We start from the raw sequence: 57671 nt of genomic DNA on the forward strand, positions 1-57671 counted from the left end.
GATTCCCACACCTGGCGATGCACGTCCGCATCGGAGAATGTTCAACGCAGCGTTGGTATCTCGATCATGCTCGACACCACAGTCACTGCAGGCCCACTCTCTTACTCGCAGTCCCGCGATACCTTTCGGCCGCGTCGTGCTGTCTTTCGACCCGCACGACGAACAGGACTGGGTGGAACCCCTTTCGTCGACTTCCTCGAACGTGGCTCCGTGCGCCATCGCTTTGTAGCGGAGCTTGTTTCGGAAGGACGACCAGGATGCGTCGTAGACGCTTTTCGCCATTCTGGTTCTGGCGAGCTTCGCGGCCGACACGTTGCCGACCGCGATGTAATCGAACCGCCGCACCAGATCGAGCGCGAGCTTATGCTGGAAGTCGGCACGGGCATTCGCGATCTTTGCGTGCAGCTTCGCGATATGTCGCTTGTGCTTTCGCGCCCGTTGCGCTTTCGCCAGCTTTTCCGCCGCGCGTCGACCGAACTGGTCATTGGGCAGCTTTTCTCCGGTCGAAAGTGTGGCGAAGTCTTTCAGGCCGAGATCGATGCCGACGCCGGAACGGACCGGGCGGGCCGGCACATCCGGCATCTCGATCACGATGTTGAGAAACCAGTCGCCGCGTGCATCCTGCGCAAAGTTGGTCCCGTCCTTGATCTTGCCTTCGGGAAGCGGTCGGCTGTTGAACACGCGAAACGTGTTGCCGGCGAAACGGAACGCGTCACCCTCGCGCTTCAGGTCGCGCCCCTTCAGCGGCACCCAGCCCAGAGATTTCCTGCCGCGATAGCGCAAGTAGGGCCGACGGTGCTGACTGCGCGACTTCGCGTATTGCTCGCACGTCGCGTTGATCGTGCCGGAGTGGATGCCGAGCACCTTGCTGCTGCCGGTCGTGAGCACATTCAAGTCGAAACCGGTCGGCCACTTCTTGCTCCACTTGAGCGCATGCTTCTGCGTGTCATTGCAGAAGTTCCAGACGTAGTTCACCGCGCGGCTCTGCTTGTTGAGCAGTCCGTTGAGCGACTTCACCCGGTAGCGGTAGACAAGGATCATGCCGGTGATCCTAACCCGTGGAAGAAGCTGCCTGTCAACTGCGCTCCTTTCCTTCCCGCCATCAATGGCGGGGTTTCTCGGAGCAGATTCTGATGACCTCACCCTCACCGAATCCTTCTTCCACTACGCCGGCTGCTTCGCCGGCGCCGCCTGCCGCGCCCGCACGCTCGCACCGGCCGGCCATCGTCGCGATCGCCGCGATCGCGCTGCTGCTCGTCGCCTTGCTCGTGTACGAGTTCGATGCACGCGATCGCGGCACCGACGACGCGTACGTGACCGGCCACCTGCACGTGATCTCGCCGCGCGTCGCCGGCACGGTCGAGCGTGTGCTCGTCGACGACAACCGGTTCGTCCATGCCGGCGACGCACTCGTGCAGATCGACCGGCGCGATTTCGACGTGCGCGTCGCGGCGCAACGCGCACGCGTCGCGCAGGCGCACGCCGATGCGAGCCGCGCACACGCGCTGATCGAGCAGGCGGACGCGGCGCTCGTGTCGGCCCACGCTGATGCCGACAAGGCCGAGCTCGATTACGCCCGCGCCCGCGAACTGACCCGCGAGACGCCGCGCGGCTTGTCGAAGCAGGAATTCGATGCGGCCGATGCCGCCCGCAAGTCCGCCCGCGCACGCGTCGCGGCGGCCGATGCGCAACGGCGCAGCGCACTCGCCGCCGCTCAGGCCGCCGACGCCGCGTCGAGCCAGAACGATGCCGAATTGCACGACGCGCTGCTGCAACTCGGCTACACGGCGGTCGTCGCGCCGTCGGACGGCTACGTCGGCAAGAAAACCGTCGAGACCGGCGAGCACATCGCGCCCGGCCAGGCGCTGCTCACGCTGGTCGAGCCGCATCCGTGGGTCGTCGCCAATTTCCGCGAGACGCAGCTTCGGCACGTGCGCACCGGCGACGTCGTGCAATTGCGCTTCGATGCGCTGCCGCAGCGGGTGTTCACCGGCCACATCGACAGCCTGTCGCCCGCGACGGGCGGGCAGTTCGCGCTGCTGCCGCCGGACAACGCGACCGGCAATTTCACGAAGGTCACGCAACGCGTGCCCGTCAAGATCCTGCTCGATGGCCCGGCCGTATCGGAGCCGCGCATCCGGCCCGGGCTGTCGGTCGTCGTCACGCTGCAGCGCAGCCGCGAATCGCGATGACGCGCGCGCTCGCCCTGCTCGCCGCGAGCCTGCTGGCCGCGTGCTCGATCGCACCGCAGCCGCTCGCGCCCGTTCCGGTCGAATCCGACCGGTTTCGCCATGCCGATCCGTCGGCCGAGCGCGCGGCGTCGCTTGCCGCGTGGCCCGCGTGGTTCGGCGATCCGCAACTCGGCACGCTCGTCGACGCCGCGCTCGCGCGCAACCTCGATATTCGCGCGGCGGCCGCGCGCGTCGACCAGGCGCAGGCGCTGCTCGGCGTGCGCGATGCCGCACTGGCGCCGAGCGTCCGTGTCGATCCGTCGTTCAGCCGCACGCGCGTGTCCGGCACGGTCGACAATGCGCTGCCGAAGCGCACGATGCACAACTGGTCAGTGCCCGTCACCGCAAGCTACGAAGTGGACCTGTGGGGCCGGCTGCGCGGCGATGTAGACATCGGCGCGCAGAACGTGCTGCAGGCCGCAGCCGATCGCGATGCCGTTCGCCTGCGGGTCGCGACCGAAGTGGCGGTCGACTACCTGACGCTGCGCTACGTCGACGACGATCTCGCGACACTCGCCAGAGCGATCGGGCTGCGGCGCACCGCGCTGGACGTGATCGCCGCACGTGTGCGGGCCGGCGCGGCGAGCGACCTCGACGCGCTGCGCGCATCGGCCGATCTCGATACCGCGCGTGCGGATCTCGCCGACAGCCAGCGGCTGCGCGAGGACCTCGTCGACGCCATGGCGGTGCTGACCGGCGTGTCGCCGACCGCGTTCGACATCGGCACGAGCGCAGTGCCCGTGTGCATGCCGGACGTGCCGCCCGGGCTGCCGTCCACGCTGCTCGCGCAGCGCCCGGACGTATTCGCGGCCGCGCGGCGCGCCGATGCGGCGTCGCTCGAGCTCGGCATCGCGCGCACCGCGTGGTTGCCGACACTGACGCTGACCGCCGACGGCGGCTTCGCGACCCGCGACCTGCGCTCGTTTCTCGACCGGAACAGTTCGCTGTGGAGCCTCGGCGCGAACGTCGCGCTGACGCTGTTCGACGGCGGCAAGCGCGATGCCGCGGTGGCCGCCGCGCGGGCCGGCATGGACCTCGCCGATGCGAACTATCGCGCGGCCGCGATCGCCGCATTGCGCGACGTGCAGGATGCGCTCAACGACATCGCCGCGCAAAAGGAGCGGATCGTGCGCTACGACAACGCGGCGCGCGCGACCGACGCGGCGGCGCGACTGTCGCTGAGCCGCTACGCGCACGGTTATGTCAGCTACCTCGAAGTCATCGATGCCGATCGCGATGCGCTGAATGCGCGACGTCAGCTGATTCACAGCCGGCAAGCGCTCGCGATCGCGACGGTGAGTCTCGTGCGCGCATTGGGCGGCGGGTGGACGCCGCCGGAATCGACCGCGGTGCGCGATGCGAATCGCGCCGAGCGCCGCTGAAAAGTGCGCCGCGCACGCCTGATAGAGGCGCAAGGATATTCAGGCGCCGCTTAAGCTTAACTCACGTTTTTTGCGTTGCCCGGCGCGCCCGCCACGCATAAATTGAATGCTGTCAGCATTCACGAAGCGGGACCCGATATGGATCGCCTGAAAACGCTCGAGATTCTCAAGACCGTCGCCGAACAAGGCAGCTTCACGAAGGCCGCCGAAGCGCATCAGCTCGGCGTTCCGCACATCAGCCGCGCGATCCGGTGTCTCGAGACGTCGCTCGGCGTGCTGCTCCTGCATCGCACGACGCGCAAGGTCACGCTGACCCGGGTCGGCCAGGACGTGCTCGAGCAAGCGAATGCGCTGCTGCAGCAATACGAGCGTTTCTCCGCGTGCTGCCGCTTCAACGCGAACGAGATGCAAGGCGGCGTATCGATCGCGGTGTCGAACCTGTTCGGCGCCGATCGTCTGGTGCCCGTGCTCGCCGACTTCAATCGGCAACATCCACTGGTGCAGATTCGTATCGACTGGGTCGATCACGCGAACGCGACGCTCAGCGGCGACGCGGACCTGTCGATCGTCACCGGTCCCACGTCGAGCCTGACGTGCGTCGAACGGCGCCTCGGCCGCGTGCCGATGGGCCTGTATGCGAGCCCGCGTCATCACGCGGAGTGCGGCAGGCCGGATTCGCCGCAGGCACTCGAACGCGTGGGTGCGCGCGGCGCGCGGCCGGCCGGCGACGTGTCGGCCTGGCCGCTGCGGCATCGCGGCACCGGTGCGAGCGCCGAGATCCGGCTGGCCGGCGCGATCCGGTCGAATTGCGCGGCCACGCTGATGCTCGCGACGGTACGGGGCGCCGGCTTTGCGGTGTTGCCCGAGCCGCTCGCGCGGCCGCTCGAGCGCACCGGCGAACTCGTGCGCGTTTTGCCTGACTGGCAGATCGCCGATCTCGACGCGTCGCTGCTCTATCATTCGCGCCGCAATCTGCCCGCCCGCATCCGGACGCTCGCCGAGCATCTCGTCGCGGCATTCGCCGACACCCCCGACATACGGAATGCGCAACCGCGCGGCGACGTGCCGCCGCGCATCGCACACGCGCGCGCGCGTGAAGCCGCCAACCCGATGGCCGCGTGAGCGCGACGCTTGGGCTCGCTCGCCGGCGCCTGCCCGCGGCCTCAGTCGCGACCGCCGACGGGCTGAATACCCAGGGCTTCGGCCTTGCGCACGAGATCGGGCAGCGTGCGCGCGAGCATCTTCTTCATGACCTGCGCGCGATGGACCTTGACCGTGATTTCCTGAAGGCCGAGATTCGCGGCGACCTGCTTGTTCATCAGCCCCGCGATCACCTGGCTCATGACCTCGCGCTCGCGCGGCGTCAGCGTCGCGTATGCATCGCGGATGGAATCCAGCGCGCGGTCCTGCGCGCGGCGCTCGCCGTCGCGCGCGAGTGCGCGGCCGACCGCATCGAGCATCTCGTCGTCATCGAACGGCTTCGTCATGAAATCGAGCGCGCCGCCCTTCATCGCCTTGACGGTGGTGGCCACGTCACCGTAGCCGGTCATGAACAGGATCGGCAGGTGCAGTCCCGCGCGCGCCGCTTCTTCCTGCACGGCGAGCCCGCTCTCTTCGTCGAGATGCACGTCGAGGATCAGGCAGCTCGGGACGTCGGGCCGGCTGAACGCGAGAAACGCGCGAGACGATCCGAACGTTTCGACGCGAAACCCGGCCGAGCGCAGCAGCGCGCTCAGCGCGCGTCGCAGCGTGTCGTCGTCGTCGACCACGTAGACGATCGACGCGGCATCGCCCGCGCCGTGCCGACCGATCGATGGAGTATCCGGCGTGCTCGCCATCGCGTTTCCTGCCCAGCGCTGAATTGATGTGATCGGATGATAAACGAAGCGGCTGCGCGGTGAAATACACGCAGCGAAGCTGCATCGTGGCGGGTTTCCGCGGCTCACGCGCCGCGCGCGCCCGACGCGATGTCGTCGATCAGATCGAGGATATCGTCGGACGAAAACGGCTTGCGCATGAACGCGACGGCGCCCTGCGCGAGCGCGCGCCGGACCGACTCGTCGTCGCCGTGAGCGGACATCATGATCACCGGCATCGTCGAGCCGCGCTGAATCAGCAGCCGGTGCACCTCGAGGCCGCTGATTCCCTTCATCTTCAGATCCACGAGCGCGCAGGCCGCGGTGTCCCGCGGCCCGGCCGCGAGGAATTCCTCGCCCGATGCATACGTCAAGGCGGTATGCCCCGCCGACTTCAGCAAGTTGCCCAGACTCTTACGGACCGACGCATCGTCATCGATGATGCAAACAATCGCCATGAAATGAAAACCTGAAATGGATGTCAATGCGCCGCATCGCGGCACGCGAACGCGTCACGCGCACTGCATGTCGGCGCGCGCCGACTGCCGCGCGTGCGCGAGCGCCGGCACGCCGACGCCGAACGACGCGCAGCGCGCCTGCACGCGGCCTGCTTCGCCGGATTCGGCCAGCTTCTCGAGCGCATAAGCGCGAACCAGCTCGAGCAGCGAATAGCGCTTCGAAAGCCCCAGCGGATGGACGACCAGCAGCGATTTCGACGCGAGACTGACGAGGCAGTCGAGCACCTGCTCGGCGCTCAACTCGTCGCATGCGGCGAGCGCGCACGCCGCGTCGAGCTGGAACGCGTCCGGAAACGCCGCGAGCCGGCACAGCACGGTGCGCTCGGCATCGTCGAGCAGCCGGTAGCTCCATTCGATCGTCGCCCGCAGCGTCTGCTGGCGCGGATGCGCGGTGCGCAACCCGCCGGACAGCGACAGCAGCGACTTGTCGAGATCGGTGGCCAGCCCCTGGATCCCCAGCGACGCGACGCGGGAGGCGCCGAGTTCGAGCGCCAGCGGCAGACCGCTCAGGCGCCGGCACACGGTCGCGATCGCATTCAGCGTATGCGTGTCCGCGGCGATGTCGGTACCCATCGCCCGCGCACGCGCGACGAACATGCGCACGGCGCAGCATGCGACGATCTCGGCATCGCTCGCGCCGGCCGGCGGCACGGCGAGCGGGCCGAGCCGGTACACGCGCTCGACGCCGACGCGCACCGGTTCGCGGCTCGTCGCGACGAGCATCGCCCCCGGGTTCGATTCGACGATCGCGTCGCACAGGTCCGCCAGCGCGTCGACGTGCTGTTCGGCGTTGTCGAGCACGAGCATCACGCGCCGCTCGCCGATCGCGCGCACGACGTCGGCCGGCTCGGCGTTGTGCTCGTCCGGCTTGCCAAGCGCCGCGAGCACCGCGCATTCCGGCGCGGTGCCGCGCGGCCAGCACGCCAGATCGATCCGATACAGGTCGATGCCGAGCGACGCCGCGCGCGCGGCGGCCACCTCGAGGGCCAGATGGGTCTTGCCGACCCCGCCCGGGCCGACGAGCGTGACGAAGGCCTCGCGCTCGAGGAGCGCGTGCAGTTCAGCGGCCTCCCGTTCGCGGCCGATCAGCGGGCATTTGCGCGGCGATGACCATCCGCGCGCGGCCATCGCGCGCGGTGTGCCGTCGAACGGACGTTCGGTTCCGGCCAGATCCAGCGGCGGAGCGAGACGGTATCCGCGGCCCGACTCGGTGCGGATCCAGCCGTGCTTGCCGCCGAACAGCTTGCGCAGCGTCGAGATATGCACCTGGATGTTGTTTTCTACCACGACCGTGTTCGGCCAGACCGCATCCATGATCGCCTCCTTCGACACGAGCCTGCCGGCCGCCCTCACCAGCAGCTCGAGGATCTCGAAGGCGCGCGCACCGACATAGTGCGGCTGCCCGTCGACGCAGACTTCCCGGCATTCCAGGGAAACCGTGACCCGCCCGAACGTATACATGATGCTCATCCGCTTGACCGTCGCTGAAGTGTTGCGCGTCGCGCCGTGTGGCGGGCGTCGCGCGCTGTCGCCGGCTCCGGCGCGTCGGCGCGGGTGGAAAGCAGGCTTGACCGTATGCTAGGGCGTGCCGCCGACCTCGACCACTATCCATAGGTTTAACGTCTGCGGCGGTGCCGCGCTGGCAGGAGGGGCTGCAAATTCTCTCCGGCTGTCGGACAATGCACGCGCCGGCCCCTGACGCGGGCGGCACGACCGGCTGCGCGGCATGATGTGCTGCCGGCCCTGCGCCATTCCACCTTACCGCACCACGAACGTGAACATTCCCTTGCGCGCCGCCGAAGGCGCTACCCGGATGGACCCCGACTGGCTGGCCCGTGCGACGCCGACGAATGTCGCGCGCGCCGAGGACATGCTGACGTTCGACCTCACGGACCCGGCGACGGGCATCGTGTGGTCCGCGCGCGAGACCCGCTGGGAGTTCGATCTGCGCTGCCGGCAGTTCGAGCGTGAATACGCATTGGGCACGGCGCTCGATCCGGCGCGGGCGATCGCACCGGTCGCGCTGATCCGGGCCGGCGGCGGCCCGGTGCTCGTCTATCCGGGCGTCGAGGGCCGCACGTTCGACACGCTCGCCAACGAGCGCATGGCGCTCGACACGTTTCTCGATCTCGCACTCGGTGCCGTGCGCGCGCTTCACGAACTGCATTGCCGCGGCTGGCTGCATGGCGACGTGCGGCCGGCCAGCTTCGTCGTCACGCAACCGGGCGCCGTCAAGCTGGGCGCGTTCGCCCATGCGCGCAAGCGGCACGCCGACCCGGCGGAACCCCCTGCGCGGCATACGCCGCGCGCGGATTTCGCCCCGTACGCGGCGCCCGAACTCGCGCACGACGCGAACGTCGACGAACGCGCCGATCTCTACGCGCTGGGCATCACGCTGTTTCGGCTGCTCACGGGCGCGCTGCCTTATAACGCCGCGTCGACGTCCGAATGGGTACACGCGCACGTCGCCATGCAGCCGTGTCTGCCGGCGGCGTTGCGCGACGACACGCCGGCCGTGCTGAACGATCTCGTGCTGAAGCTGATTGCCAAGGAGCCGGCCGATCGCTACGCGTCGTGCGAAGCGCTGCGCGACGATCTCGAACGGCTGCGCCGCGACTGGCACGCGCTCGGCCGCGTCGCACCGTTCGCGCTGGGCGGCGGCAATGCGCTCGCCCGCGTGCATACGCCCGACCTGCTGGTGGGCCGCGACGCCGACGCCCGAAGGCTCGCCGACACGCTGGCGGGCGTGGCCCGCACCGGCGAAACGGCGCTCGTGCTGATCGACGGACCGGCAGGCGTGGGCAAGACGGCACTCGCCGAACACTTTGCGCGCCATGCGCGCAGTACCGCGCCGGCGTCGTGGCGGACCTCGGCGAAAGTCGACCCGTTCCGGCCCGCCGCGCCGTACGCGCCCGTCGTGCGGGCGTTGCGCTCGCTGTTCGGCAGCGTGCTGGCCCGGCCCGACGACGAGATCGCCGCGGTCGCGGCACGGCTGCGCGACTGCATCGGCGCGCATGCGAACCTGCTGTCGGGCATCTTTCCGGAACTCGCGTGGCTGCTCGATGTGGACCCGGTTGCGCTCGGCCGTACGGATCCGGTCCCGGAATTTCACCTGTGCCAGACCGTCGTCAACGCATGCCGTGCGTTCGCGGCGCCCGCGGCCCCGCTCGTCATGTTGCTGGACGACATCCATGGGGCCGACGACGCCACGCTCGCGTTTCTGGCGTCGATCGCCGCCGATCCGCCGGCGAACGTCTGTATCGTCGCCGGCTATCGCAGCGAGGCCGAGCATTCGCCGGCATTTCGCCGCTTCCTGCGCGACCTCGAGCGCACCCGCGTGTCGACCGTCACGCTGGCGCCGCTCGAACCGCACGACGTCACGACCCTGCTCGCCGGCATGCTCAGCGATACGTCCGGCGATCTTCCCGCGCTCGCGCGCATCGTGCACGGCAAGACAGGCGGCAATCCGTTCTACATTCAGCAGATGCTGCGCTCGCTGATCGAGGAGCGGCTGCTCGCGTATGACAGCGCCGCGCACGCATGGCAGTGGCGTGCGGACGAAATCGTCGCGTACCGCGCGGCGGAGAACGTCGTGGATCTGGTCGCGCTGCGGATGCAGCGGTTGCCGGCCCAGTCGCGAACGCTGCTGTCGCTGCTCGCATGCATCGGCAGCGAAGCCGAAGAAGCGCTGCTCGGCACGACCTCCGGCAACACGCGCAACGAACTGCGGTTCTGGCTGGACCCGGCCCGGCAGGCCGGCCTCGTATCGCTGCACGGCGACCGTTGGCGCTTCACGCACGACCGCGTGCTCGAGTCCGTCTACGCGGCGAGCGCGCCCACGGAGCAGGCGGCGCGGCATGCGGCCGTCGCGACCGCGATGCTCGCGTGCGCGGAGCCGCAGCATACCGACACGCTGCTCGCGCTCGCGACGCAGATCGAGCGTGGGATCGCCGCACCGCTCGACGACGGCCTTGCGCTCGCATTCGCGGATGCGCTCGTGCGGGCCGCGCAGGCCGCCGCCGCGATCGCGGCGCGCGAGCGCGCACTGTCGTTTCTCGCGTCGGCGCAAACGCTGCTCGGACCGCACGCGTGGTCGCAACACTACGACGTGATGAGCCGGATCGGCAGGCTGCGCGGCGGCCTGCTCCTCGCGAGCGGCGAAACGGCGCAGGCGGCCGACACGATCGACGAACTGCTCGCGCGTGCCGGCACGCCGGCCGATCGCGCGGAGGCACACCGGCTCAAGGCAGCGCAGCTCACGGTCGAATCGAACTACCGCGAGGCGGTCCGCGTCGCGCTGGCCGGTCTTGCGGTGCTCGGGGTTCATCTACCGGAGCGCCCATCCGACGCCGACCTCGAAGCAGCGCGCGACGCGGTGCGCGACGCCCTCGCCGGCCGCGCGATTGGCGAACTGGTCGACCTGCCCGTGACGACCGACGCGCGCGTCGAAGCGACGATGGCGCTGCTGACCGCGCTCGAGGCCGCGATGTTCTATCCGAGCAACGGGCTGATGCTGCTGCACTTCGCGACGATGGTGCAGCTCACGCTGCGCCACGGCGTCACGGCCGCGTCGGTGCAGGGGCTCGCGTGGTACGGCGTGAGCATCGCCGAACACGACGCCGCGTACGAAGCCGGCTTCGAATTCGCGAAGGTGGCGCTCGCGCTGGTGGAGCGCCACGGGTTCGAGCGCTACCGCTCCGCGGCGCTGATCGCGCTCGACCAGGTAAGCGTCTGGTCCCAGCCGCTGTCATACGCGCTCGAGCGGGCCCGCGACGCGAAGGCAGCGGGCAACGCGAGCGCCGAGCTGCGCTGGATGTGCTACAGCTGCAACCACATCGTGAGCGACCTGCTCGCGATGGGCGAAGCGTTGCCGGTCATCCGCGACGAAATCGATCCGCTGCTGGCGATCGCGCGCGGCGCGCGCTACGACGACATCGTCGATCTCGTGTCCACCCAGTCGGAATTCGTCGATGCGCTGCAGCGCGGATACGACCGGCCGGTCGGCACGTGGCGCACGCGCGCGGCAACGAAAACGCCGATGTCCGTGTTGCAGTTCTGGACCTGCGTGCTCGACGGCCAGGCCGCGTTCCTGTTCGGCGATGCCGACGCCGCACGCGCGGCACTCGACGCGGCCGCGTCGTTCGCGTGGTCGACACCCGCGCACATCATGCTGTCCGACTTCCACCTGTTCACCGTGCTGGCGGGCATCGCGAGCGAGCGCGGCACGACGCCGCCCGAGCAGCTGCTCGAACGCTACGCGCCGCAGCGCGCGCGTTTCGCCGCGTGGAGCGCGCTCAATCCACGAACGTTTCGCAACAAGCTCGCGCTGATCGACGCCGAATTCGCGCGCGTGCGCGGCGAGCACGTCGTCGCGATGCAGCAGTACGAAGCGGCGGCCGGGCTCGCGGCGGAAGGCGGCTTCGTGCACGAACAGGCGCTCGCGCATGAACTGGCTGGACACCACGCCGCGTCGCTCGAGCTGACCGGGCGCGCGCGCCACCAGTTTCAGCTCGCGCACGCGTGCTACCGGCGCTGGGGCGCGCTCGGCAAGACGGGGGCGATGGAAAGCCGGCATCCGTTCCTGATCATGGCCCCGGGCGCCGGCGGCACGGCCGCGCCCGCTCACGAGGACCCGGAGTTCGCGCTCGCGATGCGCGCCGCCCATTCGCTGTCCGAAGAGATCGTGCTGGAGCGCCTGATCCAGACGCTGATGCGCAACATGCTCGTCCACGCGGGCGCCCGCTCCGGCCTGCTGCTGCTCGCGCGTCACGACCGGCTCACGATCGAGGCGGCCGCGCGCGTCGTCGACAGCGACGTGATCGTCGATATCGCGCGCAGCGAACCGACCGGCGACGACGTGCCGCTGTCGATCCTGAACGCGGTGGCGCGCACCCGCAAGCCGATCGTCCTCGCCGACGCGCAGCGCGAAGGCATGCCGGACCACGTGGAGAGCCTGCGCACGCACCCCACGCGTTCGCTGTTCTGCCTGCCGCTGCTGAAACAGGGCACGCTGATCGGTATCCTGTATCTCGAGAACGCGCTGGCCAACGGCGTGTTTTCGGCACGGCGCATCGCGATGCTGGAAATGCTCGCGCCGCAGGCCGCCAATGCGCTGGAATCCGCACGGCTTTACGCGGAGCTGGTCGACGAGAGCGCGCGGCGGCTCGAGACGGAGGCCGCGTTGCAGCACGCGCGCACCGAGCTCGCGCGCACCGCGCACACGACGGTGATGGGCGAACTCGCCGCATCGATCGCACACGAGATCAACCAGCCGCTCACGAGCATCATGTCGAGCGCAGGCGCATGCCTGCGCTGGCTGCGCGGCGAGCAGCCCGATATCGGCGAAGCGCTCGCGAGCCTGGACGACATCCGCACCTCCGGCGTGCGGGCGGCCGACATCGTGCGCGCCTTGCGCGCGCTGGCGCGGCAGGCGCCGCCGGCGATGGCGCCGCTCGCGCTCGACGCGCTGATCCGCGACATGCTGCGCCTGACCGCGACCGAGATCGACGCGCAACGCGTCGCGTTGCACGTCGACCTGCGCTGCGACGACGTGCGCGTCATGGCCGATCGCACGCAGATCCAGCAGGTCGTCCTGAACCTGATCACCAACGCGCTCGATGCGATGGGCGGCCTCGGGACGCCACGCGAACTCGAGATCACGTCATCCCGCGACGGCGATCGCGTCGTCGTGACCGTCGCCGATCGCGGAACCGGTATCGATGCGGAGATTGCCGGCCGCATCTTCGATCCGTTTTTCACGACCAAATCGGACGGCATGGGCATGGGCCTCGCCATCTGCCGATCGATCACCGAGGCGCACGGCGGCTCGCTCGAGGCCGTGCCGCGCGATGCGGGCGGCACCGCGCTGACGTTCCGCCTGCCGGTGGCGGCCGCCCGCTGACCGGGCGTGCATGGCGCGGGCGGGGCGAACCGCGCCCGCGCCCCGCGTCACGCAGCCGCGAGCCGGTGCGCGTCCTCGCCGAGAAACCGGTGCACGAAGGTCACGGCCATCGCGCCTTCGCCGACCGCCGACGCGACGCGCTTGACCGACCCCGATCGCACGTCGCCGGCCGCGAACGATCCCGGCACGCTGGTTTCCAGATGGTACGGCCGACGCTCGAGCGGCCACACGTGCTCGAACGCCGGGCAGTCGTACAGGTCGCCGCCGGTCACGAGATAGCCGCCCGGATTGCGGATGATGTCGGTGTCCTTCGCCCAGTCGGTGTTCGGTGCGCCGCCGATGCACACGAACAGGCGCGTGGCCGGCAGCCGTTCGCGCGTGCCGTCCGCCGAGCAAAGCTCGATCGCGTCGAGCCAGCCGTCGCCGTGCAGGGCGGCGACGCTGGACCGGTAGCGGACCTCGATGTTCGGCGTCCGCTCGATCCGGTCGATCAGGTAGCGCGACAGCGTGTCGGCGAGCGACGCGCCGCGCACGAGCATCGTCACCTGACGCGCATGCCGCGAGAAATTCATCGCGGCCTGGCCGGCCGAATTGCCGCCGCCGACGATGAAGACCTGCTCGCCCGCGCACATCGGCGCTTCGCTCGACCCGGCGCCGTAGAACAGCCCAGCGTTGAGAAACGCCGGTTCCTCCGGCAGCCCGAGACTGCGATATTCGATGCCGGTCGCGCAGATGTTCGCGCGCGCGACCAGGATCGACCCGTCGGCGAGTTCGACGCGGATCTTGCCGTCGACGAACGTCGCATGCACGCCCTCGCGCATCGTCAGCAGTTCGACGCCGAACTTCACCGCCTGCTCGCGCGCGCGTTCCGCGAGCTCCGCGCCCGGGATGCCGTCGGGAAACCCCATGTAGTTCTCGATCAGCGAACTCGTGCCGGCCTGCCCGCCTACCGCGCCGCGCTCGATCACGACCGCGCGCAGCCCTTCGGACGCCGCGTAGACCGCCGCCGACAATCCGGCCGGCCCCGCGCCGTAGATCGACACGTCGTATTCGACGAAACGCGGGCGCGCAATCCAGCCGAGCCGCGCGGCGATCTCGGCCAGGGTCGGCTGGTACAGGCGCGAACCGTCCGGAAAGATCACGACCGGCAGCCGGATGTCGCGCAGCGGCGCGATACCGAGCGCCTGCGCGCAGTCGGCGTCGGATGTCAGCTCGCACCAGTCGTACGCAATCATGCGCCGCTGCAGGAAATCGCGGATCGCGTACGCGTCCCGGCTGCGCGGCAGGCCGACGATCCGCACGTGTTGCGGTTGATCCATGAGCGCCTCCCGATGATGTCGATGTCGAATGCGGCCCGGCCGGTGCTGCGGCCGGACGCATCGCGACTGTACGCCGCCGACGCGCGCCGCGCGGGCCGCTTCATGACAATTAAGGTCCGACCGCGACGCAACGCTGCACAATGCCGCGTATCCGTCCCGCTTGCGGCCTCGCGCCGGCCCCGCCGCAAGCATCACCCCCGCGCCGGCATCGGAGCGCAAGATGGCCAACGCCTGTACGCATCTCGACGAAGCACGCGTGTTCGACACCGACAAGGACTACTGCGAGGAATGCGTCAAATCGGGCAGCCGCTGGGTGCATTTGCGGATGTGCCTGGTCTGCGGGCACGTCGGCTGCTGCGACTCGTCGCCGAATCGCCACGCGAGCCGGCATTTCCGCGAAACCGGCCACCGGCTCGTCCGCTCGATCGAGCCCGGCGAGCGCTGGATCTGGTGCTACGCGGACGAAGTCGTCGCCGGCGAGATTCCGTCGTGACGCGACGCGCGGGGCGGCCGCGACGGTGCGCGTCCGTCATCCGTCTGCGGCGCCGAACCCCGGCCGATCCGGCGCCGGACACCGTTCAGAACGTTTCAGCGCCGCTTCAGGCAATGATCGCGGCCGCTGCGTAGACTGCGTTCATGAGCTGCCGCGCAGGACCGCGCTTGCACTCGTTATCGACTGCTGGAGTGACAAAATGATCCCCGTCGCCAATCACCGCCGCGCGGCAAGACGGTCGCGGCCGCATCGGACGACCACGCACGGCCGACACGCATCGTCCGGTGTTGCCACGCATCGCATGACTTGCGGCGCACCGCGTCGCGTGGAGCGCGCATGAAGCACAAACGACTCTGGTTCGGCGCGGCCGGCATCGCGGTCGTCGGCATCGCGGTCGCGATCGGCATCATGGTGCGGCCGTCGATCGCGCCGATCGATCCGCCCGCTCCTGCTTCGTTCGATCCGCAACTGGTGCGCGCCGGCGCGCGCGTCGTCGCACTCGGCGACTGCATCGTGTGTCACACCGCGAAGGACGGCAAGCCGTTCGCGGGCGGGCTGCCGCTCGCGACGCCGTTCGGCACGATCTATGCGACCAACATCACGCCGGACGCCGAAACGGGCATCGGCCGCTGGTCGCGCGACGCATTCGCCCGTGCGCTGCGCACCGGTATCGGACGCAACGGGCAGCCGCTCTACCCGGCGTTTCCGTACATTCATTTCACGCGGATGTCGGACGACGACATCGCCGCCGCCTACGCGTACCTGATGACCCGCGAGCCGGTACACGCGACGTCGCCCGCCAACGACCTGATATTTCCGCTGAACTTCCGGCCGCTGGTGGCGTTCTGGAACGTGCTGTTCCTGCGCGAAGGCGCGTACCAAGCCGACCCCGCGCAGTCCGCGCAATGGAACCGCGGCAGGATGCTCGTCGACGGGCTCGGCCACTGCGCGTCGTGCCATTCGCCGCTGAACGCGATCGGCGGCGAGCAACGCGGCCGCGCGTTCGACGGCGGCATCGTCGACGGCTGGGAAGCGCCGCCGCTCAATACGCTCGCCGGTGCCGCGCGGCCATGGACGCAGGCGCAGCTCGTCACCTACCTGCGCACAGGCCGTGCGAGCGAGCACGGCGCGGCGGCCGGCCCGATGCTGCCGGTCACGCGAGACCTCGCGACAGTGCCGGTCGAGGACGTCGAAGCGATCGCCGCGTACATCCTGTCGATCCAGAAGCCGGCGAACGCGCGTGCGGCTGCGAATCCGGTCGAACGCGCCGCGACGACGCCGGCCGCGCAGCGCGGCGCGACGCTGTTCCAGGCGTCGTGCGCACAGTGCCACGGGCCGGCCGCGCCGATGCAGTCGATCGGCGAACGGCCGACGCTTTCGTTCAGCACGGCGGTCAATGCCGATACGCCGCGCAACGCGATCCAGATGATGTTCAACGGGATCGGCTGGCACGGCGAGGACACGCTGAACTACATGCCTTCATTCATCGACCAGTACGACGACGCGCAGATCGCCGATCTCGCCGCGTACGTGCGCGAGACCTATACCGATCGTCCCGCCTGGTCGGGCGTCGACGCGATGGCCGCGAAGCTCAGAAAAGAGGACACCGTACGATGATCACCCTCACCGTCAACGGCGTGCGGCACACGCTGGACATCGATCCGTCCACGCCGCTGCTGTACGCGCTGCGCAACGACCTGCACCTGCATGGCGCGAAGTTCGGCTGCGGCCTCGGACAATGCGGCGCCTGCACCGTGATCGTCGACGGCAAGCCGACCTTCTCGTGCCTGATGCCGGTGGCCGCGGTCGGCGCGCGCAGCGTGCGCACCATCGAGAGCCTCGGCACCGCCGAGCATCCGGGCCCGCTGCAACGCGCGTTCATCGAGCATCAGGCGGCGCAGTGCGGCTACTGCATCGCCGGGATGATCATGCGCGCGCAGGCGCTGCTCGAACGCAACCCGAAGCCGACCGAACAGGAACTGCGCACGCACATGGAACCGAACCTGTGCCGTTGCGGCACGCACATGCGGATTCTCGCGGCGGTGCGCTCGGTCGCGGGGCTGCCGGCCCCCGAACCCGCTTCCGCTCCCGTCACGATCAGCAAGGGGCTGTGATGAATTCCCACGACGACATCGACGAAGGCCGCCGGCACTTCATCGTCTCCGGCGCGCTGTTCGTCGCGTTCAGTCTCGCGCCTGCGTCGCGCGCGGCCGCGCAGCTGGTGATCGCCGACGAAGGCGCGGCCGTGCACGTGGCGAAAGCCACGCAGACGCTGGCCGGCAGCCTGAAGACCAATCCGCTGCTCGATGCATGGGTCAAGATCGCGCCCGACGGCAAGGTCACCGTGTTCACCGGCAAGGTCGAGCTCGGCACCGGTGTGCGCACCGCGCTGCTGCAGGTGGCCGCCGAGGAACTCGACATGAAGCCGTCGCTGATCACGTTCCTGACCGCCGACACCGGCGCGTCGCCGGACGAAGGGCTGACCGCCGGCAGCCATACGATGGCGGACAGCGGCTCCGCACTGCTGAACGCGACCGCGCAGGTGCGCGCGCTGCTGGTGGAAGGCGCGGCGAAACGCTTCGGCGTCGACCCGCGCACGCTGACGACCGCCGACGCGGTGATCACGGCGCCCGACGGCCGCACGATGACCTACGGCGACGCGATCCGCACGGTCGACCTGCACCGCAATGCGGCGCCCACGTCGCCGCTGAAGAACCCGGCCACGTTCGCCGTGATCGGCACGTCGCTGCCGCGCGTCGACATCCCGAACAAGGTCACGGGCGGCGTCAGCTACGTGCAGGACATGCAGCTGCCCGGCATGCTGCACGCGCGCGTCGTGATGCCGCCGGTGTACGACGCGAAGCTGCTGTCGTTCGACGAAGCCGCGATCCTGAAGCTGCCGGGCGTCGTGCGGATCGTGCGCAACGGCAGCATGCTCGCGGTGGTCGCGCAGGGCGAGTGGCAAGCGGTGGTCGCGCAGCGCGCGCTCGCGGCCGGCTGCCGCTGGTCGCCGGGCCGCAAGCTGCCCGAGCGCAGCACCGTGCACGCGGACCTGAAGCGGATCTCGACGCAGCGCATCGAGATCGCGAACACGCATGCGGCCACCGCGCCGGCCACGAAGACGCTGAACGCGACGTTCCTGAAGAATTACCTGCTGCACGGGTCGATCGGACCGTCGTGTTCGGTTGCGCATCTCGAGAACGGGACGATGACGGTGTGGACCCACTCGCAGGGCGTCTACCCGCTGCGCGACGCGCTCGCCGAGATGCTGTCGATGCCGAAGACGAGCGTGCGCTGCATTCACACCGAAGGGTCGGGCTGCTACGGACACAACGCGGCGGACGACGCGGCCGCGCACGCGGCGCTGATCGCGGCCGCGATGCCCGGCAAGCCGATTCGCGTGCAATGGATGCGCGAACAGGAACACACGTGGGATCACTTCACGCCGGCGATGGTGACCGAGGTCAGCGCATCGCTCGATGCGAGCGGCCGCATCGTCGACTGGAACTATGCGCTGTGGAGCAGCTCGCACAACGAGCGGATCGTCAACGCCGGCCGGCTGCTGCCCGCGCGCATGCTGGAGCCGCCGTTCGTGCCCGCACCGTCGACGCCGATGCTGCAGCCCGAGGGCGGCGGCGACCGCAACGCGATCCCGCTGTATGCGCTGCCGAACCAGCACATCGTCAACAACTTCTCGCCGACGATGCCGCTGCAGACGTCCGCGATGCGCTCGCTCGGCGCGCACACCAACGTCTGGGCGATCGAAAGCTTCATGGACGAGCTCGCGCATGCGGCCGGCATCGATCCGGTCGAATTCCGGCTGCGTCACATGGAAGACCATCGCGCGCGCCAGGTGATCAAGCTCGCCGCGACGCACTTCGGCTGGCCGCGGTCGCCGCGTGCGCGCAACCGCGGCGTGGGCTTTGCGTTCGGCAAGTACAAGAACCTGATGGCCTACGTCGCGATCGCGGTCGAGGTGTCGGTCGTGCCGGAAACCGGCCAGGTGACGCTCGAACACGCGGAAGCCGCCGTCGACGCGGGCCAGATCGTGTCGCCGGACGGGATCCGCAACCAGATCGAGGGCGGCATCGTGCAGGCCGCGAGCTGGACGCTGTACGAGGCGCTGAAGTACGACACCGAGCGGATTCGCAGCTTCGACTGGAGCAGCTACCCGATCCTGCGCTTCTCGGCCGTGCCGCAGAACGTGAAGGTCCATCTGGTCAATCGCCCCGGCGCGCCGTTTCTCGGCGCGGCCGAGGCGTCGATGGGCCCGACCGCCGGCGCGCTGGCCAACGCGATCTTCGACGCGACCGGCCAGCGCATGCGCGAAATGCCGTTTGCCGGCGACGCGCTGAGAAAGCGCATCGACGCTTAGCGGTTCGCCCGGCGGGCGATACCCGATATTGGACAAGACAGCGCCGATACGTACCGGCGCGGCGAGCCGACAGGCTGGAGAACTTCCGACGATGGATACCTTGCTTTCGATGCGCGTGTTCACGCGCATCGTCGAAACCGGCAGCTTCACGCGTGCATCCGACACGACCGGCCTCACCACGCCGCGCGTGTCCGCGCTGCTGAGCGCACTCGAGCAGCATCTCGGCTGCCGGCTGCTGAATCGCACCACGCGCCGGATCTCGCTGACCGAGGACGGTCAGGCCTACTACGAACGTTCCGTCGCGGTGCTGCGCGAGATCGACGACATGGAGGCGTCGGTGTCGCAGGCCCGCAACGTGCCGCGCGGCCGGCTGAAGGTGAACCTGCCGCCGGCAATGGCGAAGCAGGTCGTGGTGCCCGCGCTGCCGGCGTTTCTCGACGCCCATCCGGGCATCATGATCGAACTCGGCGTGACCGACCGGCAGATCGACCTCGTCGGCGAAGGCGTCGACTGCGTGGTGCGCATCGGCGCGCTCGACGATTCGGGGATGATCGCGCGGCGGATCGGCAGCCTGACCACCTGCACCTGCGGCTCGCCCGCGTATTTGGCGCGGTGCGGCGAGCCCGCGACCGTCGACGATCTCGCGCAGCACCTGGCGGTCAGCCACATCTCGGCCGACACCGGGCGGCCGCGCGTGTGGGACTACGTCGTCGACGGCGAGCCGCGCATCGTGCAGATGTGCGGCACGGTGGCCGTCAACGACGCGGACAACTACATCGAGTGCGGCGTCGCCGGCATCGGCCTGATCAAGACGTCGCTGTACCTCGTCGAGCCGTACCTGAAGTCGGGCCGGCTGCGCGAGGTACTGACCGGTTTCAACGCGCCGCCCAAGCCGATCTCGGTGCTGTATCCGCCCAATCGCCACATCCCGGTCAAGCTGAAGGTGTTCGTCGACTGGCTCGCGGGCCTGTTCGAACAGATTCCGACGCTGCAGGGCAAGCGCGGCTGAACCCCACACGGCGCGGCACCTTTGCGTGCCGCGCAACGCTCGATTGCGCGGCGTCTCGCTTCCGGCTTTATCGATTGATCAATAGTATTGGCGGCAATGCGATGCACCGTAGCGCGGCCGGGCGAGTTCAATGCCGGCGCGACGCTTCGGTGTCCGGCCTTTCTCTTTTCCAGGAGTCGACCATGTCAACGGATTCAACACCGCTCGCGCCGCCCGCGCACGGCGTCAAACTCACGCAGGGGCTGATCCTGCTGTTCGCCTTCAGCTGCGGCGCGATCGTCGCGAACCTGTACTACGCGCAGCCGATCACCGAGCTCATCGCGCCGGGCCTGCACATGTCCGGCAACACGGCGAGCCTGATCGTGTCGCTGACGCAGATCGGCTACGCGCTCGGCCTGTTCTTCATCGTGCCGCTCGGTGACCTGCTCGAAAACCGCAAGCTGATGATCGTGACGGCCGTCGTGTCGATCGCGAGCCTCGCGGCGGCGGCGCTCGTGCGCACGCCCGGGCTCTTTCTCGCGATTTCGCTGCTGATCGGCTTCAGCTCGGTGGCCGTGCAGATCCTCGTGCCGCTCGCCGCGCACCTCGCGCCGGACCATTCGCGCGGCCGGGTGGTCGGCACGATCATGAGCGGGCTGCTGCTCGGCATCCTGCTGGCGCGGCCGCTGTCGAGCGTCGTGGCCGACGCGTTCGGCTGGCGCTTCGTGTTCGCGGCGGCGGCCGTGCTGATGACGCTCGTCACGGTCGTGCTCGCGTTGACGATTCCGTCGCGCCAGCCCGATCACCGCGCGACCTATTTCGAACTGATCGGCTCGCTGCTGCACCTCGTTCGCACGATGCCGGTCCTGCGCCACCGCGCGCTCTACCAGGGCCTGATGTTCGCGTCGTTCAGCCTGTTCTGGACCGCCGTGCCCGTCGAGCTGACCCGTCACTACGGGTTGTCGCAATCGGCGATCGGCCTGTTCGCGCTGGTCGGCGCGATCGGCGCGACGTCGGCGCCGGTGGCCGGGCGCCTCGCGGACGCCGGCCATACGGTGCGCGCGACGCTGATCGCGCTCGTCGCCGGCGCGCTGGCGTATGCGGTCGGGTTCGTGCACGGCACCGGCCTGTACGGGCTCGTCGTCACCGGCATCGTGCTCGACTTCGCGGTGCAGATGAACATGGTGCTCGGCCAGCGCGAGATCTACGCGTTGCATGCGGCCAGCCGCAACCGGCTGAACGCGCTGTACATGACGAGCATCTTCGTCGGCGGCGCCGTCGGCTCTGCGCTCGCGAGCCCGCTGTACGCGCATGGCGGCTGGCCGCTCGTCGCGGCGGTGGCCGGCGCATTCCCGATCGTCGCGCTCGCGCACTACCTGCTCGTCGGGCGGCCGCACGCGCAACGTCACGCCGCGGGTTGACCCGCCGCCCCTTCGTCAAACCGATCCGTTCGCGGGGCGCGTCGTTGCCCCGCCCTTCTTCAAAGGAAAGGAGTCCATCATGTCTTCCCTGCTCAGTGCCTACGATCTGCGCGGCCTCGCGCTGCCGAACCGCGTCGTGATGGGGCCGATGACGCGCTCGCGCGCGCCGTTGCGCGGCCTGCCCACCGAACTGATGGCCGAGTACTACGCGCAGCGCGCGTCGGCCGGCCTGATCGTGACCGAAGCTACCAACGTCAGCCGAGCCTCCGCGGCATTCGAGCTAACGCCGGGGCTGGTCGACGATGCCCAGGCCGCCGGCTGGAAGATCGTCACCGATGCCGTCCACGCGAACGGCGGGCGCATCTTCGCGCAGCTGTGGCATGGCGGCCGCGTCAGCTCGCTGACGCTGCTCGGCGGCGCCGCGCCGCTGTCGCCGTCCGGCGTGAACGACGACCTCGAACAGTTGCAGGTGTGGGCGCAGCTGCAGAACGGCTACTACACGAAGATTCACGCGACGCCGTCGCGCGCGATGACGACCGATGAAGTCGTCGCGACCGTCGACGAATTCCGGCAGGCGGCCGCGCGCGCGATGGCCGCGGGCTTCGACGGCGTCGAGATCCACGCCGCCAACGGCTACCTGCCGCACCAGTTCCTGTCGTCGACGCTGAACCGCCGCGACGATCGCTACGGCGGCTCGGTCGCGAACCGCGCGCGCTTTCTCGAGGAAATCGTCGATGCGGTGGGCGGCGTGATGCCGTTGAGCCGCGTCGGCGTGCGCATCTCGCCGTACGCGAAATACAACAACGTGCGCGACGCCGATCCGGACGCGACACTCGCGTACGTCGGCCGGATGCTCGACGCAGCGGGCGTCGCCTATCTGCACGCGGCCGATACCAACGGCTGGAGCGGCGAACCCGATCTGCCGCGCATCGTCGATCACGCGCGCCGGTCGTTCCACGGCACGCTGATCGTCAACGGCGGCATCTCACCCGATGCGGCGAACGCGCTGATCGACGCGGGCGACGCCGATCTGGTCGCGTTTGCGCGCGCGTATATCGCGAACCCGGATCTCGTCGAGCGCATCGCGGCCCGCGCGCCGCTCGCGGAACCGAAGGCCGCCGGCTGGTACGGCGGCGACCGCGCCGGCTACGTCGACTATGCGCGGCACGACGCGGCGCAATCGCACGCGTGACCCACGCATGCGGCGTGCAAGGTTCGCGTGCCGGGCTCGGTGTCGCGACGCAGCCGGTCGTACGTCCGGCTGCCGCACGCCGGACCGGCGCCGTCACGTGTCGTTCCACCGCGCGCCCAGCACGCGCCCGCAGAAATTCGGCCGATGAAAATCCGGATCCGCGCGTTCGAGCACGTCCGCGCTCCACGTGCCGAACGTCGACTGCGGCCGATGCGCGACGCCGCGCGCGACCATGTCGAGAAACGCTTCGCTAAAACCGCTGCCGCGCGGGTAAGTCGCGAGCAGCGCCGTGCGCTCGTCGGCGGTATAGGCGTCGAAGTCGGTCGCCATCAGGTCCGTCGACACCGCACCTGCCAACGCGCGCGCGAGCGGCGACGCGCGGGCGGCCACCGCCGGCGTCGTATGCAGTGCGATCGCATGCCACACGTCGTCGCGCATGCGCCGCGACCGGCGATGCCGCAGCAGCAACGCATGCGCGGCATCCGCCCCGTCGAGCTCGTAGCGTTCGGTCGAACGGCAGTACGCCGGGCTCAACCCCATGTTCGCGTACATCGCGGCGACGTACAGTGCGTCGGCGTCGCACGCGTCGCCTGCACGCCGCGCGGCGAGCGACGCGAACACGAACACGCGCGCCGCATGATCGGCGAGCGCGGCGGGCAACGACGCGCGGGCCGCGTCGGCTGCCTCGACCGCAACGGGCGTGCGCGGAATGCGAACGCCGGCCACTTCGTCGCCGGTGGCCGATGTGCGCGGGTGCGCAACATTCATTCTGTCTCCTTCATGCCCCGTAGCCGGGGCGGAAAATCGTTCAATGCCCGGCGGCGCCCGACGTGCAGCGCGGCGCGCACCGGCACGCACCGCTCAAAACGCGACGCAGCAACGGCCGAAGGCTTCGCAGCGTTCGGCGGCCGCACTTGCGGTCGGATAGCGCGGCCGCGCGAAGCGGCGTCCGTGACCGCGCGCACGGCACGCATCGATGCTCGCCGCGTCGGCGCCCGCCGCATCGTCGACGCCACCTGCGGCGACCGGCGACCATGCGGGGCTGACGGGCGGCGGCGGCGGCGCAAGCGGCGCGAATTCCTGTTCCGCGTGCACGACCTTGCCGTCGACGACCGTCAGCACCGACGACAACGCCGGGATGCGCCGCGCGTCGACCGTGAAGTAGTCGTCGCTCAGCACCGCGAAATCGGCGTACCGGCCGGGCACCAGCGCGCCCTTGCGATGCTCGTCCGCGGAGAACCACGCGCTGCCGACCGTGTAGCGGCGCAGCGCCTCCATCCGGCCGAGCCGGTTGCGCGCCGGATACAGCGCGGTGCCGCCGACGGAGCGCCCCGACACCATCCAGTACAGCGCGACGAACGGGTTGTAGCTCGCCGCGCCCGTCGCACCGGAACCCGCGCCGACCGGTAGCCCGGCCGCGAGCATCGCGCGGATCGGCGGCGCGCGCGTGGCCGCCGTCGCACCATGGCGCGCGATGAAGGCTTCGCCCTGGAACGCCATGCGCGGCTGCACGGTGATGCCGCCGCCCAGCGCCGCGACCCGCGCGATATTGGCATCCGAAATCGTCTCGCAGCGGTCGAAGCACCAGCGCAGCCCGCCGAACGGCGTGTCGCGATCCACCGCTTCGAACACGTCGAGGAAGCGGCCGATCGATTCGTCGTAGGTCGCATGCAACCGGAACGGCCAGCGGTGGTGCACGAGCAGCCGGACGATGGCCGCCAGTTCCGCCTCGATCGACGCGGGCAGGTCGACGCGCGGTTCGAGAAAATTCCCGAGATCGACCGCCGAGCACAGCAGCCGCGCGCCCGCGCCGCTCGCGCGCAGGAACGCGTCGCCGTCGCCGGGCGCCGTCAGCTCGATCCATTTCGCGAAGTCGTCGAGCTCCCGGCCGGCGTGCCGCGCGCCCAGCGCATAGGCGATGCGCGTCGTCAATTCGCCGCGCCGCGCGAGCGTCGCGACCGCCGCATAGTCGTCCGGATATGCGAGGCCGTCGCCGCCGGCGTCGATCGCGCTCGTCACGCCGACGCGGTTCAGCGCGCGCATGAACTGCCGCGTCGAGTTGACCCGGTCGGCCGCATCGAGCATCGGCGCGCGTGCGAGCGCCGCGAACAGCACCGCCGGGTCCGCTCGCGCGAGCAGCAGCCCGGTCGGCCGCCCATGGCGGTCGCGCCGCAGTTCGCCGCCGGGCGGATCGGGCGTGTCGCGCCCGTAGCCGAGCGCGCGCAGCGCGGCCGCATTCAGCCACGCGCAGTCGCCCAGATGCTGGATGAATACCGGCGTGTCGGGCGCGATCTCGTTGAGTTCGGCCGCCGTCGGGCCGCGCTTTTCCGCGAACTGCAGCGCGGTCCAGCCGCCCGCCACGCGCGCCCAGTGCGGCGCGGGCGTTCGTCGCACTTGCCGGCGCAGCAGGTCGAGCGCGTCGGCCAGCGACGGCACGCCGTCCCAGCGCACCTCGAGGTTGAAATTCATTCCGCCGCGGATCGCCTGCAGGTGCGCGTCGATCAGGCCCGGAATCACGGTGCGGCCGTTCAGGTCGATGCAGGTCGTGCCGTCGTGCGCATGGCGCAGCACGTCGCGATCGTCGCCGGTCGCGACGATGGTCCCGTCCTTCACGGCGAGCGCACGGACGAACGAGCGCTGTTCGTCCTGGGTCGCGATCTTGCCGTTGAACACGACGAGGTCCGCCGAACGCGCGGGTTCCGTCGCTCTAAGCACCGTCGGGCCTCCCGTGCGCGCCTGCGCGCGACGCCGCGCGGCGCGCCCTGCGTCTCGCCGCTGCCTGGAAAGCGGCCGCGCCGCGCGCATCGGCACGCAGGCTGCGATCGCGCGGCCGCGCGGCTGCACCCGACGCGCGCATCGTTATGCCGCCTGCTGCGCCGCGTCGGCGGCATCGCGTCGCGTGCGCGTCAGGCATGGCGCGAGCGGCGCATCCTGACGAACGAAGTTCTGCACGCGCAGCAAGCGGCGCACGTCGTGCGCGCGCGAATGCGGATCGAAGTGCCGCGCGACCCCGGCGACCAGCGCCGACGCTTGCGCGGTGTGCCCGCGCTCGATCAGGTGATCGGCGAGATCGAGCGAGCCGCGCAGCGCCCACATCGCGGCGCCCTGCGCGTTCGCGGTCTGGATCGCCATCTGCAGATGACGATGTCCGTCCGCCTCGTACGCGACGGCGAGATCCGCGCCGACGGTGCGCGCCTGCTCGAGCATCGCGACGCCTCTTACGCGCAGCAGTTCGGGGACGAACAGGTGCTCGCCGTGCGCGCGGCAGCGGGCGAGCGTCGCATCGAGCCGGGTGCACGCTTCATCCGCGCGGCCGGTCCGCACGAGGCCTTCCGCGTACGCGACGGTCAACGGCGCGAGCACGCGCCGGAATCCGCTCGCCTCGACGCGCCGCAGCGCCGGTTCGAGCCGGGCGAGGCCGGCGCCGGGATGGCCGGCCTGGATGTCGAACTGGCCGGTCAGGCATTCCGCGTGACTGCGCCAGATGTCGAAACCGTGCGCGTCGGCGGTCGCGCGCAGCGTCGCGAGATAGTCGGAGGTGATGTCGTGATCGCCGTAGCGCAGCGCGATCGGCACGGCGGCCGCACCGAGCACGATGCACAGCGTGAGCGGCGACGGGCTGCGATGCGCATGCTCGACCGCTTGCGCGGCGACGCGCATCGCGTGCTCGGGCTCGCCTTGCATCCACAGAAGACGAATCAGCATCGTGCGCCCGAGCGTCGCCATGTCGACGCCCAGCGCGGCCTGCGCGCACGGCGGCTCGCCCGCGTCGGCGAGCTCGGCCGTCGCCGCTTCCAGCCGCTCGCGCGCCTGCGCGTGCTCGCCGAAGTAATGCAGCGACGTCGCGACCATCGTGTTCGCCAGCAACCGCTGCGAGCGGTCGCCGCGCCGCTCGGCCGCCCGCTCGAAGCGCGTCGCGTAGCGCAGCGATTCGTGAATGTCCGACAGCGTCAGCATCGTGTTCCACAGCCCGACCAGCGCGCGCGCGTCGAACGCATCGTCGCCGATGTGCGTGGCGAGACCGAGCGTGCGGTCCCACATCGCGGCCGCGGCCAGTGCGTCGCCGTCGGTATGCAGCAGCGCCGACGCGCAGGCCGCCCGCAGCCGCATCTCGCGCGCGGCGTCGACCGGGCCCGCGGCGCCGGTGTCGAGTTCATCGAGCACCTCGCGCGCACGCGCCGTGCATGCGCGCATCCGCGACGGCTCCAGCAGCGCGCGCGCCAGCCGGTCGGGCTCGGGCACGCCTGCAGCCTCGGCGGCGTCCGCCGGTTCGTCCACGGCCGGCGCGGGCGCATCGGCGGGCGGCGCGTCGGCAAGCGCCGCGGGCGCCACGAGACGCACGGGCGCACGCTCGCGCTCGTACTCCGCGTGGCGCGCGACGATGCGCTCGAACTCGCCTTCGTTGTGCAGTTTTTCGAGCGCGTACGCGCGCGTCGATTCGGTCAGCCGGTAGCGCGCATACGCACCATGAAACTCGACGGTCACCAGCGATTTCGCCACCAGCTCGCCGAGCACCGCGATCATGTCCGCGGCCGACGTGCCCGGCTCGGTGGCGACCGCGTACGCGGCGTCGAACGAAAACGGCCCGATGAAGCACCCCATCCGTCGAAACAGCGCGCGCGCGGGCCGATCGAGCAGCACGTAGCTCCAGTCGAACGTCGCTCGCAGCGTCTGATGACGCGGCAGCGCCGAGCGCAGCCCGCCCGTCAGCAGGTTCAGCCGGTCGTCGAGGCGCGATGCGACGACCGCGAGCCCGAGCGTCGCCACGCGCGCCGCGGCCAGCTCGATCGCGAGCGGCAGCCCGTCCAGGCGCCGGCAGATGTCGCCGATCAGCCGCACGCCGGCTTCGTCGATCGCGCAATCCGGCGCGGCCGCGCGCACGCGCTCCAGGAACAGCTCGACGGCCGAACAGCGGACGATTTCGTCGACGGACGCGTTGCCGTCCGGCACAGCGAGCGGGCTCATGCGCAGCACCGCTTCGGCCGAGATGTGCAGCGGCTCGCGGCTCGTCACGAGCACGCGCAGCGAGCCGGCGCTCGACGTCAGCGTTTCGACGAGGCTCGCCACCAGATCGACGATGTGCTCCGCGTTGTCGAGCACGAGCAGGCAGCGCGACGTCGCGAACGCGTCGCCGATGCGCTCGATGGCCGGCACGCCCTGCGTATCGAGGCCGAGCTCGGTGGCGAGTGCGATCAGCATGTCGTCGCGCGTCGACGCGCGCGCCAGCTCCACGAACAGCACGCGCTCGAGCGAACGGCTGCGCACGCCGTGCGCGACGCGCACGGCAAGACTCGTCTTGCCGATGCCGCCCGCGCCGACGAGCGTGACGACCGGCGTGCGTTCGAGCATGTCGACGATCTGCGCGAGTTCGGCGTCGCGCCCGACGAGCGGCGCGAGCAGCGACGACACGGAGGCATCGGGCGGTGCGTCGACGGCCGGCGGTGGCTCGACGGCCGGCGCCTCGGCCGCGGACACGAGGTCCGGGCCGGACGACGCGCTCGCCACCAGCAGGTAGCCGCGGCCGGGCACCGTCTTGATCAGATCGCGGCTCGCGCCGAGCGCCTTGCGCAGCGTCGCCACATGCACCTGAAGCCGGTTTTCCTCGACGATCAGGCCCGGCCAGACCGCATCCATGATGTCGTCTTTCGACACGACCGACCCGCTCGCGCGGTGCAGGACTTCGAGAATGTCGAGCGCGCGCGCGCCGATGCGCAGCGACGCGCCGTGACGGCGAATGTCGCGTTGCTCGAAATCCACCGACAAAGTTCCGATCTGGATCATGGCCGCCTCCGGTCCCTCGGGATGACTGCCGGATGAACGCGGCAGTTCACCCGGCAGGAAGTCCACGTCCGGCGCACCGTTGCACCGGACGGAAAATATCGAATTCCGGACCGAGTGTAGACGGACAGTCGCAGAAAATCTTGAAGGAAAATGCGCTGCCCGCGCATTCCGGGCGAACGCGACCGGCACGATCACTTGCGTGTAAAAGTGGGGCGCTATACTCTGCCGGGCCGCTCGCGCAGGCGTTGCGCCGGGACACGCAGTCACCGCACGCACGCATTGAAAGCAATTTGTCAGGATGACGAGCGGACGTTTATGCAAATTCATTTTGAACGTTCGCGTGCGCATCTAAACTGGACTCGTCGTTTCACGCTCCGAGTCCCTCGCTGGGGAATTCCATGTCAGACTCCGTCATCGCCGCGCCGGTGGCATCGCCTCCACGGCGGCCGAAAGACACGCTCGGCTGCGTGTCGAGCCTGCTGGCGAAGGATGTCGAAACGACATCCGGCGGCCTGAAGCTGCACCGCAAATGCATGCGCGAAGCGCACGTCGAACGCATCGAGATGCCCGCGTGCGATCGCGGCTTCCTGGTCGGCGTGTCGCTGAACGGCGGCCACCGCCGCACGCTCTATGGGCGCGCCGGCGCGAGCGAGCGCCGGTTCCAGCATCACTCGATCTACATTCGCGACTTCTCGCGCCATTTCCACGCGGACCTGTACGGCAACTTCGACTTCGTGCTGGTCGAGCTGCCGCATGCGTATCTCGAACGCGTCGGCCCCGAGCACGGCGGCCAGGCGATCGGCGGCCTCACGTGCCGCCCCGACGTACGCGATCCGGTCCTCGGCCATCTCGCGCACGCGGTAGCCGACAGTCTCGACGCGGGCGGCCCGCTGAACGCGCTGTTCATCGAGCAGATCGGGCTCGCGATGGGCACGCATCTGGTGCGCCGCTACGGCAACGCGCGCACGCGCGAACTCGAGCGCAAGGGCGTGCTGTCTCCCGCGAAGGTGGCGCTCGCCCAGGAACTGTTGATGGAAAAGGCGGACCTCGGCGTATCGATCGAGGAAGTGGCGAACGAATGCGATCTGTCGCGCGGTTATTTCATCCGCGCGTTCTCGCGCACCACCGGCCGCACGCCGCACCAGTGGCTGCTCGAACAGCGCGTGATGCGCGCGCGCGACCTGATCGAGACGTCCGACATGACGCTGGCCGACATCGCGGTCGCGTGCGGCTTCGCCGACCAGAGCCATCTGAACCGCGTCTTCGCGCGGATCGTCGGTCATCCGCCCGGCGCGTGGCGGCGCGCACGGTCGCGCTGATCGGCGGCAGGGGCGCACGCCGGGCCGTCACCGCACCGGCGTCGCGTCATAGTTCACCGGCACCCAGTCGTATTGCGCGCCGTCCCGGCGCAAGTGGCCGAGCCCGGGAAACGCGATATGCGCGGCACCGACGAGATAGCGTCGATCGGCGACGCGCTTCAGCGTGTCCCGCCGCGTGCGGCGGGCGGTGCCGGCATCGCTGTCGTACTGCACCGTCGCGTTCACGTCGCGCAACTGGATCGCCGCCACGTGCACGATGTCGCCCCACGCGAGCAGGCCCGCATGGCCGCTCTCGATCAGATAGGCCGTATGGCCCGGCGTATGGCCGGGCATCGGCACTGCGCGAATGCCGGGCGCGAGCGTCGCTTCGCCGCGAAACGTCTTGAAGCGGCCGGCCGCGACGTAAGGCGCAACCGCCGCGGCGGCCGCATCGAAGAACGACGCAAGGAACGCCGGCGCTTGCGCCTTGTTGGCGGGATCGAGCCAATACGCGGCCTCGACGGCGTTCACCCGCACGACGGCATTCGGAAACGTCATCGCGCCGTTCGACGCAATGCCGCCGACATGGTCCTTGTGCAGGTGCGTGAGCAGCACTTCGTCGATCTGCCCGGGTGCGTAGCCGGCCGCGCGCAGGTCGTCGAGCAGCTTGCCGCAGCAGTCGCCGTACAGCGTGCCGGCACCCGCATCGACGAGAATCCGCTTCGATCCGGTATCGACCAGGAATGCGTTGATCGACCCTTGCACCGGCGGCTCCAGGAACGCGCGGTCGAGGTCGCGCCGGATCTCGTCCTTCGAGATGTCGCGAAACACCGTGTCGACCGGAAACGGATGGGTGCCGTCGGACAGCGCGATCACCGTGAAGTCGCCGATCTTCTGTCGATAGAAGCCGGGGGGCTGCTGGCCCGCGGCAGGGGCTGGCGCCGTGGATTGCGCTTCGGGCTGCGCATTGGCGTGGGCGTCGGGCTGCACGCCGGCCTGCGCAAACGCCGCGGGCGCCAACAGGCCCGCGCACCCGGCCACGATCAGCAAACGGGCCGCATGCGCAACGCACGCGTGCCGGGACATGTTCTTCATTAGTTCTCCGTGATGAACCGTGCGCGCGCCCGGCCACGAACGGAACGGCCCGCGCGACACGCGATGTCACCCAGCGTATCGGGCGCCGCGGCGAAAATCCTGCGCGGCGCCTGAATTGTCCTGAAGACCCGGCACGCGCGCGCGGCCGCCGCGCCGGCCGGCGCTAGAATGCGAACCGCATGCAACGCGACGTTGCGACACGCATCGAGGCAACCCCATGGACAAATTCTCCGCGCTGCGCGCATTCGTCGAAGTAGCGGAAGCCGGCGGTTTCTCGAGCGCGGGACGCCGGCTCGATCTCGCCGCTTCGTCGGTCGTGCGCGCGGTGGACGCGCTCGAGGCGTCGCTCGGCACCGTGCTGCTGAACCGCACGACGCGGCAGGTCACGCTGTCCGACGCGGGCGCCGTCTACTATGCACGGGCGAAACGCGTGCTCGGGGAGCTCGCCGATGCCGACGCGCTGGTGGCCGACCGCGGCGACGAGCCGTCCGGCCCGCTGCGCGTGTCGGTCCCGGTCGCCTACGGGCTGCGCCGCATCGCGCCGCACGTCGCCGCGTTCGTCGCGCGCCATCCGAAGCTCGATCTCGACCTGCAGCTCACCGACGAACGCGTCGATCTCGTGTCCGCCCGGATCGACGTCGCGATCCGGCTCGGCGACGCAGCCCCGACCGCGGAAGTCGTCGCGCGGCCGCTCGGCACGTTCCGGCGCTACGTGGTCGCGAGCCGCGCTTACCTCGACGCGCACGGCACGCCCGCGACCCCGGGCGAGCTGGTCGATCACGCGTGCCTGCGCTTTCATTTCGGCGTCGACCAGCAGGCGTGGACGTTCGCCGGCGCGCAACGCACGACGCAGGTCGTCGTCACCGGGCGGCTGAAATCGAATCACAGCGAGGTGCTGCGCGAGGCCGCGCTCGACGGCGCCGGCATCGCGCTGCTGCCCGACTGGCTGGTCGACGCGGACATCGAAGCGGGCCGCCTGCAGCGGCTGTTCGACCCGTACGACGTGACGCCGGGCTCGGCGCGCGCGGTGATCACCGCGCTGTACCTGCCGAACCAGCGCGGCTCGAAACGCGTGACCGCGTTCATCGATTTCGTCGAATCGCTCGCCCGCGCGCAGCCCTGAAACGTGCGGCGCGGGGCGACGCGTCACCAGCCGAACTTCGCTTCCATCCCGACATAGTCGGCATTGCGCGCGCCGAGTGCGCGAATCGACGAGCCGAGCTGGAAGTGCACGGCTTCGAGCGCGAGCGCGAGGTTCGCGTTCACGAGCCAGTCGACGCGCGCCTGCGCGTACATCCCCGTCCACGCGCTACCCTTGCCCGCCGTGCCCGGCACTGCCGACATCCCCTGCCCATAGATCGAGTCGGCCGTGGTCTGGCGCCACTGGAAGCCAAGCGCGGTCAGTACCGTCACGGTGCTGGTCGGCTTGAACGTCAGCGACGGCTTCACGTGGATCAAGTTGCTGTACCCGGTATAACCGGCGAGCGTGAAGTAATAGCCGTTCGGAAACATCGGGTTGAACGTGCCGACGCGCCGGTCGCCCGGATGCGCGTCGCCCGACGCACCGTCGACCTGGATGCCGATGCGCGGCGTGCCGGGCGTCTTCGCGAACGTGTAGCCGCCCAGCGCGCCGAACGCCCATGCGCCGACCGTGTCCTGCCCGACGTGGCCGGTCTGCAGCATCCCCTCGACGTCCCAGTCGAACCCGTCGGCCTTGCCCGCGTAACGCATGTCGAACACGTCGCGCCGTTCGGTGCCGGACGCATCCGGATAGCGCGCGTTGTCGCGCGTATAGCGCGACCAGTACGCGGACAGATCGCCGGGCCCCGTGCCGGTGCGCTCGACGCGCACGCCGTCGAATCGCAGGTGCCGGTTCGACACGTCGTCGAACACGGCCGCATTGCGATACTGCACCGGGCGCGTCACATAGCCGATCAAGCGCCATTTGCCGATTTCGTAATCGGTCCACAGTCCATCGTATGCCTGCCGCACGTTCGGGCCGTCGCGCACCGACACGAAACGCTGCAAGTCGAACGCCATCTCCTGCCGGCCGATCCGCGTCTTGAACGTGCCGGGCCCCAGTTGATCGACGTACGCGACGAACGCCTGCTCGAGGTCGAGCTGATCCTTGTCGACCGGGCCGACCGTGTCCTTGCCGAACGGCCGCGCATCGACGAACTGCACGAACGCCTGGAAGTGCCCGCGATAGCGCAGGTCCGCATGCACGTTCGCGCGCTGGATCACGTAATTGTCGTCATGCGCGGCGCCGAGGCCGAACAGCGGCGCGTTGTTCAGTTCGAAGCGCTCGCGCAGGTTCGCGCCGAGCGACAGGTAGGTCGACGGATCGTCGCCGAGCGGTATGTATTTCAGCGCGTCGAACGGCTTGCGCGGCACGCACGGATTCGCGAGCACCGACCAGTCTTCCTGCCAGCGGTTGAACGACACCGTCGGGCGTTTCGCGGTGCACGACGCCGTGGCGGCGGCAGCCGGCGACGCGGCCGCGCCGGCCGACGCTACATTGGCATCGGCAGCGGCATCGGCGCCGACGGCCGACCCCGCATGCAACGCGGCGCCGCCCGCCAGCACGACGCACGGCAGCGCGCCGCGCCACGATCGCTTCATCGGCCGGCGCACCGTCATTTCGACCGCGCGTGGATTTCGGCGACGTAGCCGCCCGGGAACTGCACGAGCGCCGCGTCGCGGCCGTCCGACTTGAACGGCGGCACGAGCACGGTCACGCCCGCGGCTTCGGCCTGCTTCAGCGTCGCGGCGAGATCGGCCACTTCGTAGCCGGTCATCTCGCGCCCGAACGGGTAGGGCAGCTGGCCGTCCGTCGCGAGCACGGTCATCTTGCCGAAGCCCGACTCGATGCGAATGCGGCGGTAGGTATCGTTCGGCCGGCCGATCTCGATGCCCGGCGCATGGCGCACGTCGGACACGATCTTGCCGTGCGAGAACGCGACGAAGTTGCGCGCCAGCTTGCTCGCGCTTTCCGGCGACACGTAGACGCGGTTCTCCGGCACCGTCTGCAGCGCGTCGTAGTTCGGCGCCTGCGTATGCCAGTACAGCTGCATGTTCACGCCGCCCGGCCAGCGGACGATCGCATCCCGGCCGATCGGGTCGGGGAACGTCGTCACGACGATGTCCGCGCCATGCGCGCGCGCCGACTTCACCGCGACGTCCATGTCGGTGACGAGATAGCCGGTGCGCTCCTCGCAGAACGGATACGGGATCGGCGTCTTGAAACCGAACACCGAGATCGTGCCGACCGGCGTCAGCACGAGCTGCGACATCGTCTGGCTCGGCGTCGGCGTGACCTGGAACACGCCCTGCTTCGACTTCTTGCCGCCGAACGTCGCGACGAAGCTGTCGGTGAAGCGGTCGAAGTCTTCGGGTGCGACGCACACGTGGGTCGTGTCGTATTGCGGGCCGACCGCGATCGCAGGGAAGCGCGCCGCGGCGGCCGGCGACGCGATGTCGTCGAGGTGGGTTTCGTCGGCGAGTGCCGGCGCGCCGACCAGCAGCGCGGCGAGCACGGCCGACGATGCGGCGGTGATGCGCAGCAGGTTGCGCAGGTTCAATGAACTCATTGGTTTTCTCCTTGATGGTGACGCGCGCGGCCCGGCGCCGCGCGCGGATTCGGATTCAGCTGGATGCAGGCCGCTCATCCGGGCGGCCTGGACGACACGCGAGAAACACGCGCGCCGCGAGCGGCGGCGTGCGCAGCAACCGGACGGGCGCAGCTTCCCGCTCGTCGAGAGATGGAGCAGACTCGTCGTTTCAGCGCGGTCGTCGCAACGTCACCCAATTGCGGGAACGCTGCCAGCCTGGTTTCGCATATCGTTGAGCACGGTGACGAGGACGAGCCCACCGATTAGTCCCAGATGTTCGAAAAATGCGTTGAGGGCCATGAAGCGCGCAGTGCCCGTCATGTTCCAGAAGTCGGCGGCCACCAGCATCGCGACGAGTGTCAGCACACCGAGGCCACCTGCGCCGAGCCACGTGAAACGCCGGGACAACACGCACAGTGGCCCGCCGATCTCGACCACGATCGCCATCGCCGCCCATACCGACCCGGGGTGCAGGCCGAAGTGCGCCTGCTCCGCGGCGGCCGCATTGAAATCCAGCAGCTTGTACACGCCCGCGATCAGATACGCGGACACCAGGATCAGACGCGCGACCGGCAGCACCCATGGCTGCGACAGCAGCGCGCGGATCCACGCCGGGGAGTCGTAAGTCGTATGCGTCGCCATATCAGACTGCCCAGCACGAGCACCCGAACGCGCCCCAGAAGCCCTTCGCGTCAGCCGTCGGCAACGCGCTGCCCCATGCGCTCGCGTGCGCATGCTGGTGAACGTTGCATTCATTCGCGCAGCCGCACATCGCGGCGGCCGCCGCGCGTTGCAGCGGCGCGCCGTTGCGCTGCGTCGCGCCCCAGCCGCCATAGCCCCCGAACTCGCGCACCGGCGACCAGTCCGGCATCGCCGGCGGAATCGGCGCATCGTGCGACGCGAACGGCCCCGCGCCCCACACGATCTTGCCGTCGACCACCGTCAGCAACGCGGTCGTGCCGGCGATATCGTCCTCCGCGCACGCGAAGAAATCGCGATCCGGGACCACCAGGTCGGCAAGCTGCCCCACCGCGACGCGTCCTTTCTTGCCGTCCTCGTTCGAGAACCACGTCACGTACTCGGTCCACATCCGCAGCGCGGTTTCGCGATCGAGCAGGTTGCGCTGCGGATACATGCGCATGCCGCCGACCGTCTTGCCCGTCACGAGCCATGCAAGCGACACCCACGGGTTGTACGATGCGACGCGGGTCGCGTCGGTGCCGGCCGACACCTTGAGCCCCTTGGCGAGCATCTTCGCGACAGGCGGCGTCGCCTCGGCGGCTTGCGCGCCGTAGCGCTCGACGAAGTATTCGCCCTGGTACGCCATCCGGTGCTGCACCGCGATACCGCCGCCGAGCGCGGCGATTCGGTCCATCGATTTCTCGGTGATCGTTTCCGCGTGATCGAAGAACCAGTTCAGCCCTTCGAGCGGGATGTCTTCGTTGACCTTCTCGAATACGTCCAGCGCGCGGCTGATGGTTTCGTCATAGGTCGCGTGCATGCGCCACGGCCAACGGTTTTCCGCGAGCACGCGCACGACGCCTTCGAGATCGTCTTCCATCTGCGCGGGCAGGTCCGGACGCGCCACGCGGAAGTCTTCGAAGTCGGCCGCCGAGAACGCCAGCATCTCGCCGGCGCCGTTATTGCGGAAGTAGTCGGTTCCATCGTGGTACTTGACGCTCTTCGTCCAGTTCACGAAGTCTTCCTTCTCCGCGTTCGGCTTCTGCGTGAACAGGTTGTACGCGATCCGGATCGTCATCTCGCCCGCGTCGTGCAGCTTGCGGATCACTTCGTAATCGTCCGGATAATTCTGCGAACCGCCGCCCGCGTCGATCACGCCCGTCACGCCCAGCCGGTTCAGCTCGCGCATGAAATGGCGCGTCGAGTTGTACTGATACTCGAACGGCAGCTTCGGCCCCTTCGCGAGCGTCGCGTAGAGGATCGTCGCGTTCGGGTTCGCAAGCAGCAGGCCGGTCGGGTTGCCTGCGGCATCGCGCAGGATCGTGCCGCCCGGCGGCTCCGGCGTGTCCTTCGTATAGCCGACGACACGCAGCGCCGCCGCATTCAGCAACGCGCGATCGTACAGGTGCAGGATGAACACCGGCGTATCGGGCGCGACTGCATTGAGTTCGGCGATCGTCGGCAGCCGTTTCTCCACGAACTGATGTTCGGTGAAGCCGCCGACCACGCGCACCCACTGTGGCGCCGGCGTGATCGCGACCTGCTGCTTGAGCATCTCCATCGCGAGCGCAAGCGACGGCACGCCGTCCCAGCGCAGTTCCATGTTGTAGTTCAGTCCGCCACGAATCACGTGGCAGTGGTTGTCGATCAGACCCGGCAGCACGCCGCGGCCGCCGAGATCGACCACCTTTGTCGCGCGGCCCGCGAGCGGCATCACGTCCGCTTCGCTGCCGACGGCGACGAAGCGCCCGGCGGCAATCGCGACGGCCGTCGCGACGGGGTTCGCGCGGTCGAGCGTCGTGAATCGTCCGTTATGCAGGATCAGATCCGGTTGGGTCACGGTTGCGGTCATATGCATCACCTCTTGTTGATCAGAAGCCAAAGAGTTGTTTGACGGTGGGTAAGGCTTGCACGCCGATCAGCATGCCGAGCAACCCGACCAGCGCAATCAGCGGCGGTGCGGGAGAGCGAACCTTGATGACGCTGTAAATCACACCGATCAGCACGCCCGCACCAAGGGAAACCAGATAAGGTTCCATGCAATAAATCTCCCGGACAATTTCAAATGCAGGGGCAGTGTTCCGGCCAGCATGCCGCGGGCGGCATTCGTGTTTCGGTCACGTCCGCCGCCCGCGGCAATGGCGCCAATGCGGCGCGTTCGCATCGAACCCGCCGCGCCGGCATCAGCCGTTACAGGCCGTCTGCGCTTACTTCGCCGGAACGGCCGGAATCGACTCGTGCGGCGTCGCGGTGCGCTGCGGTGCCTTGTGGAGCATCGTGTACGCGTAGTCCACGCCCATCCCGTATGCGCCCGAATGCTCCTTCGCGATCGCCATCACCGCGTCGTACGTCTCGCGGTGCGCCCAGTCGCGCTGCCATTCGAGCAGGACCTGCTGCCACGTGACCGGCACCACGCCGGCCTGCACCATGCGCTGCATCGCGAAGTCGTGCGCAGCCTGGGTCGTGCCGCCCGATGCGTCGGCGACCATGTAGATCTCGTAGTCGCCTTCCAGCATCGCGCACAGCGCGAACGTCGTGTTGCAGACTTCGGTCCACAGGCCCGCCACGACCACCTTCTTGCGGCCGTTCGCGGCCAGCGCGTCGCGCACCTTCTGGTCGTCCCACGAGTTCATCGACGTGCGTTCGAGCGTCTTCTGGTTCGGGAACACGTCGAGCAGTTCGGGATAGGTGTGGCCCGAGAAGCTCTCGCTTTCGACCGTCGTGATCGTGGTGGGGATGTTGAAGACCTTCGCGGCCTTCGCGAGCCCGACGACGTTGTTCTTCAGCGTCTGGCGATCGATCGACTGCACACCGAACGCCATCTGCGGCTGCTGGTCGATGAAGATCAGCTGGCTGTTGTGCGGAGTAAGTACTTCAAGCTTCGGATTGCTCATGATGGTGATGTCCTTTGACGCGGAGAAAAATGAGGCTCGCCTGGCCGACGAATCCGCGAGGCGTCCAATGCGCTGTGTCGGATGCGTCGACAGTCGGCCTGCATCATTCAATACGCGAACTTGCGACCGCACCAATTAATTGTTCTGATTCTCACCACCGTCGAAATTCAGGCTGAAAAGATCTGAATTTCATTGAATGCGCTAACGACGAACACGCAGACCTGATAGGCTGGCCCAAGACTTTCGGATCGACGCCAGCCCGGTATTTATCCGTATTTTTAACGGCCGTCATTCCATTCCACATCTATGAAACCGTACATTGCTTCGCTTCTCGCCGGCATCCTCGCCGGCGTCGTTTACGCGCTGATCGGCGTGCAATCGCCGGCGCCGCCCGCCGTCGCCCTGGCCGGCCTGCTTGGCATTCTGGCCGGCGAACAGATTCTTCCCGTGGTGCGCCGGATGTTCGACGGCATCCGACTGGGAACCGCGTGGCGCGACGCGAAGTGCAGCCAGCACATGTTCGGCGCGCTGCCCGGCGCACACGCCGACGCTGCCGTGAAGCGCCGCGAATCGACACCGACGTGACAGGCAGATGTCGAGCGAATGCGGCGGCGGCCCGACCGTCGGCGCGCATGCGTGCGTGTCTCGGCACGTCGGATGACGGTCATACGTCCACGCGTTCTACGAACTTGAAATGGACACGCGACTGCGACTCTCCACCGACGTGCTCGGCGGCACCTGGGATGCGCTGATTTCGCGGCGGGCCGATCTGATCGTCGGCGCGGCCGGCGAGCCGCCGGAACTGCCGGACATCGTGGCGCAGCCCATTGGCATGCTCCGGCACGTGTTCGCGGTCGCCCCTACCCATCCGCTCGCTGCGCTGCCCGAACCGCTGTCGATGGCGTCGATCGTCGAGTATCGCGGCGCGGTGATCTCCGACACGTCCCGTGAACTTCCGCCGCAGTCGGTCGCGGTTGACGCTGGCCAACCGTATCTCGCGGTGCCGACGCTCGCTGCGAAACTGGCCGCGCAATACGAAGGACTCGCGGTGGGTACGCTCCCGGACTGCATCGCGGCGCCCGCGATCGCGCAAGGCAGGCTTGTCGCGCGGGAAGTCGCCGGCATGCGCGACACGACCCATTGCTATATCGCGTGGCGTGCCGACGAAGCCGGGCGCGCATTACGCTGGTGGGTCGAACAGCTCGGTCACCACGACCTCGTCGACCGGTTCACCGCGCTCGTGTGACGCTGCTCTTTCTGCGAACGGTCGAGCGGTCTCGCGCTTACCGACCTGCATCAAGCCGTTCTCGAAATCGGCGTTGAAGGAATTGACGTCCTCCTCTCCCTAAAGGGAGAGGATTCCCACACCTGGCGATGCACGTCCGCATCGGAGAATGTTCAACGCAGCGTTGGTATCTCGATCATGCTCGACACCACAGTCACTGCAGGCCCACTCTCTTACTCGCAGTCCCGCGATACCTTTCGGCCGCGTCGTGCTGTCTTTCGACCCGCACGACGAACAGGACTGGGTGGAACCCCTTTCGTCGACTTCCTCGAACGTGGCTCCGTGCGCGATCGCTTTGTAGCGGAGCTTGTTTCGGAAGGACGACCAGGATGCGTCGTAGACGCTCTTCGCCATTCTGGTTCTGGCGAGCTTCGCGGCCGACACGTTGCCGACCGCGATGTAATCGAAACGCCGCACCAGATCGAGCGCGAGCTTGTGTTGGAAATCGGCACGGACATTCGCGACCTTCGCGTGCAGCTTCGCGATATGCCGCTTGTGCTTTCGCGCCCGTTGCGCTTTCGCCAGCTTTTCCGCCGCTCGTCGACCGAACTGGTCATTGGGCAGCTTCTCGCCGGTCGAAAGTGTGGCGAAGTCTTTCAGGCCGAGATCGATGCCGACGCCGGAACGGACCGAGCGAGCCTGAACATCCGGCATCTCTATCACGATGTTGAGAAACCAGTTGCCGCGTGCATCCTGCGCAAAGTTGGTGCCGTCCTTGATCTTGCCTTCGGGAAGCGATCGGCTGTTGAACACGCGAGACGTGTTGCCGGCGAAACGAAACGCGTCACCCTCGCGCTTCAGGTCACGGCCCTTCAGCGGCACCCAGCCCAGCGATTTCCTGCCGCGATAGCGCAGGTAGGGCCGACGGTGCTGACTGCGCGACTTCGCATATTGCTCGCACGTCGCGTTGATCGTGCCGGAGTGGATGCCAAGCGCCTTGCTGCTCCCTGTCGTCAACACGTTCAGATCGAATCCCGTCGGCCACTTCCTGCCCCACTTGAGCGCGTGCTTCTGCGTGTCGTTGCAGAAGTTCCAGACGTAGTTCACCGCGCGGCCCTGCTTGTTAAGCAGTCCGTTGAGCGATTTCACCCGGTAGCGGTAGACAAGGATCATGCAGGCGATCCTAACCCGTGGAAGAAGCTGCCTGTCAACTGCACTCCTTTCCTTCCCGCCATCAATGGCGGGGTCTCTCGGAGAAAATTCTGATGAAGAAACGCGGGGCGGCTTCGCCGCCGCCCCGGTCGCGCGCGCAGCCGACGCCACGCGGGGAATCGGCGTTCAGCGCGACGCGGAAGGCTCGCCGGTCCGGCCGGATCGCCAGGTGAGGAAACCGAGCGCCGCGAGCGGCAGCGCCAGTGCCCAGAACCCGGCGTACAGGTAGGCGCTCGCCCCGGCGCCCGCGCCGAGCGCGAAACCGACAACCGGCGGCAGCGTGCGTCGCAGCCGCGCGCGTGCGGCTTCCCGTTCGGCCGGCGCGGCGATCGGCACGAGCCAGTCGAATGCATCGATGACCGCCTGCGTGACGTTGCCGGTCATCACGGTGTTCGCGACGACGGTGCGCGCGGTCAGCCGGCCGTGCGCGTTCTGCACGCCCATTGCTGCCGCACCCAGCAGCCCGCAGACGATCGTCGCGGGCGCATCGGCGTTGCCGATCGGCGACGCCGCGACGCCCGCGAGCATGAATCCGGCCAGCAGGATCGTCTGCAGCGCGTACAGCGAGCGCGCCCGCGGACCATGCCCGCGCACGCGCATCCGGTGATCGAGCAGGCGGGCGGCCACGATTCCCGCGATGAATGCCGGAAACGCGAGCCACTTGATCATGAGGCCCTGGCCGACACCGGCGAGGCCCGAGCCGATCAGGATGAAGTTGCCGGTGACGTGCGCGGTAAAGAGCCCGAACAGCGCGACGAAGCCGAGCGTGTCGACGTAGCCGGCGATCGATGCGAGGAACACATCCTCGCCGCGCAGGTGATCGGGGGCCGCCGCGCCCGCTGCCGTTACTTGCGCGGGCTGCATGTCGTGGCTTCCGCGGTTGTGTCGGCGGTGTCCGCATCGTGGAACTGCGCGGCGCGCGGGACCGCCTGCTCGTCGGCGACGATGCCGAGCAGGCGCGCGAGCGCGATCAGCGGCGCGGCGGGCGATTGCACGCGCCCGAGGGGGTGCAGGAAGCCGACTGCGATGCTGGCTCCCGGCGAGATCAGATGAGGCATGGTCCGTTCCGGTTGCGCCGCCGGCCGGGACGACAGGATGGCGCCCGGCCCGTGCGGCGGTTCTGAAGCAAGACTAGGGAACGCCGGCCCGAAAGTCATGGCGGCAAGCTGAATTTTTCTGAAAGCGCCGAACGGCGCACGACTCGGCACGGCGCCCACCTGCATGGCCGGCCGCGCCGGGGCGCGCGTTGCCATCTTTCGATCGACAAGGGCAGAATGGCCGCATTCAGGAGCCGATGCATGACCGAAGCCAAGCGCAATGCCGCGCCCCGCACGCGCGGGACGACCGTGGACGCCACCGCCAGCCCATCGGGCCGCCGCCTCACGCCGGAAGCACGCGAGCGCCAGATCGTCGAAAAGGCGGTCGAGCACTTCGCGACGCATGGGTTTTCCGGCAGCACGCGCGAGCTCGCGCGACAGATCGGCGTCACGCAACCCCTGCTCTACCGGTATTTTCCGAGCAAGGAGGCGCTGATCGATCGCGTGTACGACGAGGTCTACACGTGGAATCCCGACTGGGAAAAACTGATCGCCGATCGCGCGATCCCGCTGCAGCAACGGCTCGTCATGTTCTACCGCTCGTATGCGCAGACGATCCTGCGGCGCGAGTGGATCCGCACGTTCATCTTCGCGGGGCTCAGCCGCGAAGGCTTCAATACGCGCTACCTGTCGCGGCTGCGCGAACGCGTGTTCCTGCCGGTGCTGCGCGAGCTGCGGCATGAATACGATATCGCGACACCGGCGTCCGACGCGCAGCGCAACGCGGAAATCGAACTGGTGTGGAGTTTGCACGCGAGCATCTTCTATCTCGGCGTGCGCAAGTGGGTATACGGGCTGCCGGTGCCCGACGATCTCGACGCGGAAATCGAACGGCAGATCGATGCGTTCCTCAACGGCACGCCGGCCGCGCTGAAGCGTGTCGCGTCCGGTGCATCAGCGAAGCGCCCGCGCCGCAGGTGATGCAGCGGCGCCGCGCTCGGGCCGATTCAGAACGATTCAGCCGCGACGCTCGTTTCGTGGCCTATGCTCGGACAGCATCGGACGCGTGCCGTCTCGCGCACCGCCCGCAGAACCGGGATCCCCACATGACGACCGACACGCTTGCCCTCACCCATCACACCGTTACGGCGAACGGTATCCGCCAGCACCTCATCGATGCCGGCGCGGGGCCCGTCGTCGTGCTGCTGCACGGCTTCCCCGAAACCAGCTTCGCATGGCGCTTCCAGATTCCGGCGCTCGCGCGGCACTACCGCGTGATCGTGCCCGACCTGCGCGGCTACGGCGAAACCGACAAGCCCGCGGCCGGCTACGACAAGCGCAACATGGCGCGCGATCTCGCCGCGCTGCTCGACGCGCTCGGCATCGAGCGCATCGCGCTCGTCGGGCACGATCGCGGCGCACGCGTCGCGACGCGTTTCACGAAGGACTTCCCCGAACGCGTCGAGCGGCTCGTCGTGATGGACAACGTGCCGACCCGCATCGTCGCGCAGAACATGACCGCGCAAACCGCGCGCGCGTACTGGTTCTTCCTGTTCCACCAGGTGCCCGACCTGCCGGAGGCGCTGATCGCCGGCAAGGAAGCCGAATGGCTCAGCTATTTTTTCGCCGACTGGTGCTACAACCCGCACGCGATCTCGGGCGACGCGTTCGACACGTACGTGCGTGCGTATCGGCGGCCGGGGGCCGTGCGCGGCGCGCTGGCCGACTATCGCGCGAACGCGGAAGACGTGCAGCAGGACCTCGTCGATGCGGACGTCAGGATCGCGTGCCCGACCATGGCGATCTGGGGCGAGGATTTCTACGCGGTCGGCAAGATGTTCGACATGAAGGCCATATGGGAAGGCATGGCGGCGAACCTGCGTGCCGAGCCGATCGCGCAGTGCGGGCATCTGCCGCACGAGGAGCAGCCCGAGCGCGTGAACGCGCTGCTGCTCGATTTCCTGCGCGGCTGGGCCGGCTGACGCAACGCCCGCTGCACGCCGATCATCGGGAGAACGTCTGATGGAACACGGATCGGGCCGCAAGGCCGTCATCGCCGGCGGATCGGTCGGCGGGCTGTTCGCGGCGACCGCGCTGCGCGCGGTCGGCTGGGACGTCCGCGTATTCGAGCAATCGCCGCACGAACTCGACAGCCGCGGCGGCGGCATCGTGCTGCAGCCGCCGATCGAGCGCGCGTTCGCGTTCGGCGGCGTTGCGCTGCCGCGCGAAGCAGGCGTCGATTCGATCGACCGGATCTACGTCGATGCGCAGGACCGCATCGTGCAACGCTTCGCAATGCCGCAAACGCAGACCGCGTGGAACGTGATCTACACGGCGCTCAAGCGTGCGCTGCCGGCCGGGATCATCCACGCCGGCGACGCGTTCGAGCGGTTCGAGCAGGACGGCGAGCGGATCGTCGCGCACTTCGCGAGCGGCCGCGCCGAGACGGCCGACCTGCTGATCGGCGCGGACGGCGGCCGCTCGACCGTGCGCGCGCAGTTGCTGCCGGACGTGCGGCCGACGTATGCGGGCTATGTCGCGTGGCGCGGGCTCGTCGACGAACGCGCGCTGCCCGAGCAGGTGCTGGTTCTGCTGCGCGAACGCTTCACGTTCCAGCAAGGCGACCGGCACCTGTTCCTGACGTATCTGGTGCCCGGCGCCGACGGCGCGATCGAACCGGGCAAACGGCGCGTGAACTGGGTGTGGTACCGGCGTCTGGCGTCCGACCGGCTGCCGTCGCTGTTCGTTGCGCGCGACGGCACGCAGCGCGACGGGTCGCTGCCGCCCGGCGCGATGCGCGACGACAACCGCGCAGAGCTCGTCGACGCCGCCGACCGGATGCTCGCGCCGACGCTCGCCGCGCTGGTCGATGCGACACCCGCGCCGTTCGCACAGGCGATCGTCGATCTCGCAGCCGAGCGGATGGCTTTCGGCCGCGCGGTGCTGCTCGGCGACGCCGCCTGCATCGCGCGCCCGCACACGGCGGCGGGCGTCGCGAAGGCCGCGGACAACGCGGTCGATCTCGCCGAAGCATTGCGCGACGTCACACGCGGCGCCGCGTTCGACGCCGCGCTGGCAGGCTGGGACGCCCGTCAGCGCGCGGCTAGCGCGCTGCTGTCCGCGCGCGGGATCGCGCTCGGCGCACGGCTGATGGGCGCGGCGTGACGGTTCGCCGGTCGGATGTCGACTGCCGCGCGGTGCGGATCGAACCCGGGATCCAGCGCACGCAGCACGCTCGCGCGCCCGCCGTCGTCGTCGGGCAGTTGCGGCTGCCCGCGCGCGAAAGCCGGCACCGCGGCCGCCGCAAGCCATGCGGCGATCGCCAGCCCCGTCACGCGTGTCGATACGGCGCCCCGCTTCATTGCGCGCTCGCCGTCGATACGGCGGCCGACGTCGCGGCCATTGCCGTGTGCCGGTCGCCATGCGCGATCGCATACAGTTCGCGATTGCGCGCGATCGTCTGCGTGCTCGGCGGATAGTCCCAATTCGACGTCGGCAGCGTGCCGTCACGCTCCGCCTGAATCAGGTCGGCGCGCACGTCGGCGCGCGTGACCGTATGGTCGGCGGTTTGCGCAAATGCGACGATCGGTGCGCTCAGCGCACAGGACAGCAGGACTGCACGAATCAGGTCGTTCATGATGTTCACCTCTCGAGATGGCGTGTTCGCGTCCGCAGATCAGGCCGGACATCCGCTCCGCATCGATGCGATGAGGAGTGGTATCCATTCTGCGATTCACGCGCTTTCCGGAAGGTGAGGCTTTGATTACGGTCTTGTCATCTGATCGCGGGCCGGCCGCACGGCAGTGTCAGTCAGCGCGGAACGGTTTCCGTGTTCCGGACGCTGCCCAGAAACCGCGTCAACTCCACCGTCTGCGGCCGCTCGAAGATCTCGTCGGCCGTCCCGCTCTCCCACACGCGCCCCTGGTGCATGAACACGATCCTGTCGCTCACCGCCCGCGCGAAGTTCATCTCGTGGGTCACCATGATCAGCGTCATGTCCTCGCGCGCGAGTTGCTCGATGACGCCCAGCACCTCGCCGACGAGCTCGGGATCGAGCGCGGACGTGATCTCGTCGCACAGCAGCACGCTCGGCTTCATCGCGAGCGCACGCGCGATCGCGACGCGCTGCTGCTGGCCGCCCGACAGGTGTTCCGGAAACGCGTCGAACTTGTCGCCGAGGCCGACGCGCTCGAGCATCAGTTCCGCGATCGCGCGCGCCTGCTGGCGGTGCGACTTCTTCACCACCGACTGCGCGAGCATCACGTTCTGCCCGGCGCTCAGGTGCGGAAACAGGTTGTATTGCTGGAACACCATGCCAACCTTCAGCCGCAGCGCACGCAGGTCCGCGTGCCGTGCATCGACGCGTTCGCCGTCGACCGAAATCGTGCCCGCGTCGATACTCTCGAGCCCGTTGAGCGTGCGCAGCAGCGTGCTCTTGCCCGAGCCGCTGCGGCCGATGATCGAGACGACCTGCCCGCGCTCGACGGACAGGTCGATGCCCTTGAGCACATGATGGGTGCCGAAGTTCTTTTCGAGACCCCGGGTTTCAACGAGCGGCATGCCATCTCCTTTGCAACGTGCGCGCATAACGGGTAAGCGGATAGCAGAGCGCGAAATAGATCAGCGCGACGAGGCCATACACGACGAACGGCCGGAACGTCGCGTTCGAGATCGCGATGCCGACCTTCGTCAGCTCGGTGAAGCCGATGATCGACACCAGCGCCGTATCCTTCACGGCCTGCACGCCGAAGCCGACCGTCGGCGCGATCGCGATGCGCGCGGCCTGCGGCAGAATCACGTGACGCAACTGCTCGACGTAACTCATCGCCAGGCTCGCCGACGCCTCCCATTGCCCTTTCGGCACCGCCTCGACGCAGCCGCGCCAGATCTCGGCCAGATACGCGCTGGTGAAGAACGTGAGCCCCGCCGTGGCCGCGACCCACGGCGGAACGTCGAGCCCGACGAGCGGCAGGCCGAAGAACACGATGAACAGCTGCATCAGCAACGGCGTGCCCTGAAACACCTCGATATAGAGCTTCGCGACGCCGCGCAGCAGCGTCGAACCCGACACGCGCATCACGAGCAGCCCGAGGCCGACGAGGCCGCCGGACACGAACGACACGATCGACAGCACGATCGTCCAGCGCGCGGCCAGCAGCAGGTTCGCGAGAATCTGCCCGAACGTGAAATCGGTCATCGCGCACCTCGCACGCGGCGGGAGAACAGGCGGCGGCCCATCGCGCCGAGCGTGGCGCGCAGCAGCAGCGCCATCGCCAGATACGCGAGCGTGATCACGAAGTACGTCTCGAATGCGCGGAAGTTGCGCGACTGGATGTAGCTGGCCGCATAGGTCAGGTCGGCCACCGAGATCTGCGACACGACCGCCGAACCGAGCATCGTGATCACGATCTGGCTCGACAGCGCGGGAAACACCTTGGCGAGCGCCTGCGGCAGCACGACGTGGCGCAGCATCTGCGCGCGCGACATCGCCAGCGCGGACGCTGCCTCCAGATGCCCTTTCGGCACGGCGGCCACGCCCGCGCGCACGATCTCGACCGAGTACGCGCCGAGATTGAGCGTCATCGCAAGGATCGCGGCCGTGTATTCGTCGATGTGCACGCCGAGTGCCGGCAAGCCGAAGAAGATGAAGAACAGCTGGACGACGAACGGCGTATTGCGGATCGCCTCGACGTACGCGCCGATCAGCGGGCGCAATCGCACGGCCGCGCGCGCGTCGGCGCTGTACGCGGCCGCGCCGAGCACGCCGACCGCCACGCCGAGCACGGTCGCGACCGCGGTCAGCGCGAGCGTGATCGCCGCGCCGCTCGCGAACACGCCGGCGTACTCGGCGAGTTCGCCGAATTGAAGCTGGTAGCTCATGGGGAGGGGGTCAATTCGGGTTCGGACAACGACACGCGCCGCGCCGGCCATGCCGACCGCGGCGCCGTGTCAGGCGACACGGCGATTCGTCACAGTCCGGCCGGCAACGGCTGGCCGAGCCACTTCCGCGACATCTCGCCCAGCGTGCCGTCCTGCTTCGCATGCGCGATCGCATCGTCGATCTTTGCGAGCAGGCGCGGTTCGTTCTTGTTGACGCCGACGAAGCACGGCGAATTCTTGATCACGAACTTGACCTCGGGGCGGCGCGGCGGATTCTTCGCGAGAATCGCCGCCGCGACGATGTTGCCGGCCGCGATCAGTTGGACTTGCCCCGACAGGAACGCCTGGATCGTCGCGTTGTTGTCCTCGAAGCGCTTGATCGTCGCGCCCGGCGCGAGCTGCGACAGCGCGATCTCCTCGAGCGCGCCGCGCGTGGCGCCGACCGTCTTGCCGGACAGGTCGGCAGGCGCGCTCACCTTCACGTCGGACGGCCCGAACACGCCCTGGAAATACGGGGCGTACGCACTCGAGAAATCGATGACCTTCTCGCGCTCCGGGGTCTTGCCGAGCGACGAGATCACCATGTCGACCTTGTTGGTCGTCAGGTACGGAATCCGGTTCGCACTGTTCACGGGCACCAGCTTCAGCTTGACGCCGAGCGCCTTGGCGAGGAGTCCTGCCATGTCGATGTCGTAGCCCTGCGGCTGCATGTCCGTGCCGACCGAACCGAACGGCGGATAGTCCTCGGGCACCGCGACGCGCAGCGCGCCGTTTTTCGCGATGGTGTCGAGCGCGTCGGCATGGGCCGGCGCGGCGGCGAACAGCGCCATCACGGGCGCGGCGAGCAGCGCAGCCAGCCAGGTGCGTCGGGGGAACGGTCGGGTCGTCGGGCTCACGGTGAATCTTCCTTGTCTGGTATGTCGTCGGGCAGCGCGCAACCGTTGCGCGGCCAACACCACTCCAGCAAAAACCGGGCCATTGCCGTGAAACGCCTGCCGCACCGGCATGAGGCGGAAATTTTGGTGAACTGGATTCCTCATTTCGGTGCATGAGCCGGCACCGTCGGTAACGGTTGCCCCCGCAGAGCGCGCCGGCGCACCAAATTACCTATCTGGTTCACCCGTCGCCGAGGCCCTATGCACGGATTCGAACAGGCTCAGTCCAAATTTGCATTCTGTTTGTGACGGGAATTACGGCTGAATACGTTCGCGACGTACCGTGCCGTTCGCCACGCCCGGCGAATCGCAAGCAGGAGGCGCGCGCTCGATTCCGCGCGCGGCTCCTCCGGTACCGGTGGTCCCGATCGTCCCGCGATCGGGATGATTCCAATCCCATCCGTGCGCGAGGATACCGTCATGGCATCGATTCCCGAACCGTCGACAACCGGCGAAACCGACAAACGCAGCTGGCTCGAATCGCACGAAGCCGGCTATCACAAGACCCTCGGCAATCGACAGGTGCAGATGATCGCGATTGGCGGGGCCATCGGCACCGGGCTGTTTCTCGGGGCCGGCGCCCGGCTGCAGGCCGCCGGCCCGGCGCTCGCGATCGTCTATCTGGTGTGCGGCGCGTTTTCGTTCCTGATCCTGCGCGCGCTCGGCGAGCTCGTGATGCATCGCCCCAGCAGCGGCAGCTTCGTGTCGTACGCGCGCGAATTCCTCGGCGAGAAGGCGTCGTTCGTCGCCGGCTGGATGTACTTCCTGAACTGGGCGATGACCGGCATCGTCGACATCACCGCCGTCGCGCTCTACATGCATTACTGGGCGCCGTTCGCGGCCGTGCCGCAGTGGATCTTCGCGCTCGTCGCGCTCTGCATCGTCGCGACGATGAACCTGATCGGCGTGAAGTGGTTCGCCGAGATGGAGTTCTGGTTCGCGCTGATCAAGGTCGCCGCGATCGTGCTGTTTCTCGTGATCGGTGCGGCGATCCTCGGCACGGGCATGCCGGTCGCCGGCCATGGCACCGGCATGCATCTGATCACCGACAACGGCGGGTTCTTTCCGCACGGACTGATGCCGGCGCTGGTGCTGGTGCAGGGCGTGGTGTTCGCGTTCGCGGGCGTCGAACTGGTGGGCACGGCCGCCGGCGAATGCAAGGATGCGCGCAAGGTGCTGCCGCGCGCGATCAACAACGTGATCTGGCGCATCGCGATTTTCTACGTCGCGTCGGTCGTTCTGCTGGTCTGCCTGCTGCCGTGGAGTGCGTACAAGGCGGGCCAGAGCCCGTTCGTCACGTTCTTCGGCGCGCTCGGCGTGCCGGGCATCGGCTCGGTGATGAACCTGGTGGTGCTGACGGCCGCGCTGTCGAGCCTCAATTCCGGCCTGTATTCGACCGGGCGCGTGTTGCGTTCGCTGTCGATGGGCGGCTCGGCCCCCGCTTTCCTCGCGCGGATGAGCGGGCAATCCGTCCCGTACGCGGGCATTCTGGTGACCGTCGCGATCTATGTGGTCGGCGTACTGCTCAACTATCTCGTGCCGTCGAGCGTGTTCGAGATCGTGCTGAACATCGCGTCGCTCGGCATCATCAGCACCTGGGGCTTCATCGTCGTGTGCCAGATGAAGTTCCGCGCGGCGGTCAGGCGCGGCGAGGTGGACGACGTGTCGTTCCGGATGCCGGGCGCGCCCGTGACGTCGTGGCTCACGCTGCTGTTCCTGCTCGGCGTGCTGGTGCTGATGGCATTCGACTACCCGAACGGGACGTGGACGATTGCATCGATCCCGCTGGTCGCGCTGCTGCTCGTGGCCGGCTGGAAGTGGCTGAGCCGTCGCGCGCGCCGCACGTTGCTCAAGCCGACGATTCCGTCGGTCACCCTCACGCAGAACGTGCTCGAGAAGGGTGAGCACTGACGCACGGCGGCATGCGCGCCGTTGAGCGCTCCGCCGCCGGGCCACCGGCGGCGGTCGGCAACCGCATTCAGTGATGCTCGTACAACGGCTGCGGGTCGAGCGATGCGAGCGATGACGTAGCCGTCTTTGCAGCGTCGGTCGGCCGTGCGGCGGCCGATTGCGCTTGCTGCGCGGCGACCTTCGCCTCGGCGGCCTGGATGTCCTCGGGATAGTACGGATCGGTGCCGACCGGCCGATAACCGGCCTGTTCGACCCTGACGAGATCGGCGCGCACGTCGGCGCGTGAGACCGTATGGTCGGTGGTTTGCGCAAATGCGACGATCGGTGCGCTCAGCGCACAGGAAAGCAGGACTGCACGAATCAGGTTGTTCATGATGTTCACCTCTCAAAGATGGCATATTCGCGTCCGCAGATCAGGCCGGACATCCGCTCCCCATCGATGTGATGAAGAGTTGGATTCATTCTGCGATTCGCGCGCTTTCCTGAAGGTGAGGCTTCGATTACGGTTTTGTTATCTGATCGCCCGCGCCTGTCGTGGGTGGGCGACTCCGGTTCGCCGGACACGGCGCGGGCCCGCAACGCGGTCCGTATGCCGGTTGATCGTCGAGTTCATGCGGAATCCAGTCCGATCATCACGCGGACGCTCCCTGTTCGGCGATGGCCCGACTCATGTCCTCGATTGACACCGGCTTCTTGGGCTTCTTCACGACGCCCTTCAGCGATGCGAGCGAGTGCGTGGCCGGGTAGATCTCATACCGGCCCGTTACCTCGTTGAAGCTGAATTCGATCCGGTCTCCCGACTCCAGGCCAAGTTGTTTGCGTACGTCCGTCGGGATCGTGACCCGGCCCTTTGAAGTGATAGTGGCTGCTGTCATTGGGACACCTCCAATATTCCTTGCTTTATGGTAAGGCATATGAAAAAGCAAGGGTGGGCCGCCGGCGACCAAACGCCGCCGATGCCACCGCCCGCACAGATAACGGTTTCGTAATCCTCGAGTCAGGGTCGGGTCAACGCCGCGCCGGCAGACTGCACGCTCATCGCATCGAATGCGCATCCGAGCCCTGCTTCGAGGAGCACCATCATGTGGATCGTCCGGCTGGCGTTACGCAGGCCCTACACGTTCGTCGTACTCGCACTGCTGATCTTTATCGCGGGACCGCTCGCGCTGCTGCGCACGCCGACCGACATTTTCCCGAGCATCGACATTCCGGTCGTCAGCATCGTCTGGTCGTACAACGGCTTCTCCGCGGAGGACATGGCCAAGCGGATCACGTCGAACTACGAACGCGCGCTCACGTCCGACGTCGACGACATCGAGCACATCGAGTCGCAGTCGCTGAACGGCGTGTCGGTCGTGAAGATCTTCTTCCACCCGGGCGCCGACATCAATCGCGCGATCGCGGAAGCCGCGAGCAACGCCGCATCGATCCTGCGCATCCTGCCGCCCGGCACGCTGCCGCCGAACATCATCACGTACAACGCGTCGACCGTGCCGATCCTGCAGCTCGGGCTGTCGAGCGACACGCTCGCCGAGCAGCAGCTGTACGACCTCGGCAACAGCTTCATCCGCACGCAGCTCGCGACCGTCCAGGGCGCGGCCGTGCCGCTGCCGTTCGGCGGCAAGATCCGCCAGATCGTCGTCGATCTCGATACGCGCGCGCTGCAGGCGAAAGGGCTCGCGCCGATCGACGTCGTCAACGCGATCAATGCGCAGAACCTGATCCTGCCGGGCGGCACCGCGAAGATCGGCACGCACGAATACAACGTGCAGATGAACGGCAGCACGCAGACGGTCGCCGCGCTGAACGACCTGCCGGTGAAGACGATCGGCGGCAATGTCGTGTACGTGCGCGACGTCGCGCACGTTCGTGACGGCTACGCGCCGCAGACCAACATCGTGCGGGCGGACGGCAAGCGCGCAGCGCTGCTGACGGTCGAGAAGACCGGCAGCACGTCGACGCTGACGATCATCGACCAGGTGAAGGCGATGCTGCCGAAGATCGCGGCCGGGTTGCCGAACGCGCTGCACATCGCGCCGCTCGACGATCAGTCGGTGTTCGTGAAGGCGGCCGTCCAGGGCGTCGTGCGCGAAGCGCTGATCGCCGCGTGCCTGACCGCGCTGATGATCCTGCTGTTTCTCGGCAGTTGGCGCGCGACGCTGATCATCGCGATCACGATCCCGCTCGCGGTGCTCACGTCGCTGCTCGCGCTGTCCGCGCTCGGCCAGACCATCAACATCATGACGCTCGGCGGGCTCGCGCTCGCGGTCGGGATCCTCGTCGACGACGCGACCGTCGCGATCGAGAACATCACGCATCATCTCGAGCTCGGCGCGCCGCTCGAGGAGGCCATTCTGACCGGCGCGGGCGAAATCGCGGTGCCGACCTTCGTGTCGACGCTGTCGATCTGCATCGTATTCGTACCGATGTTCCTGCTGACGGGCGTCGCGCGCTATCTGTTCGTGCCGCTGGCCGAGGCCGTGATCTTCGCGATGATCGCGTCGTACTTCTTCTCGCGCACGCTGGTGCCGACGCTCGCGATGGCGCTGATGCGCGCCAAAGGGAGCGGCCGGCCGCCGCGCGGCGTATTCGCGCGCATCGCGCGTTTCCAGGCCACGTTCGAGCATCGCTTCGAGGCCGTGCGGCTGCGCTATCGCGCGCTGCTGTCCGCGGCGATCGCGCGGCGCCGCCGCTTCGCGGCCGCGTTCCTGCTCGCCTGCGTCGCATCGACGGGCCTCTACGCGTTCGCCGGGCAGGACTTCTTCCCGTCGGTCGATACCGGCGAGATCCGCCTGCATCTGCGCGCGCCGACCGGCACGCGGATCGAGGAAACCGCGCGGCTGACCGACGAAGTCGAAGCGAAGATCCGCGGCGTGATTCCGGCCAACCAGCTCGCGGGCGTACTCGACAACATCGGCGTGCCGGTGAGCGGGATCAACCTCACGTACGACTCGTCGGATCCGATCGGCACCGAGGACGCCGACGTGCTCGTCACGCTGAAGCCGAATCATGCGTCGACCGCCGCGTATGTCGCGAAGCTGCGCAACGTGCTCGCGCAGTCGTTCCCCGGCGTGACGTTCGCGTTCCTGCCGGCCGACATCGTCAGCCAGATCCTCAATTTCGGGCTGCCCGCGCCGATCGACATCCAGATCGTCGGCAACAAGCTCGACCAGAACCGCGCGGTCGCGAATGCGCTGCTCGCGAAGCTGCGCGGCGTGCGCGGCCTCGTCGACGCGCGCATCCAGCAGCCCGGCGACGAACCGGCGATCAACGTGAACGTCGACCGCACGAAGGCGATCCAGGCCGGCCTCGAGCAGCGCGACGTCGCGCAGAACCTGCTGATCGCGCTGTCCGGCAGCTCGCAGACGACGCCGAACTTCTGGCTCGATCCGCGCAACGGCGTCAGCTACCCGGTGCTCGTGCAGACGCCGCAATACACGGTGAATTCGCTGCAGTCGCTCGCGAACGTGCCGCTGCCCGCCGGCACCGCGCGCGCGCCGCAGACGCCGGCCGGCGGCCCGGCCGCAGGTGCGCCCGCGCAGAACCTGCTCGGTGCGCTCGGCACGTTCTCGCGCGCGACGCAGCAGGCCGTGGTGTCGCACTACAACGTGCAGCCGGTGCTCGACATCTTCGCGTCGGTGCAGGGGCGCGACCTCGGCGGCGTCACGGCCGACGTGACGAAGCTCGTCGACGCCGCGCGCGCGCAACTGCCGCCCGGCTCGTCGATCGTGCTGCGCGGCCAGGTACAGGCGATGCACGAATCGTTCACGGGCCTGCTCGGCGGCCTCGCGCTCGCGATCTCGCTGGTCTACCTGCTGATGGTCGTGAACTTCCAGTCGTGGCTCGATCCGCTCGTGATCGTCGGCGGGCTGCCGGCATCGCTCGCCGGCATCGCGTGGATGCTGTTCGTCACGCGCACCACGCTGTCGGTGCCCGCGTTGACCGGCACGATCCTGTGCATCGGCATCGCGACCGCGAACAGCATCCTCGTCGTGAACGCGGCGCGCGAACTGCTCGCGGCCGGCGAGCCGCCGTGGCAGGCCGCGCTCGACGCAGGCTTCAGCCGCTTCCGGCCCGTCGTGATGACCGCGCTCGCGATGCTGATCGGCGTGTTGCCGATGGCGCTCGGCCTCGGCGACGGCGGCGAGCAGAACGCGCCGCTCGGCCGCGCGGTGATCGGCGGCCTCGCATTCGGCACGTTCTCGACGCTGCTGTTCGTGCCGGTGCTATTCGGCTTCGTCCACGCGTGGCTCGCGCGGCGTCGCGACGCCGCAGCCGCCCGGCGCACGCAGCACGCGCCCGATACGCCGGCGCTGCGTTGAGCGCGGACGCCCACCCTTTCTCATCCTTCGACTCGCCCGACCCCGGACCCAATCATGAACGACTCGATCGAACCCGTCGCTCCGCCGCCCGCCGCCGAAGCGGCCACCGCGGCCACCGCAGCCGCAGCCGTGCCGCCCGCCGCGCGCGGCGCCGCCCCCGACAACCCGCCGGCCCGCGGCAGCCGCAAGCTCGCCGTGCCGCTCGCGGCCGTCGCGCTCGCCGCCGCGCTGCTCGCGCTCGGCATCGTGCCGCGTATCGATGCCCGCGCCGCGCAGCGGGCGCAGGTGGCCGCGCAGCAGGCGCTGCCGGTGTCGGTCGTCGTGCCCGGCGCGGCGCCGGCCGACCAGACGCTGACGTTGCCCGGCTCGGTCGCGCCGTATGCGGACGCGTCGATCTATGCGCGCACGAGCGGCTATATCGCGCACTGGAGCGCCGATCTCGGCACGCACGTGAAGGCCGGCCAGACGCTCGCGCAGATCTCGGCGCCCGATCTCGACGCGCAGTTGCGCCAGGCGCGCGCCGACGCAGCGAGCGCGCAGGCGAACTACGACTACGCGAAATCGACCGCACAGCGCTGGCAGGACATGCTGAAAACGCAGTCGGTCTCGCAGCAGGACACCGACACGAAGGTCGCGGACATGAACGCGAAGCGCGCGATGCTTGCCTCCGCGCAGGCGAACGTCGCGCATCTTGCGGAACTCGTGTCGTACGAGTCCGTCACCGCGCCGTTCGACGGCGTGATCACCGCGCGCAACGTCGACGTCGGCACGCTGGTCACGGCGGGCGGCACGCCGGGCAGCCCGGGCTTGTCCGGGGAGCTGTTCCATCTCGAACAGACGGACACGCTGCGCGTGTTCGTCGACGTGCCGCAGGACAGCGCGACCGGCGTGTCGGCCGGCACGTCCGTCTACCTGACGACGCCGCAGTATCCGGGGCGGCGCTTTGCCGCGCATGTGGCCCGCAGCGCGGGCGCGATCGATCCCGTCACGCGCACGCTGCGCGTCGAGATCGACGTCGACAACCGCGACGGCGCGCTGATGCCCGGTGCGTATGCGCAGGCGCATCTCGTCGTGCCGAGCGCGACGCCGGCGCTCGACCTGCCGGTCAGCGCGCTGCTGTTCCGCCCGAACGGCGTGACGGTCGCCACCGTCGGCGCGAATGGCCGCACCGCGCTGAAGACCGTGCAGATCGGGCGGGATTTCGGCACGCGCGTCGAGATCGTCGCGGGGCTCGCAGCGGCCGATCGCGTGATCGATAACCCGGGCGATGCGATCACGGCCGGAGAGGCCGTGAAGATCGTGGCGACGGCGCGCGATGCGGCGCCGGTGGCTGCTTCGTCCGCGCAGGCCGCACAGGCCATGCAACCGGCGTCCGCGATCGGTGCGCGCGACGTGCCGCCGGTGCGCGCGGCCGGCGTCGCACCCGCTGCGTCAACGCCCGCTCCGGCGCCTGCCCGCGGCTAACCCATCGACGACCACCCACGAGATGCCTGCCATGCGCCTTCTTCATCCGCTCCCGTTCGCTCGCCGCATCGTCGCGCTCGGCACCGTCGCCGCACTGACTGCCTGCTCGACGCTGCCGCCCTATTCGCCGCCTGCTGTCGCGGTGCCCGCGCACTACACTGGCGCGCCGGCCGCACAGGCCGGCTGGCGCGCCGCAATGCCAGCCGACGCCGCCTCGCGCGGCGCCTGGTGGACCGTCTTCGACGACGCCGGCCTGAACGCGCTCGAAGCGCGCATCGACGTGTCGAACCAGACGGTGAAGAAGGCCGTCGCCGAGTTGCAGCAGGCACGCGCGATGGTCGACTATCAGCACGCCGGGTTCCTGCCGACGATCACGGCGGGCGTCGCTCAAAGCCGCGCGCGCGTGTCGCAAAACCGGCTCGGTTCGTCGCTCGCCGGCAAGACGACGCCCGACTACCAGGCCGGCGTGGCCGCGAGCTGGGAACCCGACGTGTTCGGCCGCGTGCGCGACGCGGTGACGGGCGCGCAGGCGAACGCCGCCGCGAGTGCGGCCGACCTGCAGGCCGTGAAACTGTCGGTCACGGCCGAACTCGCGACCGACTATTTCGCGCTGCGCTCGCTCGATACGCAGAAGCAACTGCTCGACGACTCGGTGCGCGCGTACGCGGACGCGCTGACGCTGCTCAAGCAGCAGCTCGCGGCCGGCGCGATCGACGCGTCGGCGGTTGCGCAAGCCGAGACGCAACTCGAATCGACGCGCACGCAGGACACGGACATCGACGCGTCGCGTGCGCAGTTGCAGCACGCGATCGCGACGCTCGTCGGCGAGAGCGCATCGACCTTCGCGCTGCCGCCGCGCGTGCAGGCGTTCCACGTGCCGGCCATTCCGGCCGGCGTGCCGTCGCAACTGCTGGAGCGGCGGCCCGACATCGCGGCGGCCGAGCGCCGTGTCGCGGCCGCGAACGCGCAGATCGGCGAGGCGCGCGCCGCGTTCTTCCCGGATCTGGTGCTGTCGGCGAGCGCCGGCCTCGAGAGTTCGTTCTTCGCGCCGTGGCTCGCCGCGCCGAGCCTGTTCTGGTCGCTCGGCCCGCAACTCGCCGGCACGCTGTTCGACGGTGGCCGCCGCAGCGCGTCGCTGCGCGGCGCGCATGCGCAATACGACGGCGCGGTCGCCGATTACCGGCAAACCGTGCTCGTCGCGTTCCAGCAGGTCGAGGATCAGTTGTCCGCGATCGATGCGCTCGCGTCCGAAGCCGGCAGCCAGCAGCGCGCGACCGACGCGGCCGACCTGTCGCTGCGGCTGACGACGAATCGCTTCAACGCCGGCGCCGTCAGCTATCTGGACGTGGTGACCGCGCAGACGATCGCGTTGACGAACCGGCGCACGGCCGATCAGATCGACGCGCGCCGGATCGAGGCCGAAGTCGGGTTGCTGAAAGCGCTGGGCGGCGGCTGGGAGGCGAACGCGAACGCAGGCTCAGGCGCGGAATCGACAACCGCCGCGAAGGAACACGCAGCGGCCGCGCGGCCCGAACCCTCCGTCACGCTGCCGGCGGCCGGTTGAACCTGCAAGGAACGCGTGCCGCGCGCTGCGCCCGCAAAAATCTTTTCGCGCCGCACTTACGATGCTGTCTTTCCGCGTCGGCGTA

47 protein-coding genes and 1 pseudogene are annotated in these 57671 nt (G+C 68.8%); 22 read left to right on the plus strand and 26 right to left on the minus strand.

Going from position 1 to position 57671, the window contains the following annotated elements; genetic code table 11:
• The coding region (locus HWW87_RS25440; RefSeq protein ID WP_175822609.1) for an RNA-guided endonuclease TnpB family protein at nt 1–1041 on the minus strand (1041 nt) is incomplete at its 3' end.
• 92 nt (nt 1042–1133) lie between these two features.
• On the opposite strand from HWW87_RS25440, the gene HWW87_RS25445 reads away from it, so the two are divergent.
• The 3 genes from HWW87_RS25445 (at nt 1134) to HWW87_RS25455 (ending at nt 4735) form a co-directional block, all read left to right on the plus strand.
• Nucleotides 1134–2192: an HlyD family secretion protein gene (locus HWW87_RS25445; protein ID WP_175822610.1), complete on the plus strand. Its 1059-nt coding sequence runs from the start codon at nt 1134–1136 to the stop codon at nt 2190–2192.
• Nucleotides 2189–3613 carry an efflux transporter outer membrane subunit gene (locus HWW87_RS25450; protein WP_175822611.1) on the plus strand — a complete coding sequence of 475 codons (1425 nt, stop codon included), beginning with the start codon at nt 2189–2191 and terminating at the stop codon, nt 3611–3613. Before HWW87_RS25445 ends, HWW87_RS25450 begins: the two co-directional genes overlap by 4 nt.
• Before the next feature lie 138 nt (nt 3614–3751).
• Complete coding sequence (locus tag HWW87_RS25455) at nt 3752–4735, plus strand: LysR family transcriptional regulator (RefSeq protein ID WP_175822612.1); 984 nt, start codon at nt 3752–3754, stop codon at nt 4733–4735.
• A 41-nt stretch (nt 4736–4776) separates the two neighbouring features.
• On the opposite strand, the gene HWW87_RS25460 is transcribed toward HWW87_RS25455, so the two are convergent.
• From HWW87_RS25460 to HWW87_RS25470, 3 genes are all read right to left on the minus strand, one after another.
• Complete coding sequence (locus HWW87_RS25460; protein ID WP_175822613.1) at nt 4777–5451, minus strand: response regulator; 675 nt, start codon at nt 5449–5451, stop codon at nt 4777–4779.
• 104 nt (nt 5452–5555) lie between these two features.
• Nucleotides 5556–5927 (minus strand): response regulator, encoded by a 372-nt coding sequence (locus HWW87_RS25465; protein WP_174433147.1) that lies wholly within the window; start codon nt 5925–5927, stop codon nt 5556–5558.
• A 54-nt stretch (nt 5928–5981) separates the two neighbouring features.
• Nucleotides 5982–7457, minus strand: coding sequence for a winged helix-turn-helix domain-containing protein (locus HWW87_RS25470; protein WP_175822614.1), 1476 nt, complete (start codon nt 7455–7457; stop codon nt 5982–5984).
• Between the two features lie 304 nt (nt 7458–7761).
• Between HWW87_RS25470 and HWW87_RS25475 the strand changes: the two genes are divergently transcribed.
• On the plus strand, nt 7762–12888 hold the full coding sequence (locus tag HWW87_RS25475; protein ID WP_175822615.1) for an ATP-binding protein: 5127 nt from the start codon (nt 7762–7764) through the stop codon (nt 12886–12888).
• 47 nt (nt 12889–12935) lie between these two features.
• Here HWW87_RS25475 and HWW87_RS25480 read toward each other — a convergent pair whose 3' ends face one another.
• A complete protein-coding gene (locus tag HWW87_RS25480; protein WP_175822616.1) occupies nt 12936–14207 on the minus strand; it encodes an NAD(P)/FAD-dependent oxidoreductase in 1272 nt (423 codons plus the stop codon).
• A 220-nt stretch (nt 14208–14427) separates the two neighbouring features.
• Here HWW87_RS25480 and HWW87_RS25485 point away from each other — a divergent pair, with 220 nt between their 5' ends.
• The 7 genes from HWW87_RS25485 (at nt 14428) to HWW87_RS25515 (ending at nt 22676) form a co-directional block, all read left to right on the plus strand.
• Nucleotides 14428–14700, plus strand: a complete 273-nt coding sequence (locus HWW87_RS25485; protein WP_174433151.1) for a UBP-type zinc finger domain-containing protein — start codon at nt 14428–14430, stop codon at nt 14698–14700.
• Nucleotides 14701–15036: 336 nt separating this feature from the next.
• Nucleotides 15037–16317 (plus strand): cytochrome c, encoded by a 1281-nt coding sequence (locus tag HWW87_RS25490; protein WP_175822617.1) that lies wholly within the window; start codon nt 15037–15039, stop codon nt 16315–16317.
• Complete coding sequence (locus HWW87_RS25495; protein WP_006498476.1) at nt 16314–16814, plus strand: (2Fe-2S)-binding protein; 501 nt, start codon at nt 16314–16316, stop codon at nt 16812–16814. Before HWW87_RS25490 ends, HWW87_RS25495 begins: the two co-directional genes overlap by 4 nt.
• The gene (locus HWW87_RS25500; protein ID WP_175822618.1) at nt 16814–19075 is read left to right on the plus strand and encodes a molybdopterin cofactor-binding domain-containing protein; all 2262 of its coding nucleotides are present in this window, start codon (nt 16814–16816) and stop codon (nt 19073–19075) included. Before HWW87_RS25495 ends, HWW87_RS25500 begins: the two co-directional genes overlap by 1 nt.
• A gap of 91 nt (nt 19076–19166) precedes the next feature.
• A complete protein-coding gene (locus tag HWW87_RS25505; protein WP_175822619.1) occupies nt 19167–20084 on the plus strand; it encodes a LysR family transcriptional regulator in 918 nt (305 codons plus the stop codon).
• Nucleotides 20085–20266: 182 nt separating this feature from the next.
• Nucleotides 20267–21484, plus strand: coding sequence for an MFS transporter (locus HWW87_RS25510; RefSeq protein ID WP_175822620.1), 1218 nt, complete (start codon nt 20267–20269; stop codon nt 21482–21484).
• A 79-nt stretch (nt 21485–21563) separates the two neighbouring features.
• On the plus strand, nt 21564–22676 hold the full coding sequence (locus HWW87_RS25515) for an alkene reductase (RefSeq protein ID WP_175822621.1): 1113 nt from the start codon (nt 21564–21566) through the stop codon (nt 22674–22676).
• A 93-nt stretch (nt 22677–22769) separates the two neighbouring features.
• Here HWW87_RS25515 and HWW87_RS25520 read toward each other — a convergent pair whose 3' ends face one another.
• From HWW87_RS25520 to HWW87_RS25530, 3 genes are all read right to left on the minus strand, one after another.
• A complete protein-coding gene (locus tag HWW87_RS25520; RefSeq protein WP_175822622.1) occupies nt 22770–23444 on the minus strand; it encodes a phosphohydrolase in 675 nt (224 codons plus the stop codon).
• 93 nt (nt 23445–23537) lie between these two features.
• Nucleotides 23538–25391 carry an amidohydrolase gene (locus tag HWW87_RS25525; RefSeq protein ID WP_175822623.1) on the minus strand — a complete coding sequence of 618 codons (1854 nt, stop codon included), beginning with the start codon at nt 25389–25391 and terminating at the stop codon, nt 23538–23540.
• 144 nt (nt 25392–25535) lie between these two features.
• Nucleotides 25536–28457 (minus strand): winged helix-turn-helix domain-containing protein, encoded by a 2922-nt coding sequence (locus HWW87_RS25530; protein WP_175822624.1) that lies wholly within the window; start codon nt 28455–28457, stop codon nt 25536–25538.
• 398 nt (nt 28458–28855) lie between these two features.
• On the opposite strand from HWW87_RS25530, the gene HWW87_RS25535 reads away from it, so the two are divergent.
• Nucleotides 28856–29776 carry an AraC family transcriptional regulator gene (locus HWW87_RS25535; RefSeq protein ID WP_175822625.1) on the plus strand — a complete coding sequence of 307 codons (921 nt, stop codon included), beginning with the start codon at nt 28856–28858 and terminating at the stop codon, nt 29774–29776.
• A 27-nt stretch (nt 29777–29803) separates the two neighbouring features.
• Here HWW87_RS25535 and HWW87_RS25540 read toward each other — a convergent pair whose 3' ends face one another.
• A complete protein-coding gene (locus HWW87_RS25540; protein ID WP_175822626.1) occupies nt 29804–30850 on the minus strand; it encodes an MBL fold metallo-hydrolase in 1047 nt (348 codons plus the stop codon).
• A gap of 217 nt (nt 30851–31067) precedes the next feature.
• Here HWW87_RS25540 and HWW87_RS25545 point away from each other — a divergent pair, with 217 nt between their 5' ends.
• Nucleotides 31068–31973 (plus strand): LysR family transcriptional regulator, encoded by a 906-nt coding sequence (locus HWW87_RS25545; RefSeq protein WP_175822627.1) that lies wholly within the window; start codon nt 31068–31070, stop codon nt 31971–31973.
• Between the two features lie 23 nt (nt 31974–31996).
• Here the strand turns inward: HWW87_RS25545 and HWW87_RS25550 are convergent, their stop codons facing one another.
• The 6 genes from HWW87_RS25550 to HWW87_RS25575 form a co-directional block, all read right to left on the minus strand.
• Nucleotides 31997–33472, minus strand: coding sequence for an alginate export family protein (locus HWW87_RS25550; protein ID WP_175822628.1), 1476 nt, complete (start codon nt 33470–33472; stop codon nt 31997–31999).
• A gap of 14 nt (nt 33473–33486) precedes the next feature.
• Nucleotides 33487–34440 carry a glyoxalase gene (locus HWW87_RS25555; protein ID WP_175822629.1) on the minus strand — a complete coding sequence of 318 codons (954 nt, stop codon included), beginning with the start codon at nt 34438–34440 and terminating at the stop codon, nt 33487–33489.
• A 210-nt stretch (nt 34441–34650) separates the two neighbouring features.
• Nucleotides 34651–35103 (minus strand): DoxX family protein, encoded by a 453-nt coding sequence (locus HWW87_RS25560; protein WP_175822630.1) that lies wholly within the window; start codon nt 35101–35103, stop codon nt 34651–34653.
• 1 nt (nt 35104) lies between these two features.
• Nucleotides 35105–36994, minus strand: coding sequence for an amidohydrolase (locus HWW87_RS25565; RefSeq protein ID WP_175822631.1), 1890 nt, complete (start codon nt 36992–36994; stop codon nt 35105–35107).
• Nucleotides 36995–37013: 19 nt separating this feature from the next.
• A complete protein-coding gene (locus HWW87_RS25570; protein ID WP_175822632.1) occupies nt 37014–37181 on the minus strand; it encodes a DUF1427 family protein in 168 nt (55 codons plus the stop codon).
• A 168-nt stretch (nt 37182–37349) separates the two neighbouring features.
• Nucleotides 37350–38036, minus strand: a complete 687-nt coding sequence (locus HWW87_RS25575; RefSeq protein ID WP_175822633.1) for a hydrolase — start codon at nt 38034–38036, stop codon at nt 37350–37352.
• A 306-nt stretch (nt 38037–38342) separates the two neighbouring features.
• Here HWW87_RS25575 and HWW87_RS25580 point away from each other — a divergent pair, with 306 nt between their 5' ends.
• Together HWW87_RS25580 and HWW87_RS25585 are read left to right on the plus strand one after the other, a co-directional pair.
• Nucleotides 38343–38621 (plus strand): XapX domain-containing protein, encoded by a 279-nt coding sequence (locus HWW87_RS25580; RefSeq protein ID WP_174432204.1) that lies wholly within the window; start codon nt 38343–38345, stop codon nt 38619–38621.
• Nucleotides 38622–38703: 82 nt separating this feature from the next.
• Nucleotides 38704–39282 (plus strand): annotated as a pseudogene (locus HWW87_RS25585) (LysR substrate-binding domain-containing protein); the annotation flags it as partial.
• A 99-nt stretch (nt 39283–39381) separates the two neighbouring features.
• Here the strand turns inward: HWW87_RS25585 and HWW87_RS25590 are convergent.
• From HWW87_RS25590 to HWW87_RS25600, 3 genes are all read right to left on the minus strand, one after another.
• Nucleotides 39382–40434, minus strand: coding sequence for an RNA-guided endonuclease TnpB family protein (locus HWW87_RS25590; RefSeq protein WP_175822841.1), 1053 nt, complete (start codon nt 40432–40434; stop codon nt 39382–39384).
• 165 nt (nt 40435–40599) lie between these two features.
• On the minus strand, nt 40600–41337 hold the full coding sequence (locus HWW87_RS25595) for a YoaK family protein (protein ID WP_175822634.1): 738 nt from the start codon (nt 41335–41337) through the stop codon (nt 40600–40602).
• A complete protein-coding gene (locus tag HWW87_RS25600) occupies nt 41319–41531 on the minus strand; it encodes a DUF1427 family protein (protein ID WP_175822842.1) in 213 nt (70 codons plus the stop codon). The genes HWW87_RS25595 and HWW87_RS25600 overlap by 19 nt, the downstream gene beginning before the upstream one ends.
• Before the next feature lie 240 nt (nt 41532–41771).
• On the opposite strand from HWW87_RS25600, the gene HWW87_RS25605 reads away from it, so the two are divergent.
• The 3 genes from HWW87_RS25605 to HWW87_RS25615 all read left to right on the plus strand — a co-directional run bounded on the left by HWW87_RS25605 (nt 41772) and on the right by HWW87_RS25615 (nt 44675).
• Nucleotides 41772–42491, plus strand: coding sequence for a TetR/AcrR family transcriptional regulator (locus HWW87_RS25605; RefSeq protein ID WP_175822635.1), 720 nt, complete (start codon nt 41772–41774; stop codon nt 42489–42491).
• A gap of 125 nt (nt 42492–42616) precedes the next feature.
• Nucleotides 42617–43492, plus strand: a complete 876-nt coding sequence (locus HWW87_RS25610) for an alpha/beta hydrolase (RefSeq protein ID WP_175822636.1) — start codon at nt 42617–42619, stop codon at nt 43490–43492.
• A 40-nt stretch (nt 43493–43532) separates the two neighbouring features.
• Nucleotides 43533–44675: an FAD binding domain-containing protein gene (locus tag HWW87_RS25615; RefSeq protein ID WP_175822637.1), complete on the plus strand. Its 1143-nt coding sequence runs from the start codon at nt 43533–43535 to the stop codon at nt 44673–44675.
• Here the strand turns inward: HWW87_RS25615 and HWW87_RS25620 are convergent.
• The 6 genes from HWW87_RS25620 to HWW87_RS25645 form a co-directional block, all read right to left on the minus strand.
• Nucleotides 44603–44872: a hypothetical protein gene (locus tag HWW87_RS25620; RefSeq protein WP_175822638.1), complete on the minus strand. Its 270-nt coding sequence runs from the start codon at nt 44870–44872 to the stop codon at nt 44603–44605. The two genes, HWW87_RS25615 and HWW87_RS25620, sit on opposite strands and share 73 nt — an antisense overlap.
• The gene (locus HWW87_RS25625) at nt 44869–45147 is read right to left on the minus strand and encodes a DUF4148 domain-containing protein (RefSeq protein WP_175822639.1); all 279 of its coding nucleotides are present in this window, start codon (nt 45145–45147) and stop codon (nt 44869–44871) included. The genes HWW87_RS25620 and HWW87_RS25625 overlap by 4 nt, the downstream gene beginning before the upstream one ends.
• Before the next feature lie 173 nt (nt 45148–45320).
• On the minus strand, nt 45321–46070 hold the full coding sequence (locus tag HWW87_RS25630) for an amino acid ABC transporter ATP-binding protein (protein ID WP_175822640.1): 750 nt from the start codon (nt 46068–46070) through the stop codon (nt 45321–45323).
• Nucleotides 46057–46707, minus strand: a complete 651-nt coding sequence (locus tag HWW87_RS25635; RefSeq protein ID WP_174432197.1) for an amino acid ABC transporter permease — start codon at nt 46705–46707, stop codon at nt 46057–46059. The genes HWW87_RS25630 and HWW87_RS25635 overlap by 14 nt, the downstream gene beginning before the upstream one ends.
• Nucleotides 46704–47390 carry an amino acid ABC transporter permease gene (locus HWW87_RS25640; protein ID WP_174432196.1) on the minus strand — a complete coding sequence of 229 codons (687 nt, stop codon included), beginning with the start codon at nt 47388–47390 and terminating at the stop codon, nt 46704–46706. The genes HWW87_RS25635 and HWW87_RS25640 overlap by 4 nt, the downstream gene beginning before the upstream one ends.
• 89 nt (nt 47391–47479) lie before the next feature.
• Entirely contained in the window at nt 47480–48286 is an 807-nt protein-coding gene (locus HWW87_RS25645) for a transporter substrate-binding domain-containing protein (protein ID WP_174391062.1), read from the minus strand.
• Between the two features lie 459 nt (nt 48287–48745).
• Here HWW87_RS25645 and ansP point away from each other — a divergent pair, with 459 nt between their 5' ends.
• The gene (gene ansP / locus HWW87_RS25650) at nt 48746–50236 is read left to right on the plus strand and encodes an L-asparagine permease (RefSeq protein ID WP_175822641.1); all 1491 of its coding nucleotides are present in this window, start codon (nt 48746–48748) and stop codon (nt 50234–50236) included.
• 67 nt (nt 50237–50303) lie between these two features.
• On the opposite strand, the gene HWW87_RS25655 is transcribed toward ansP, so the two are convergent.
• Together HWW87_RS25655 and HWW87_RS25660 are read right to left on the minus strand one after the other, a co-directional pair.
• A complete protein-coding gene (locus tag HWW87_RS25655) occupies nt 50304–50609 on the minus strand; it encodes a DUF4148 domain-containing protein (RefSeq protein WP_175822642.1) in 306 nt (101 codons plus the stop codon).
• A gap of 259 nt (nt 50610–50868) precedes the next feature.
• The gene (locus HWW87_RS25660) at nt 50869–51111 is read right to left on the minus strand and encodes an AbrB/MazE/SpoVT family DNA-binding domain-containing protein (protein WP_175822643.1); all 243 of its coding nucleotides are present in this window, start codon (nt 51109–51111) and stop codon (nt 50869–50871) included.
• A 207-nt stretch (nt 51112–51318) separates the two neighbouring features.
• Between HWW87_RS25660 and HWW87_RS25665 the strand changes: the two genes are divergently transcribed.
• The 3 genes from HWW87_RS25665 to HWW87_RS25675 are packed head-to-tail and all read left to right on the plus strand — an operon-like array spanning nt 51319 to nt 57586.
• Entirely contained in the window at nt 51319–54558 is a 3240-nt protein-coding gene (locus HWW87_RS25665) for an efflux RND transporter permease subunit (protein WP_175822644.1), read from the plus strand.
• A gap of 54 nt (nt 54559–54612) precedes the next feature.
• On the plus strand, nt 54613–56022 hold the full coding sequence (locus HWW87_RS25670; RefSeq protein WP_175822645.1) for an efflux RND transporter periplasmic adaptor subunit: 1410 nt from the start codon (nt 54613–54615) through the stop codon (nt 56020–56022).
• A gap of 31 nt (nt 56023–56053) precedes the next feature.
• Nucleotides 56054–57586 carry an efflux transporter outer membrane subunit gene (locus tag HWW87_RS25675; RefSeq protein WP_175822646.1) on the plus strand — a complete coding sequence of 511 codons (1533 nt, stop codon included), beginning with the start codon at nt 56054–56056 and terminating at the stop codon, nt 57584–57586.
• Nucleotides 57587–57671: the final 85 nt, after the last annotated feature.

The organism is Burkholderia sp. BCC0419, from assembly GCF_902830285.1.
Lineage (GTDB): Bacteria > Pseudomonadota > Gammaproteobacteria > Burkholderiales > Burkholderiaceae > Burkholderia.

Excerpts from the sequence above, each read along its gene's own strand:
- HWW87_RS25660 (WP_175822643.1), bottom strand. The coding sequence starts at position 51,111 with ATGACAGCAGCCACTATCACTTCAAAGGGCCGGGTCACGATCCCGACG.
- HWW87_RS25510 (WP_175822620.1), top strand. The coding sequence starts at position 20,267 with ATGTCAACGGATTCAACACCGCTCGCGCCGCCCGCGCACGGCGTCAAA.
- HWW87_RS25560 (WP_175822630.1), bottom strand. The coding sequence starts at position 35,103 with ATGGCGACGCATACGACTTACGACTCCCCGGCGTGGATCCGCGCGCTG.
- HWW87_RS25615 (WP_175822637.1), top strand. The coding sequence starts at position 43,533 with ATGGAACACGGATCGGGCCGCAAGGCCGTCATCGCCGGCGGATCGGTC.
- HWW87_RS25455 (WP_175822612.1), top strand. The coding sequence starts at position 3,752 with ATGGATCGCCTGAAAACGCTCGAGATTCTCAAGACCGTCGCCGAACAA.
- HWW87_RS25600 (WP_175822842.1), bottom strand. The coding sequence starts at position 41,531 with ATGCCTCATCTGATCTCGCCGGGAGCCAGCATCGCAGTCGGCTTCCTG.
- HWW87_RS25580 (WP_174432204.1), top strand. The coding sequence starts at position 38,343 with ATGAAACCGTACATTGCTTCGCTTCTCGCCGGCATCCTCGCCGGCGTC.
- HWW87_RS25485 (WP_174433151.1), top strand. The coding sequence starts at position 14,428 with ATGGCCAACGCCTGTACGCATCTCGACGAAGCACGCGTGTTCGACACC.
- HWW87_RS25545 (WP_175822627.1), top strand. The coding sequence starts at position 31,068 with ATGGACAAATTCTCCGCGCTGCGCGCATTCGTCGAAGTAGCGGAAGCC.
- HWW87_RS25605 (WP_175822635.1), top strand. The coding sequence starts at position 41,772 with ATGACCGAAGCCAAGCGCAATGCCGCGCCCCGCACGCGCGGGACGACC.
- HWW87_RS25675 (WP_175822646.1), top strand. The coding sequence starts at position 56,054 with ATGCGCCTTCTTCATCCGCTCCCGTTCGCTCGCCGCATCGTCGCGCTC.
- HWW87_RS25670 (WP_175822645.1), top strand. The coding sequence starts at position 54,613 with ATGAACGACTCGATCGAACCCGTCGCTCCGCCGCCCGCCGCCGAAGCG.
- HWW87_RS25555 (WP_175822629.1), bottom strand. The coding sequence starts at position 34,440 with ATGAGTTCATTGAACCTGCGCAACCTGCTGCGCATCACCGCCGCATCG.
- HWW87_RS25500 (WP_175822618.1), top strand. The coding sequence starts at position 16,814 with ATGAATTCCCACGACGACATCGACGAAGGCCGCCGGCACTTCATCGTC.
- HWW87_RS25625 (WP_175822639.1), bottom strand. The coding sequence starts at position 45,147 with ATGAACGACCTGATTCGTGCAGTCCTGCTGTCCTGTGCGCTGAGCGCA.
- HWW87_RS25450 (WP_175822611.1), top strand. The coding sequence starts at position 2,189 with ATGACGCGCGCGCTCGCCCTGCTCGCCGCGAGCCTGCTGGCCGCGTGC.
- HWW87_RS25505 (WP_175822619.1), top strand. The coding sequence starts at position 19,167 with ATGGATACCTTGCTTTCGATGCGCGTGTTCACGCGCATCGTCGAAACC.
- HWW87_RS25530 (WP_175822624.1), bottom strand. The coding sequence starts at position 28,457 with ATGATCCAGATCGGAACTTTGTCGGTGGATTTCGAGCAACGCGACATT.
- HWW87_RS25520 (WP_175822622.1), bottom strand. The coding sequence starts at position 23,444 with ATGAATGTTGCGCACCCGCGCACATCGGCCACCGGCGACGAAGTGGCC.
- HWW87_RS25665 (WP_175822644.1), top strand. The coding sequence starts at position 51,319 with ATGTGGATCGTCCGGCTGGCGTTACGCAGGCCCTACACGTTCGTCGTA.
- HWW87_RS25590 (WP_175822841.1), bottom strand. The coding sequence starts at position 40,434 with ATGATCCTTGTCTACCGCTACCGGGTGAAATCGCTCAACGGACTGCTT.
- HWW87_RS25640 (WP_174432196.1), bottom strand. The coding sequence starts at position 47,390 with ATGAGCTACCAGCTTCAATTCGGCGAACTCGCCGAGTACGCCGGCGTG.
- HWW87_RS25620 (WP_175822638.1), bottom strand. The coding sequence starts at position 44,872 with ATGAAGCGGGGCGCCGTATCGACACGCGTGACGGGGCTGGCGATCGCC.
- HWW87_RS25465 (WP_174433147.1), bottom strand. The coding sequence starts at position 5,927 with ATGGCGATTGTTTGCATCATCGATGACGATGCGTCGGTCCGTAAGAGT.
- HWW87_RS25575 (WP_175822633.1), bottom strand. The coding sequence starts at position 38,036 with ATGAGCAATCCGAAGCTTGAAGTACTTACTCCGCACAACAGCCAGCTG.
- HWW87_RS25490 (WP_175822617.1), top strand. The coding sequence starts at position 15,037 with ATGAAGCACAAACGACTCTGGTTCGGCGCGGCCGGCATCGCGGTCGTC.
- HWW87_RS25655 (WP_175822642.1), bottom strand. The coding sequence starts at position 50,609 with ATGAACAACCTGATTCGTGCAGTCCTGCTTTCCTGTGCGCTGAGCGCA.
- HWW87_RS25550 (WP_175822628.1), bottom strand. The coding sequence starts at position 33,472 with ATGAAGCGATCGTGGCGCGGCGCGCTGCCGTGCGTCGTGCTGGCGGGC.
- HWW87_RS25595 (WP_175822634.1), bottom strand. The coding sequence starts at position 41,337 with ATGCAGCCCGCGCAAGTAACGGCAGCGGGCGCGGCGGCCCCCGATCAC.
- HWW87_RS25635 (WP_174432197.1), bottom strand. The coding sequence starts at position 46,707 with ATGACCGATTTCACGTTCGGGCAGATTCTCGCGAACCTGCTGCTGGCC.
- HWW87_RS25480 (WP_175822616.1), bottom strand. The coding sequence starts at position 14,207 with ATGGATCAACCGCAACACGTGCGGATCGTCGGCCTGCCGCGCAGCCGG.
- HWW87_RS25540 (WP_175822626.1), bottom strand. The coding sequence starts at position 30,850 with ATGAAGAACATGTCCCGGCACGCGTGCGTTGCGCATGCGGCCCGTTTG.
- HWW87_RS25495 (WP_006498476.1), top strand. The coding sequence starts at position 16,314 with ATGATCACCCTCACCGTCAACGGCGTGCGGCACACGCTGGACATCGAT.
- HWW87_RS25630 (WP_175822640.1), bottom strand. The coding sequence starts at position 46,070 with ATGCCGCTCGTTGAAACCCGGGGTCTCGAAAAGAACTTCGGCACCCAT.
- HWW87_RS25565 (WP_175822631.1), bottom strand. The coding sequence starts at position 36,994 with ATGACCGCAACCGTGACCCAACCGGATCTGATCCTGCATAACGGACGA.
- HWW87_RS25515 (WP_175822621.1), top strand. The coding sequence starts at position 21,564 with ATGTCTTCCCTGCTCAGTGCCTACGATCTGCGCGGCCTCGCGCTGCCG.
- HWW87_RS25570 (WP_175822632.1), bottom strand. The coding sequence starts at position 37,181 with ATGGAACCTTATCTGGTTTCCCTTGGTGCGGGCGTGCTGATCGGTGTG.
- HWW87_RS25610 (WP_175822636.1), top strand. The coding sequence starts at position 42,617 with ATGACGACCGACACGCTTGCCCTCACCCATCACACCGTTACGGCGAAC.
- HWW87_RS25535 (WP_175822625.1), top strand. The coding sequence starts at position 28,856 with ATGTCAGACTCCGTCATCGCCGCGCCGGTGGCATCGCCTCCACGGCGG.
- HWW87_RS25460 (WP_175822613.1), bottom strand. The coding sequence starts at position 5,451 with ATGGCGAGCACGCCGGATACTCCATCGATCGGTCGGCACGGCGCGGGC.
- HWW87_RS25445 (WP_175822610.1), top strand. The coding sequence starts at position 1,134 with ATGACCTCACCCTCACCGAATCCTTCTTCCACTACGCCGGCTGCTTCG.
- HWW87_RS25470 (WP_175822614.1), bottom strand. The coding sequence starts at position 7,457 with ATGAGCATCATGTATACGTTCGGGCGGGTCACGGTTTCCCTGGAATGC.
- ansP (WP_175822641.1), top strand. The coding sequence starts at position 48,746 with ATGGCATCGATTCCCGAACCGTCGACAACCGGCGAAACCGACAAACGC.